At 44.3% G+C, this 52,098-nt stretch carries 45 protein-coding genes, 1 other RNA gene and 1 pseudogene; 12 read left to right on the forward strand and 35 right to left on the reverse strand.

All coding sequences use genetic code 11. The features are described from left to right. On the forward strand, window positions 1–253 hold a 253-nt coding region (locus H164_RS0111800; RefSeq protein ID WP_019968807.1), incomplete at its 5' end, for a transposase. A 484-nt stretch (window positions 254–737) separates the two neighbouring features. On the opposite strand, the gene H164_RS0111810 is transcribed toward H164_RS0111800, so the two are convergent. The 13 genes and pseudogenes from H164_RS0111810 to H164_RS14630 all read right to left on the reverse strand — a co-directional run. Further along, a complete protein-coding gene (locus H164_RS0111810) occupies window positions 738–1,769 on the reverse strand; it encodes a hypothetical protein (protein WP_019968809.1) in 1,032 nt (343 codons plus the stop codon). A gap of 12 nt (window positions 1,770–1,781) precedes the next feature. Further along, complete coding sequence (locus H164_RS0111815; protein ID WP_019968810.1) at window positions 1,782–2,693, reverse strand: restriction endonuclease; 912 nt, start codon at window positions 2,691–2,693, stop codon at window positions 1,782–1,784. 30 nt (window positions 2,694–2,723) lie between these two features. Then, on the reverse strand, window positions 2,724–5,819 hold the full coding sequence (locus tag H164_RS0111820) for a type I restriction endonuclease subunit R (protein WP_019968811.1): 3,096 nt from the start codon (window positions 5,817–5,819) through the stop codon (window positions 2,724–2,726). A 12-nt stretch (window positions 5,820–5,831) separates the two neighbouring features. After that, a complete protein-coding gene (locus H164_RS0111825) occupies window positions 5,832–6,467 on the reverse strand; it encodes an abortive infection family protein (protein ID WP_019968812.1) in 636 nt (211 codons plus the stop codon). 8 nt (window positions 6,468–6,475) lie between these two features. Continuing rightward, window positions 6,476–7,009, reverse strand: coding sequence for a restriction endonuclease subunit S (locus H164_RS0111830; RefSeq protein ID WP_019968813.1), 534 nt, complete (start codon window positions 7,007–7,009; stop codon window positions 6,476–6,478). A gap of 10 nt (window positions 7,010–7,019) precedes the next feature. Continuing rightward, window positions 7,020–8,168, reverse strand: a complete 1,149-nt coding sequence (locus H164_RS15240; protein ID WP_019968814.1) for a restriction endonuclease subunit S — start codon at window positions 8,166–8,168, stop codon at window positions 7,020–7,022. Window positions 8,169–8,176: 8 nt separating this feature from the next. Continuing rightward, a complete protein-coding gene (fic, locus tag H164_RS0111845; RefSeq protein WP_019968815.1) occupies window positions 8,177–9,070 on the reverse strand; it encodes a protein adenylyltransferase Fic in 894 nt (297 codons plus the stop codon). Between the two features lie 10 nt (window positions 9,071–9,080). Further along, window positions 9,081–9,857, reverse strand: coding sequence for a restriction endonuclease subunit S (locus H164_RS0111850; protein WP_019968816.1), 777 nt, complete (start codon window positions 9,855–9,857; stop codon window positions 9,081–9,083). Window positions 9,858–9,863: 6 nt separating this feature from the next. Next, window positions 9,864–10,856, reverse strand: a complete 993-nt coding sequence (xerA, locus tag H164_RS0111855; RefSeq protein WP_019968817.1) for a site-specific tyrosine recombinase/integron integrase — start codon at window positions 10,854–10,856, stop codon at window positions 9,864–9,866. Between the two features lie 47 nt (window positions 10,857–10,903). Then, entirely contained in the window at window positions 10,904–12,409 is a 1,506-nt protein-coding gene (locus tag H164_RS0111860) for a type I restriction-modification system subunit M (RefSeq protein WP_019968818.1), read from the reverse strand. A 56-nt stretch (window positions 12,410–12,465) separates the two neighbouring features. Further along, the gene (locus tag H164_RS0111865) at window positions 12,466–12,672 is read right to left on the reverse strand and encodes a helix-turn-helix domain-containing protein (protein ID WP_004362600.1); all 207 of its coding nucleotides are present in this window, start codon (window positions 12,670–12,672) and stop codon (window positions 12,466–12,468) included. Between the two features lie 100 nt (window positions 12,673–12,772). Next, window positions 12,773–13,435 carry a hypothetical protein gene (locus tag H164_RS0111870; protein ID WP_019968819.1) on the reverse strand — a complete coding sequence of 221 codons (663 nt, stop codon included), beginning with the start codon at window positions 13,433–13,435 and terminating at the stop codon, window positions 12,773–12,775. A 2-nt stretch (window positions 13,436–13,437) separates the two neighbouring features. Beyond that, window positions 13,438–13,926: pseudogene (locus H164_RS14630) on the reverse strand (mobilization protein); the annotation flags it as partial. Window positions 13,927–14,039: 113 nt separating this feature from the next. Here H164_RS14630 and H164_RS0111880 point away from each other — a divergent pair. Next, window positions 14,040–14,876 carry a hypothetical protein gene (locus tag H164_RS0111880; RefSeq protein WP_238315269.1) on the forward strand — a complete coding sequence of 279 codons (837 nt, stop codon included), beginning with the start codon at window positions 14,040–14,042 and terminating at the stop codon, window positions 14,874–14,876. A gap of 627 nt (window positions 14,877–15,503) precedes the next feature. Here the strand turns inward: H164_RS0111880 and H164_RS0111885 are convergent. From H164_RS0111885 to H164_RS0111920, 8 genes are all read right to left on the reverse strand, one after another. Continuing rightward, complete coding sequence (locus tag H164_RS0111885; protein WP_025830241.1) at window positions 15,504–15,962, reverse strand: DUF6078 family protein; 459 nt, start codon at window positions 15,960–15,962, stop codon at window positions 15,504–15,506. A 39-nt stretch (window positions 15,963–16,001) separates the two neighbouring features. After that, on the reverse strand, window positions 16,002–16,652 hold the full coding sequence (locus tag H164_RS0111890) for a DUF4145 domain-containing protein (protein ID WP_025830240.1): 651 nt from the start codon (window positions 16,650–16,652) through the stop codon (window positions 16,002–16,004). A 72-nt stretch (window positions 16,653–16,724) separates the two neighbouring features. Next, window positions 16,725–18,623 (reverse strand): molecular chaperone DnaK, encoded by a 1,899-nt coding sequence (dnaK, locus tag H164_RS0111895; protein WP_025830239.1) that lies wholly within the window; start codon window positions 18,621–18,623, stop codon window positions 16,725–16,727. A gap of 259 nt (window positions 18,624–18,882) precedes the next feature. Next, the gene (locus H164_RS0111900; protein ID WP_019968825.1) at window positions 18,883–19,281 is read right to left on the reverse strand and encodes a GntR family transcriptional regulator; all 399 of its coding nucleotides are present in this window, start codon (window positions 19,279–19,281) and stop codon (window positions 18,883–18,885) included. After that, window positions 19,278–19,991 carry a hypothetical protein gene (locus H164_RS0111905; protein ID WP_019968826.1) on the reverse strand — a complete coding sequence of 238 codons (714 nt, stop codon included), beginning with the start codon at window positions 19,989–19,991 and terminating at the stop codon, window positions 19,278–19,280. The genes H164_RS0111900 and H164_RS0111905 overlap by 4 nt, the downstream gene beginning before the upstream one ends. Continuing rightward, the gene (locus H164_RS0111910) at window positions 19,988–20,803 is read right to left on the reverse strand and encodes a hypothetical protein (protein ID WP_238315268.1); all 816 of its coding nucleotides are present in this window, start codon (window positions 20,801–20,803) and stop codon (window positions 19,988–19,990) included. The genes H164_RS0111905 and H164_RS0111910 overlap by 4 nt, the downstream gene beginning before the upstream one ends. Further along, the gene (locus tag H164_RS0111915; RefSeq protein ID WP_025830238.1) at window positions 20,796–21,623 is read right to left on the reverse strand and encodes an ABC transporter ATP-binding protein; all 828 of its coding nucleotides are present in this window, start codon (window positions 21,621–21,623) and stop codon (window positions 20,796–20,798) included. Before H164_RS0111915 ends, H164_RS0111910 begins: the two co-directional genes overlap by 8 nt. Window positions 21,624–21,660: 37 nt before the next feature. Next, window positions 21,661–22,176 (reverse strand): DUF3836 domain-containing protein, encoded by a 516-nt coding sequence (locus H164_RS0111920; RefSeq protein ID WP_025830237.1) that lies wholly within the window; start codon window positions 22,174–22,176, stop codon window positions 21,661–21,663. 379 nt (window positions 22,177–22,555) lie between these two features. Here H164_RS0111920 and H164_RS0111925 point away from each other — a divergent pair, with 379 nt between their 5' ends. After that, window positions 22,556–22,828 carry a hypothetical protein gene (locus H164_RS0111925; protein ID WP_019968830.1) on the forward strand — a complete coding sequence of 91 codons (273 nt, stop codon included), beginning with the start codon at window positions 22,556–22,558 and terminating at the stop codon, window positions 22,826–22,828. 859 nt (window positions 22,829–23,687) lie between these two features. On the opposite strand, the gene H164_RS0111935 is transcribed toward H164_RS0111925, so the two are convergent. The 7 genes from H164_RS0111935 to H164_RS0111970 form a co-directional block, all read right to left on the reverse strand. Continuing rightward, a complete protein-coding gene (locus H164_RS0111935; protein ID WP_025830236.1) occupies window positions 23,688–24,371 on the reverse strand; it encodes a hypothetical protein in 684 nt (227 codons plus the stop codon). A 12-nt stretch (window positions 24,372–24,383) separates the two neighbouring features. Beyond that, window positions 24,384–25,793 (reverse strand): MATE family efflux transporter, encoded by a 1,410-nt coding sequence (locus H164_RS0111940; RefSeq protein WP_019968833.1) that lies wholly within the window; start codon window positions 25,791–25,793, stop codon window positions 24,384–24,386. Between the two features lie 607 nt (window positions 25,794–26,400). After that, window positions 26,401–28,128 (reverse strand): acyl-CoA dehydrogenase family protein, encoded by a 1,728-nt coding sequence (locus H164_RS0111945; RefSeq protein WP_019968834.1) that lies wholly within the window; start codon window positions 28,126–28,128, stop codon window positions 26,401–26,403. Window positions 28,129–28,222: 94 nt separating this feature from the next. Further along, window positions 28,223–28,618, reverse strand: a complete 396-nt coding sequence (locus H164_RS0111950) for an endonuclease domain-containing protein (RefSeq protein ID WP_025830235.1) — start codon at window positions 28,616–28,618, stop codon at window positions 28,223–28,225. Window positions 28,619–28,706: 88 nt separating this feature from the next. Next, window positions 28,707–29,729, reverse strand: coding sequence for an electron transfer flavoprotein subunit alpha/FixB family protein (locus H164_RS0111955; RefSeq protein ID WP_019968836.1), 1,023 nt, complete (start codon window positions 29,727–29,729; stop codon window positions 28,707–28,709). A 146-nt stretch (window positions 29,730–29,875) separates the two neighbouring features. Next, entirely contained in the window at window positions 29,876–30,742 is an 867-nt protein-coding gene (locus H164_RS0111960; protein ID WP_019968837.1) for an electron transfer flavoprotein subunit beta/FixA family protein, read from the reverse strand. 256 nt (window positions 30,743–30,998) lie between these two features. After that, window positions 30,999–31,643: a DUF308 domain-containing protein gene (locus tag H164_RS0111970; RefSeq protein ID WP_019968839.1), complete on the reverse strand. Its 645-nt coding sequence runs from the start codon at window positions 31,641–31,643 to the stop codon at window positions 30,999–31,001. Window positions 31,644–31,741: 98 nt separating this feature from the next. Between H164_RS0111970 and H164_RS0111975 the strand changes: the two genes are divergently transcribed. After that, the gene (locus H164_RS0111975; RefSeq protein ID WP_019968840.1) at window positions 31,742–32,248 is read left to right on the forward strand and encodes a histidine phosphatase family protein; all 507 of its coding nucleotides are present in this window, start codon (window positions 31,742–31,744) and stop codon (window positions 32,246–32,248) included. 106 nt (window positions 32,249–32,354) lie between these two features. On the opposite strand, the gene H164_RS0111980 is transcribed toward H164_RS0111975, so the two are convergent. Then, entirely contained in the window at window positions 32,355–33,392 is a 1,038-nt protein-coding gene (locus H164_RS0111980) for a hypothetical protein (protein ID WP_025830234.1), read from the reverse strand. Window positions 33,393–34,144: 752 nt separating this feature from the next. Here H164_RS0111980 and H164_RS0111990 point away from each other — a divergent pair. Both H164_RS0111990 and ssrA read left to right on the forward strand, forming a co-directional pair. Continuing rightward, window positions 34,145–34,663, forward strand: a complete 519-nt coding sequence (locus tag H164_RS0111990) for a hypothetical protein (RefSeq protein ID WP_008564948.1) — start codon at window positions 34,145–34,147, stop codon at window positions 34,661–34,663. 201 nt (window positions 34,664–34,864) lie between these two features. Continuing rightward, window positions 34,865–35,263: a transfer-messenger RNA gene (gene ssrA, locus H164_RS15245) on the forward strand. 438 nt (window positions 35,264–35,701) lie between these two features. Here the strand turns inward: ssrA and H164_RS0111995 are convergent. The 5 genes from H164_RS0111995 to H164_RS0112015 form a co-directional block, all read right to left on the reverse strand. Next, window positions 35,702–36,031 carry a heavy-metal-associated domain-containing protein gene (locus H164_RS0111995; RefSeq protein WP_019968843.1) on the reverse strand — a complete coding sequence of 110 codons (330 nt, stop codon included), beginning with the start codon at window positions 36,029–36,031 and terminating at the stop codon, window positions 35,702–35,704. 31 nt (window positions 36,032–36,062) lie between these two features. Beyond that, the gene (locus H164_RS0112000) at window positions 36,063–37,310 is read right to left on the reverse strand and encodes an efflux RND transporter periplasmic adaptor subunit (RefSeq protein ID WP_238315266.1); all 1,248 of its coding nucleotides are present in this window, start codon (window positions 37,308–37,310) and stop codon (window positions 36,063–36,065) included. Window positions 37,311–37,338: 28 nt separating this feature from the next. Next, entirely contained in the window at window positions 37,339–38,613 is a 1,275-nt protein-coding gene (locus H164_RS0112005) for a TolC family protein (protein ID WP_025830233.1), read from the reverse strand. A gap of 14 nt (window positions 38,614–38,627) precedes the next feature. Continuing rightward, entirely contained in the window at window positions 38,628–42,161 is a 3,534-nt protein-coding gene (locus H164_RS0112010) for an efflux RND transporter permease subunit (protein WP_019968846.1), read from the reverse strand. A 125-nt stretch (window positions 42,162–42,286) separates the two neighbouring features. Further along, window positions 42,287–42,748 carry an HYC_CC_PP family protein gene (locus tag H164_RS0112015; RefSeq protein WP_019968847.1) on the reverse strand — a complete coding sequence of 154 codons (462 nt, stop codon included), beginning with the start codon at window positions 42,746–42,748 and terminating at the stop codon, window positions 42,287–42,289. An 850-nt stretch (window positions 42,749–43,598) separates the two neighbouring features. Between H164_RS0112015 and ileS the strand changes: the two genes are divergently transcribed. From ileS to H164_RS0112045, 6 genes are all read left to right on the forward strand, one after another. Beyond that, complete coding sequence (gene ileS, locus H164_RS0112020; protein WP_019968848.1) at window positions 43,599–47,234, forward strand: isoleucine--tRNA ligase; 3,636 nt, start codon at window positions 43,599–43,601, stop codon at window positions 47,232–47,234. 84 nt (window positions 47,235–47,318) lie between these two features. Continuing rightward, complete coding sequence (locus H164_RS0112025) at window positions 47,319–47,702, forward strand: TraR/DksA family transcriptional regulator (protein ID WP_004372613.1); 384 nt, start codon at window positions 47,319–47,321, stop codon at window positions 47,700–47,702. Beyond that, a complete protein-coding gene (locus H164_RS0112030) occupies window positions 47,699–48,346 on the forward strand; it encodes a lipoprotein signal peptidase (RefSeq protein ID WP_019968849.1) in 648 nt (215 codons plus the stop codon). Before H164_RS0112025 ends, H164_RS0112030 begins: the two co-directional genes overlap by 4 nt. A 4-nt stretch (window positions 48,347–48,350) precedes the next feature. Next, window positions 48,351–49,256 carry a DUF4296 domain-containing protein gene (locus tag H164_RS0112035; protein WP_019968850.1) on the forward strand — a complete coding sequence of 302 codons (906 nt, stop codon included), beginning with the start codon at window positions 48,351–48,353 and terminating at the stop codon, window positions 49,254–49,256. A 3-nt stretch (window positions 49,257–49,259) separates the two neighbouring features. After that, window positions 49,260–49,460 (forward strand): hypothetical protein, encoded by a 201-nt coding sequence (locus H164_RS0112040; RefSeq protein WP_019968851.1) that lies wholly within the window; start codon window positions 49,260–49,262, stop codon window positions 49,458–49,460. A 155-nt stretch (window positions 49,461–49,615) separates the two neighbouring features. Continuing rightward, on the forward strand, window positions 49,616–51,250 hold the full coding sequence (locus tag H164_RS0112045; protein WP_019968852.1) for a dipeptidase: 1,635 nt from the start codon (window positions 49,616–49,618) through the stop codon (window positions 51,248–51,250). 463 nt (window positions 51,251–51,713) lie between these two features. On the opposite strand, the gene H164_RS15715 is transcribed toward H164_RS0112045, so the two are convergent. Beyond that, window positions 51,714–52,097 carry an HU family DNA-binding protein gene (locus H164_RS15715; RefSeq protein ID WP_051082188.1) on the reverse strand — a complete coding sequence of 128 codons (384 nt, stop codon included), beginning with the start codon at window positions 52,095–52,097 and terminating at the stop codon, window positions 51,714–51,716. Window position 52,098: the final 1 nt, after the last annotated feature.

Here is a 52,098-nt window from a genome sequence, read left to right on the forward strand (position 1 = left end):
TACCAAGCTGAAAAATAATATGAAAGGTGCGTTGATGAGCGTTCCCGATAAGTTACTACTCAGAAAGAGGGCCATCATAGAAACCATAAACGATGAACTTAAGAATATAGCGCAGGTAGAACATTCCCGACATAGGTGCTTCGACAATTTCATCGTCAACCTTCTGGGTGCCATTGCTGCCTATTGCCTATTTCCAAAGAAGCCATGCGTCAGAGTGCAAAGGACATTTGACACACAGCTTGCTTTATTCTAAATTCATCGAACTCACGTTATATTAAGTACTTTATTGACAGAGTTAAACATCGTTTCGATATTCGTTAGGTATGATATTAAATCCTTAGAAGATATTCTACTATCTTCAATACCCAATCTCAGCTCAAAAAATTCGTAAGAAGTAACTATTTCATTTTCTGCCTTCATTTTTACAAAGTATTAATTCTATATGTAAGTGCACTATCAAAATTTTGTATACAACATCACGGTGAATACAACACAGTCCAAAATATTAAGTTTAGTAACCAATAAACTTAGTAGATATAAAATTTAGATTCATTATTATAAAAATCGCAGCAACCCATTATCGGATTACTGCGATTATATTAGTTGTTATTTTATTTCACTTCCTCAAACTTATCCCATACTGATAATCAATGAATTACATACTTATGGTACAAAAATGTTTCCTCAATTTGAGTAGTATTGATTAGAAAACATCTTGGATGTTGTCACTTAAATCATTATAATGAAATTATATATGCTCCGACTTGATCTAAAGGAAGCCAATCAATTATTGCTGTAGAATCTTTTGAAGTAACATATGATTCAAAATCCCTTTTCAGATTATTATAATTATTAATTCGAAAGTCTCCATAACCTGAATCCCAATAAGCTCTTCCGTTATAACAAGAAACATTCGTTTGCACAGGTTGCATTAGTTTGTATAAAAACTCTAATCCTAAAAATCGGATATAACTTTTATCAATCCAAGGGTTATGCACGTAATTATTTGCCCATTGATTTATCTTTTTAATTGCTGAAAGTTCTACGGGTAATGTTACTGTCCAATCTATACCTTGAAGCCCCTTCTCAAAAAAGAAATTCCAAGCGATTTGAGTCATCCTCTTAATTAAACCTTGAGCGTTATGTATAGAACTAAAGCCAATCATATTTTTCCCTAATAATTCTATACACTGCCTTATTAGTAAAGAAGAGCATGGGGAAATATTTCGAAAATCAATATCTGAAACAAAAATATGTTCATTAAGGAATACTAATTCATTAGCAGCTATTTTAATATCAAATGGGCTAATACCAGTACGATAGCCTCCTCTTGGAACTATAAGCTGGTTTATGCGCTTTTTTCTACGAATTTCATTAATGCGAACAAGTTCTTCTACATCATATATGAAAAAATAAATGGATTTAAGATAGTTTTTAACACAACTTATCTTTGCATTCTCCCTCAATTTCGCTGCATAAAGCTTCGCTGCATAAAGCAAGAATCTGATATATTGAGTATCAATAACCTGCTTCTTTATAAACAGATTGTTAACAACTTCTTCTATACTATATGTACGTCGGAATAATCGTTCTTCATCAACAAATTTTATAAACCAATTCAGAAAAGTAGTATAGGCAATAAATAACTTTTTTCGATTATAATAATTATTTTTTTTAGATAATTTATTTATGCGTTCTAAAACTTTATCTATCTCTGCGACATTTAAAATATATGTATTCGCATCAATCTCTTTAATAGATATGTCCATTATATTATACTTTTATAATATTTCTGATACTCTTAAATATATATTTCCAGTTTGCACAGCTGTTCTCTTTTTTCTTCTCAGCAAATCAGGTAATGATATTCTTTGTTCCAAAACAGCCATTAAGTCCATACCATCCATCAAATACATTAATTTTTTGCCATTTGAATATGCTGTTATGGCATCTTCTGAAAAGCCATTTATGGAAATAAATAAGCCTAAAGTGTTATCCAATCTCCTAGTTATTTTGCCTTCAAATGCATATAGGTCAGCATTCGCCGTAGGTTCTTTACGCCATTTAGCTTCTAATAAATACTCATCTTTGTCTAAAGAGAATGCACCATCTATTTGTTCTCCAACAACCTTAAAAGAAGATTTTGCATCAAGGTCGTATAAATTAAACAAACCATTTAGAAATTTTTCTAAGGCATAGCCTCGCTTTTGGTTATCATTATTAATAGATAAGCCAATAAATTCTTCTTTAAGTTCGCTGAGGATTTGATTAACTCTATTCAAGGAATCAGCTTTATCCTTATTTGCTTGTTTGCGCTTTCTGATAACTTCTTCCTCTTCTTTATAATTGATAAAACCTTTCGTCAGTTGGAATAATGCATTTACAGCCATTTTCGCATCATATATCTTTTTCTCAGCATCCTCAACCTTTTTCATGCTGCTATAGTCATTGAAGGTTGCTACTGATATTATTAAATTTAACAAATCCTCCTGAACCTCTTGTTCGTTGCGCTCGAGAATATTTACAACCTGCGACGCTATATTTCTCTTATAGTCATCCCAGTTTACCATTGATAGCACCTTTTTATGCGTTATTGACATATACAAGTAATCTTTCAAGTCTTTCTTATACCAGAATATGAGAGATAGGGCATTTTTCAATGCTACTAAAACATTAGCAGAAATCTTCTTCATATCAATTGATTATATTTTTTATTATAATAGTTATGGTTCTGCAGCCATCTGTATTTCATCCTCGTGGATTTCATACATTTTGGCTGATTTTGTTGAATAATTCTCTTGTTCATTATCCGTCCACTGTTCACATTGTTTGATGACAGTTTCCAGTGCATTGGCAGCTTCCTCTGGTGGGTAATGATATTTCTTAAGTAGATGTTTAATCATTCTGCGCATACCTGCACGGGCTGATTCTTTCTTTTGCCAATCAATAGTGCGGTTCTTACGTAGAGAGTCGGTGAGTTCTTTTGTCATAGCTACCAATTCTTCATTACTATAGAAGTCGTGAACTGCTTGTGGTTTGGTCAAGGCATCATAGAATGACTTTTCTTCAGGAGTGAGTCCAAGTTCATTAGCTGCTGAATCAGCCGAGGCTATATCTTTTGCCAACTGCAAAAGTTCTTGGATAACTTCTTCATTGGTGAGTAATCCTTTCAAATAGTTGGATAAAGAACGATTGAGCAGGTCAGAGAATTTCTCTGACTGTACAATATTGGTCTTTTGATAGAGTGCCACTTTCTCTGCCAATAGTTTTTTGAGCAGTTCTACAGCTATATTCTTTTCTTTCATCTTAGAAATTTCATCTAAGAAGGCTGTATCAAAGAGGGAAAATTCGGCTTTAACATCAGAGAAAAGATTGATTACACCTTCACTTTTTACACTTTGTTTCAGCAATTCACTGATACGAGCATTAATTTCTTTCTTCGTAACTTTTCCCTTACCTGTCATTCGGGAGAGCAAAGTGCGCACAGTTTCAAAGAATGCAGCTAAGAAGCGTTGCTCTTCATTCAACAGGCTTCGGCAAAGAGTGATGGAATTGTGCAGCAATGCAGCTTCTTTCATATATAATGGCAGTTGTTCTTGTTTATCGGCTGCCAACATAAAGTTTACGCCACCTTTGATAATTTGAGCACGGTCGGCATCTGTGCCAGTGTGAAACTTACTATAGTTATAACCATAAAATAAGTCTTGGCACACTTCCAATTTCTCTTTGAACTTTGTAAAAGCCATGCCTTTGATATCTGGGTTCCCAAAGTTCTTTCTGTCGCGTCCCGTATAATCGCGCATGGCTTCTTTCAAGGCTTTGGCAATACCGATATAGTCAACAACCAATCCACCCACTTTGCCATTGAATACACGGTTCACTCGTGCAATGGCTTGCATTAGGTTATGTCCGCTCATTGGTTTATAAACATACATAGTTGCCAATGAGGGAACGTCGAAGCCTGTGAGCCACATGTCGACTACAATAGCAATCTTCATCGGATCGTTGTCATCCTTAAATCGTTTGGCAAGTTCTTTCTTATACTGCTTGTTTCCGATAATGTCGTGCCATTCTTCTGAATCTTGGTTGCTGCCCGTCATGACAACTTTCACTTTATCCGTCCATTTTGGGCGAAGCTCCAGTAGTCGGTGATAAATGCTCATCGCTATGGGACGCGAATATGCCACTATCATTGCCTTACCTGTCAATTCATATTGACGGTTTTCCTCATAGTGTTTGAGAATGTCTTGGCAAAGAGAATCGATGGTAGCTGGTGCTCCGAGTATCTCTTCCAAGTGTGACATCTCCTTTTTGCTTTTCTCTATCTGTTCTGTCGTTGCACCTTCTTCAGCCAACAGCTCGTATTCGTCATCAAGGGCTTGCAAGGTTGCATCGTCAAGATTTAGATTGATAACTCTGGATTCATAATATACAGGACAAGTAGCACCGTCATTGACCGCCTGCGTCATGTCATAAATATCAATGTAATCGCCAAAGACCTCTACGGTATCTCGGTCTTTGGTAGAAATAGGTGTACCAGTAAAGCCAATATATGAAGCATTGGGTAGTGAATTGTGAATGATTCTTGCCGTGCCGATAGAGACTTTACCAGTAGTGGCGTCGACTTTTTCCTCAAAACCATATTGTCCTCTATGCGCCTCATCAGTCATCACGATAATATTTCTTCGCTCTGACAAAGGTTCGTCAGACTCCTCAAACTTCTGCATGGTTGTGAAGATAATGCCATTGGCTTCTCGTCCACTCAATAGCTCTTTTAGATTCTCACGACTATTGGCTTGCACTGGAGTTTGACGTAAGAACTCCTTACATTTAGAGAATTGGGTATAGAGTTGATCGTCTAAATCGTTGCGGTCGGTAATCACAACGATGGTGGGCTGCGATAACTCTTGTTGTAGCAAATGGGCATAGAAAACCATTGACAATGATTTTCCGCTGCCTTGCGTATGCCAGAATACACCGATTTTACCATTACTTACTGTAGCATGTTTGGTACGTTCGATGGCTTTCTTCACTGCAAAATACTGATGATACCCTGCTAATATCTTGGCACTCCCTCTTTCTTCTTTGGAAAAACAGATAAAGTTCTTGATTATGTCTAAGAGTCGTTCCCTTTGAAATATTCCTTCAAAGAATGTATCATAATCGACAAATTCTGTACTTTCATAATTGCCATCTTTTGTTTTCCATTCCATATAGCGATCTTCCTTACTGGTAATTGTCCCAGCTTTGGAAAGAGCCATATCGCTCATTACACAAAACATGTTGAAAGCGAACAATGATGGTATATCCTTCATATAATTGCGGAGTTGAAGATATGCTTCTGAAGCGTCTGTCTCTTCACGGGAAGGTGATTTTAATTCTACAACCACCAATGGTAAACCATTCACAAATACAATGATATCGGCACGTTTCTCTGCATTTTCAATGAATGTCCATTGGTTGATAACTTGAAAAGTGTTTTTGTCCGTATGCTCAAAGTCTATCAAATAAACCATTTCATTGCGCATTTCCTTGCCATTGAAATAAGAGACTTCTATGCCATGCTGCAAATAGTCTGTAAAAGTTTCATTACGCTGCGCCAAACTACCCATATCAATATTGCGTAATTTGATAATCGCTTCGTGAATAGCTGCATGTGGTTTCTTTGGATTAACAGTTTGCAGACTTTCTTCTAATTGTGCTTCATAATATGGCACATAGTAGTCCCTTTCAATATTTGGACCGTACAAATATTGATAGCCCATTCCCTCAAAGAGGGATATCAGTGCTTTTTCGTAATTATCTTCTGTGAAGGGCATTGTATTTTATTTTTATTGTTCATTCATTTCTAAAAGAAATTCTAAATAATCTATATAGTTAGCTTTATAAGCTTGATAATCTAAGTTGTAAAGAGCCTCTGATGCTGATAAGTGTACGCCTCCTACTTCTAATGGATTTTCTTCATCAAACCAATCATTAAAGCACTCGCAATCTTTATAAATTAATCTTTGGTTAGCGTGGTGGGCATAACTGAAATAAAAATGTAAAATGAACCCACAGAGTACATCTGTTGTTTTGTATATCAGTAGGGATAGTGATTTGTCTATCTGAGGGTGTAAAACATCCAAACCATGTGAAGCAAATCCTGCATTATTTCGTATCTCTGCAATCGATTGAGCGACAGTAGAAATTCTACGGCATAGTTCAGATAGACCAACTATTTCCTTTCCAGTCTGTTTTATAAGATGTTCTAAGGTCTGTTTTACTAAACCATTAAATGAAATATCATCTTTGTACGTTGTATTTTGATTAATGAGAATTGTTTTGCAAAGTGCTTCAGTCAGACTTTTGCTTACTTCAACGCACAAAGAAGGATTAATCTCAACATTGTTTTCTATTGTTGAAATATGCGTTTCAAAAGTCCTAAGACTTGGTTCTTTTGCAATATATTCTCTTGTCCACTGCATAATTAATCTTAATTTAAATTATCATTTATTCGTCGATTGAGTTCTATCTTGTCATCTAAGGAAGAAAGGATATTAGCAATATATTTTTGTTCTTTAAGAGAAGGAAAAGGTATTTCAAAATCTTTTATTTGCTGTGCATTTAGATTTTGTTGTGCTCCACCATTTGCAAGTGATGCAAGATAGGTATAATCATTATATAAAGCATAGTAAACGAATCTATAATCAGCTTTGGCAGAATCTATAGTTAGATTACAACATGCTTGGTTAGTTGTCAAAGGAATTTGAGTAATAGCGGTTTTCCCCGCTGTTGCTCCATACATTGCGACAATTACAGATTTTGCAGGAATCCATTTGGCAGATGAATTATTTAACCCTTCGTCTGTTATTGTCTTTTCTGTTTCTGAAATACGGTTGAAATTAATTTCTTTAGTGTTAAGCCAAGGAATATTTCCTCCATAATATTCTGTAATAGTACTTTTAGGAGTTCCGCCACTACATATATTTGAGCAAATATGCTGTATATCTATTTTATTGTATTCCATAAATGGGAATTTAGTTGTTTATATCATTAATTTTCAGCTCGCCAGACATCAGTTTGGGAAGGAGAGTGTCTCTTGTTTGATGAAGTCTTTTATTTTCTAAAACATTTTTTTTAATCAAAGTCATAATGTGACTGTAAATTTTATTAAATTGCTCAACAGCCTCTTTTGGCGGATAAACAATCTTGATTAAAGAGAAATCTTTGTAACTCAAAGTCTGTCTTACTCCTCCGATTGCTCTTGTGTTGACTTCTTCTTTGAAGTTCTTTGTGGCTTTGAAGATGTTAAAAAAATGATGGTATTCTTTCTCACATCTAAAGACTACGTAAACAGGGCTAACGCATCCACTGAAATCAAATGTATTCATTCCAATAGAACCGATATTTATACGAGCAGGATTGTATGCAAAATCATTTGGCGCCACCATAATATATTTCGCAAGGTTTTTACTATATACTTGCTTTGTGAAGTATTCTTCTGAAAGAAGTAGATCTCCAGTGTTGACTGGTGATAAAACTTTTACGTCTGTTCGCTTGCCAACTTTCTCCGTTATTGAGTTTGTTATATTTCCCAATTCTTCAACTTGCCATCCTTCAGGTATCATCCCTAACTCTGAATCTATAAACTTCCCTTTCTTAAATGGCTCAAAATCCACGAACCAAGATTTGAACAACGCTTGTGCCTGCTGCTCTAAATTATCATTTATCCGTCGATTGAGTTCGATTTTATCGTCAAGGGATTTGAGGACAGTTGATATTTCTCTTTGATAGCTAATTGAAGGAAGACGAATTATTTGTTTGGAAAGAGTTTGGATAGATAAGCCTGGCTGGGCTGATTGAGCTGATAAGTTTCCCAAATGCATCAGGGAAAGAAGACGTGCAAGAAAATATGAATCTGCAAGTTCGTTGCCTACAGCTACAACTGCATGCTCTGTCATATACGCTTCTCCCATAAAGAAACGAACATTTCCACAATTCGCACCTTGACGGCCGATAACAGCACATTCCCCCTTAAAATTAGATTTGTTAGTATATCCTCGCATTCCATTTCCACCAATTACAGGAAATAAGCCTATATTAGAAATACAGTCTGATTTAATACCTTTTCCGCTTCGTAAGCGAGAACAAACTTCTTCCAATTTATATTCTTTCCATTCTTCCATAATAAGCGTCAATCATTTTGTTCATAATAATATGAATAGTCTATGCCCTTCATAAACATTTCTCTATCATCAATCTTTGTGGTAAGCGCAGGTTGTACCAAAGCTTTGATGTGTGTACTATCAGACACACTCTCACGCATTGCTGAAAGATACTCGTTCTTATCTATTTGGCTCCAATCCACACACCGCTTGAGAGAACGTCTCAACATGAGATCAAGCCAGATACGAGTGCTTCGTCCATTACCTTCCATAAATGGATGAGCTACGTTCATTTCGACATACTTGTCCATTATTTCGTCGAAGGTGTTTTCTGGCATTCTTTCAATCGTTTGTAGCGTAGCAGGGAAGTGCATACAGTTAGCAAAGGTAAAGCCACCTTTGGAGATATTCTTCGTGCGGATTTGTCCAGCAAAGTCATACAAACCTCCAAAGAGATAAGCATGAATCTGTTGTAAACATTGTATGCTGCCTGGCTTAAGACTTTTCAGTAAACCACTTTCATATAACTGATATGCTTTCTTTCGACTTTGACCATCTAATGTATTATCACTATATGTAAACCAATCAAGGAACTCATTTGCTCGATTGTTAGGATAGTGCTTTGCTAATAAAGTCACTCCTTCACTATCAAGGACATCTGCAATACGCATCTTGCCATCTGGTGCTTCAAATTTAAAGTTGTGAGTAGTACTCACGGGTTCAATGCCTTCTTGTTTTAACTTACGTTTTAACCAACGCCAATAGTTACCAGCTTTGGTGTAGTCAGGTTCATCGTTAATGGCACGTACAATGTCTGTTGCTGAAAACCACCAACAATTATTTTCTTCGTCCCATACGGCACGTACTTCACGGTCGTTGAAGAAACGAATTGATTTCTTATGTTGCTCTTTCTTCTCTTCCATAAATGGGAATTTAGTTGTTTATATCATTAATTTTTAGCTCGCCAGACATCAGCTTCGGGAGAAGTGTATTTCTAATTTTTGAAAGGTTCCTGATTTCGTTTTCATAAATTCTTATAGCATTGAATAAGGGATTAATTCTTTTGCTAAACTCACTTATTATAGTTACAGGAGGTATTAATAACTTCATATTCTTAATAATTTTAGAATTTACAGCAGTTGCTATCGAAGATGTACTTCCTAAGCGAGCATAGTTATAATTTTTTAGAGATAGATAAGTATACTCTCGGAAATAGCTTTTGGGGAGGTAAAATCTTGCTACTGCCTCATTCGTTGTTAATTCACAATTAGAAATACCCACTCTTCCTACTGTAAGTTTAAAACTTACAAGAATAGTATCTTCTGGTACAACAATGATATTAAATTTTGCAATAGCTTCTTTTGTAAGATATTCTTTTGAATCCTCAATAAAAATTTCATTGCTACCTAGATCCGAGATAGATACCCATTTGACATTTCCATTGTTGATATTAGTAAACCATTGCTGTTCCTTTCTTGGAGGTGTTTTACCAATATTTATTTTAAATATGGTTTCTGCAGAGCATACTCTCCAACTTTCAGGTATCATTCCTAACTCTGAATCCACAAACTTCCCCTCCTTAAATGGTTCAAAATCCACAAACCAAGATTTGAACAACGCCTGTGCCTGCTGCTCTAAATTATCATTTATCCGCCTATTTTTATGAAATAGCGGTTGATATGAGCTATATGTGTGATATGCTGTTTGCATTTTGATTTAACTGATGAATTTGCGGTGAGAGAGTTTGACGTTTGTTTGATTAACCATTGCATAGTGCATGGTTGTATCAATTTTAACATGCCCAAGGAGTTTTTGTACTTGCTCCACGGGCATACCTTTATCTATAGCCATAGTTGCAAGTGTCCGACGGAACTTGTGTGGATGGACACGGACAATCTTAGAAAGCCTCCCAATCTTTCTTAGCCTTGTCTCTACTCCTGATATTTGTAATCGATTGTGTGGTTTGGCAAGAGACACGAACAATGCTTTGTTTCTGTCTTTTCGCTCTGCGAGATATTGCTGCAAATGAATCTTTGCACGAGCATTGAAATACACGATATGCTCCTTGTTACCTTTACCGAAAACGATACACTCACGCTCATTGAAGTTTATATCCTCACGATTGAGCTTTACAAGTTCTCCAACACGCATACCAGTAGAAGCCAATAGGTCTATCATAGCTAAATCTCGTACCCTTGTACAGTTATCGCGCAGTTGTTCCAAATTTTCGTCAGTAAGGACTTCCTTAATCTGTGTTCCAGTCTTAACCTTGTGTATTCTACGTACAGGACTTTTAATGATGTAATCCTCATCCTCTAACCATGAAAAGAAAGATGAAAAGATACGACGGATATTGTCTATTGTGACTTTACTCGATTTGTGTTTCCGTTGAAATACAGCCAAATAAGCACGAATATCCTCTGTTGTATAGTTCGTAACTTTTTTAGGCATTTTCTTGAAAAGCTGATTAATGGTCGAGCCATAATATTTTATGGTAGGTGTGGTGCAACCTTCAACTTGCTTAGCTGACAAGAATATCTCTAACAGACGTTCATTAGATGCATTGTTCTCTTGCATCAGCTCGTCGTCTGCTGTAATGGAGTAGTTACTAATTACTTGCAATAATACTCCATTGAGTTGTGCCATTTGTTCTACACTTAATATACCTGCCATTGCATTGCTAATTTCTAAAATCAAATTTTCTTTCATGTTCTTCTATATTAATGAATTGATAATATGGAAGAACATACAGCCTTTTACTTGATAGTGAAACCTATGCTTGCCAACTGTTTTCGTATCTCATCCTCCAAATCATGAGATTGGGCAAATAAATCGGACAATTCGGTTGTGAGTTTGTCCATCTTCTCTTGAAAAGGAATACCATCGTCTTCCTGTTCTGCAATGCTGACATAACGTCCAGGGGTAAGAATATAGTCTTGTTTTGCCACATCGCCAAGGGCTACAACTGCACAGAAACCTTTTTCATTCTCAAGTGTACCATCATTATATTTATCAAAAGTGTCTGCAATCTTTTTTATATCTGCTTCTTGGAGCTCACGAAGTTTGCGAGTAACCATTGTTCCCATGTTTCTTGCATCTACAAACAGAATTTTATCTTTCTGTTTCTTCTCTCGATTGAGGAACCATAGAGAGACAGGAATACCTGTGGTATAAAACAGCTGTGAGGGTAGGGCAACGATACCTTCTATTAAATCGGCCTTGATGATATTCTCACGAATTGTTCCTTCTCCTCCTGTCTGTGAAGATAAAGAACCATTTGCTAATACCATACCTATTTTCCCTTTGGGAGATAAATGATGAATCATGTGTTGCAGCCATGCAAAGTTGGCATTGCCAGATGGTGGAATACCAAATTTCCAACGCACATCATCTTGCAACTTGTCTGCTCCCCAATCACTGAGATTGAATGGCGGATTAGCCATGATAAAATCAGCTTTTAATGTGGAGTGTTGATCGTCAAAGAATGTATCTGCATTAAACTTACCCAAATCCGCTTCAATGCCTCGAATGGCAAGATTCATTTGAGCCATCTTCCATGTCGTAGGATTGCTGTCTTGACCATAGACAGAAATATCTTTGATATTGCCTTGATGCCTTTCTATGAATTTGGCAGACTGAACGAACATTCCACCAGATCCGCAAGCAGGGTCATATACTCGGCCGTGATAAGGCTTCAGAACTTCAACAAGTGTTTGAACAATACAAGCTGGTGTATAAAATTCTCCTGCTAATTTCCCTTCTGCTTCTGCAAATTTAGAAAGACAATATTCGTATGTGCGTCCCAATATATCTTTGGAATCTCCATGTTCTTTCATTTGAATATTGGTAAATAAATCTACCACATCGCCCAAACGCCTTTTGTCTAATTCTGGTCGGGCGAAATTTTTGGGCAGAATGCCTTTCAAACGGAGATTCTCCTTTTCAATAAGACGCATGGCATTGTCGATTATCGCACCTATTTCTGGTGTATGGGCTGCTTTTGCTACCACACTCCACCGTGCTTCTTGTGGGACAAAGAAAATGTTATCCGCCATATATTCATCGCGGTCTTCCTCGAATCCTTCACCACTATTAACTAATTCTTGATATTTGGTTTCAAACTTATCGGAGATGTATTTTAGAAAAATCAATCCCAAAACTACCGATTTATATTCGGAAGCATCAAGATTGCCACGAAGCAAATCTGCTGCTTTCCATATTTCCTTTTCAAATCCAATATCAGCTGTATTTTGTTTTGCCATGATTCTTTTTTATTATGTCTGAACTTTATTCTTGATGTATATCGAAAAACTTCTTATTACTCATCTGGGGTGTTAATCAATTCCTTTGGATTAACCTGCAAGATCTCTGCTATCTGAAATAGCAATTCTAGGCTTGGCTGTCGACGATTGCAAACATATGAGTTGACAATAGTGAAACTCTTACCGAGTTTCTCTGCAAGCCATGTTTGCTTAATCCCTTTCTCGATAAGCACCTCTTTAATTCTATTAGTTGGACTTTCCATAAATATTATATGATTGTTTGCAAATATAGTAAATTTTCTTGTATAAAATACTCAATAAGAGGGGAATTTTCCCCTCTTATTAAAGTTTATGTGTTCAACACTATTTGTTTTTCTTATTTTGCAGGTTATTCTGCATCAAACTATCTGCCTTTTGCTTCAATTCCATATCGTAATCATCTGCTTTTTCCTTGATTAGTTTGATAATCTTTTCATTGCGATGAATATCAAACACATCATTGAGCCATAGGATTTCCTTGGGGCTGCATCCTCTCCATACTCTGATGATTTGGAATTTCAAAGCATCATCTTCATATTGCTGTTTGCGTTGCCACAAGAAGTAGTTGCTGACCAATGAAACAAAACAAAGCATAGATACTGCTACCATATAAGTAAAGACTTTCGAGGACTTGAGGTCAAAACTGTGCCTGTGAATATGTTCCTGCGGTATTGGAAGCTCTTTATTCTCCTGCCATTCGTGCAACATGGTCAAGACGCTTGCCACCAATTTGTCCATGGGTTTAGCCTCCTCGTCCTTGATGCGCACTTGCACACCAATATACTTGTTAATCACTTCTTTTGTTCGCTGTTCATATTGATTGAGCAATTCCTGTTCCTTCTGCTCGTCACCTTGTGTTGGTGTAGATTGAACAGGGAGAAAGGCAGAGTTGTTCTTCTTTTCTTTCAGTTCATTTAGTTCTCTGTAAATTGTCTCCAGTTTGTTTTTGATTTCCTCAAAGAGGACAAATGTATTATTATCAGCCATAGTTATAAATGTATTTTACGTTTTTTCTTTTTCTTCTTTTTATCGAGTGTGTTGTAAACCTCCGCAGGGACAGTGCCATGAGTTTGAAACAAATCCAGTCCTCCTTCTATGAGGTTGTTGGTAATTTCGCTCGTAACACTTGCAACATTGGATATGAGGTTTATCATTCCTTGTGTCTGCTGTTCGTGTTCCCTGTTGTTCTGTTGCAGAGCAAAGTCTATCTTGGAATAACTGAAACCCCTATCCACTTTAGAGCCATTGAAATGATAGCCGTTCTTTTCAAAGATAATTCCCTGCACTTCCTGTGAGTTGCCTTTGTACTTGAAACGGACACCAATATCCTGCTTTTTCAAATGAGCAAGTAAGGCTTTCCAATCCCTGCACCGAGCTATTTCTTCTTTCAACGCCTAATAGATTTCATACTTGGTCTTGTCAGGTTCTTTTAAGCGATGCTCCTTGACTTTTCTATTGGCAAAATATAAACAGTATTTGTTTATCTTTCCGATAATTTAATGTACCTTTGTATTCCGTAAAACAAAAGCAGTGGCCTATGGAATGTCGAAATGAAGAAATTGATTGTAAACAATCTAAAAACATATATTCAATGAAAGACTATTCATATATCATAGATGAAGCGTGTACTGGAGAAAAAACTCCAAAACTCGTCCGGCAAATCATACCGATCTTGGTCGGATGGGCAAAAAGGAAAGAAACAAATCATACTTATGGTGATTTGAGCAGGTTGCTTGGCTATCAAGATGGGCGATGTATTGGCCATCAACTCGGTAGTGTTCAGTTGGTCTTCCAACAATTGCAGGAAGAAGCCGGTTTGGAGAAAATACCCACTCTGAATGCATTAGTCTCAAATGCGAGGACAGGTATACCTTCCGGAGGCTTTAGTTATGTGCATCCTAAGTATGACGAGATGGATCTCACGGAAAAGCAGATTATTGTGGAAAACGCAAATAATGAAGCTTTTAACTACGAGAAGTGGGATTATGTGTTGGCTTTACTTGGATTAAAACCTTATCTTAGCCAAGCTGATGAAGATATTATTCGTTCTGGTGCATTTGGATTTGGAGGAGAGGGGAAAGAGCACAAACTGATGAAAGAGTTTATTGCTGCCCATCCAGAAGCTATTGACAAGCAAATAAGCGAAGAAGGTATCTTGGAACATATATTATTGTCAGGTGACAGAGTAGATGTTTTCTTCCCCAAAGCAAATGTTGCGGTAGAGGTCAAGCCCAAACTCGCTTCTGATGCTGATATTCTCCGGGGGCTTTTCCAATGCGTAAAATACAAAGCAATATTGGATGCTGAAGCCGAAGTTAAAGGTGAAATACCTGATAGCGAGATAATCTTAGTCATTGGTGGAAAACTTTCCCAATCAAATAGGAATGTGCAAGAATGCCTTGATATAGAAGTCATTGAAGAATTTTAATACAAAAGCCTTTACAGAAAAACATAATAACTAGTATAACCCTATACGGCGTAACTATAGTGTACAAAATAAGTTGATAACTTCTAATCCCTAAAGGAGTAAAAAGTTATGAGTCAGCACAATGAAGCCAATAGTACCTATTTTGTTAAATCAGTATGTTGCAAGTGGCATGAACATACATGATTTCTCATCGTATTATGGCATCTAAAGATTGGTTTTGCAATTAAAAGACAATTATCAATTAATTATGAATTCAAAAAAAGGTCACTACAACAGCATTTGAACTTAACAAACGATATGGGTAAAGTCGATTTCCAATTAAGGACCAAAGTTGTCAATTAATTCCTGTACACAGTATTCCTATTCATATTACTAAATGATTTCTTCCGAACCAACAGTTTTGGACACGTCTGTCCAACTAATTAGACACGTCTGTCCAGCCCGTTGGACACGTTTGTCTAACTCATTGGACACGTCTGTCCAGCCCATTGGACACGTTTGTCCAATTAATTGGACAAGTTAGTCCAAACGATTGGACAAACGTGTCCAATATTCCATGTCTTATATCTGTTCATAAGAACCTGTTAAGGAACTGCCGGCCGTATCTCAAGTATCGGGGCTCGGAGCCTACTCGTATCTTGCCAGCCGCATCAGTGCGGGATACTGTTCTTCATAGCGGTCGAATTCGATGGCAGCGCCGTCGTAGCCCATTTCGGTAAAGGCGAGGCGGACGTCTCGTTGCTCTTCCTCGGTGATGGCGCGGCGCAGCTGCTTCACCTTGTAATAAACGTCGGCGCCGAAGCACGACATGACTTTCCATTTTGCTCCGTGTAGGTCGGCAGCGCGCACGTTGTCGTAGATGCGGGAGATACCCCACGCGTAGCGTTCCTTGTGGTCGGGGTCGAAGAGCGGACAGGGCTGCGCGCCCGTTATCACGGCCGGATTTGCCACGGCATAACTCTCCCGCGTGTTCTTTGCGAGCATCTTGTGTGCCGCGTGCCGCAAGCATTCGTTTGCTCGTTCGCAGTTCGCTCCGCTGCAATGGGCGAAGCTGCTGCCTAATTGGTTGTATTCTTCGAGGGTCATAGAGGGTTGTGGTGAGTTTAGGTTAGTTCTATACTATCCTTATTTACTATCTCGTCTATCAATACTTTCTTTAGTAGAATCAGGTAATAGCCCATACATTTCATCGATTTCCTTTGGTTCAGTAATCATACTTTGCCCTATCATATTTATAAGCCTCATCAAAGTTTTTGCTGTATTGGTATCATCTACATCAAACGCAATTACTCCCGGATGAACAGCCTTATTGCCGACCACCCTAACAAAGTCAAGAGCTTGTTGTACCTTTTTAGGTAACCCTTTCTCAACAAGTGCCCCAATATTCTTATTAATATCTCTATCAGTTTCTCCCAGTTCATTACATAACCTGTCTATGGCTAAACGTAATAAAGCACAAGCAGCACGTGGAGACTGATTATAAATTAGCCCTGCCTCATTGTATAGCTGCTTAACAGATTCTGGTAAATCTGGATTCACCTCTTCGGCAATAATGTTAGGATAAATGTACTCATTATCTATCCAAACTATTTTCTTACCACAGTTGCAGCAACGTGCTATATAAAGTGTATTTTTGATAGGAGTTTTAGAACTAAATGATTCGTTAGTATCTTCTTGGAAATGGTGCGAATCAAAATGCATTAACGACAATGTCTGGCAATGTGGACAAGTAAAACTTTTCAAATATTTTTCAGGAGCTATATATTTATTGTTCATAGTTTAATTATTAAAAGTTAAAAGAGAATACGCTTTTAGAAAGACATATCCTCTTTATCAAATATTTATATTTTACTTCACTTCCTCAAAGTCGGCATCTTGCACGGTATCGTCGGGATTGCTTTCTGCCTGCTGACCGCCTTGTGCTGCATCAGGACCGGGCTGTGCACCGCCTTGATACATCTGTGCGCTGGCTTCCTGAACAGCAGTGTTGAGGGCTGCGGTTGCCGTGTCGATGGCGGCGATGTCGGCTGCCTTGTGGGCATCTTTCAGCTGCTGGAGGGCTGTCTCAATAGGAGCTTTCTTGTCGGCCGGTATCTTGTCGGCATTGTCCTTCAAGAAGTTCTCGGTGGTGAATATCATTGAGTCGGCTTGGTTGAGCTTGTCCACCTTCTCGCGCTCGGCCTTGTCGGCTGCAGCGTTCTGCTCGGCCTCGGCCTTCATGCGGTCGATTTCTTCCTGACTCAAACCGCTGCTGGCCTCGATGCGTATCTTCTGCTCCTTGCCCGTGGCCTTGTCCTTTGCGCTTACGTTGAGGATACCGTTGGCATCGATGTCGAACGTTACTTCAATCTGCGGAACACCGCGACGGGCCGGTGCAATGCCCTCGAGGTTGAACTGACCGATACTCTTGTTCTGCGCGGCCATCGGACGCTCACCCTGCAACACGTGAATGGTTACGGCCGTCTGGTTGTCGACTGCGGTAGAGAATATCTCGCTCTTCTTGGCCGGAATGGTTGTGTTGGCCTCGATGAGCTTGGTCATCACGCCGCCCATGGTCTCGATACCGAGCGTCAGCGGGGTTACGTCAAGCAGCACGATGTCGCCCACACCACTCTCCTTGTTTAATATGGCACCTTGGATTGCTGCACCCACGGCTACCACTTCGTCGGGGTTCACACCTTTCGAAGGTTCTTTGCCGAAGTAGTTCTTCACCAAGGTCTGCACGGCAGGAATACGACTCGAACCACCTACGAGGATTACTTCGTCTATATCGGAAGTCTGCAGCTTTGCGTCGCGAATGGCATTCTGGCACGGAACCAGACAAGCTTGTATCAGGTCGTGGGCCAACTGCTCGAACTGTGCACGCGTCAAGGTCTTCACCAAGTGCTTTGGCACACCGCCTTCTGCCGAGATATAAGGCAGATTGATTTCAGTAGATGTAGAGCTTGAAAGCTCAATCTTTGCCTTTTCGGCAGCTTCTTTCAGGCGTTGCATAGCCATCGGGTCCTTTGTCAGGTCGATACCTTCGTCAGCTTTAAAACCGTCGGCCAACCATTTGATGATCACTTGGTCGAAGTCATCACCGCCAAGGTGAGTGTCGCCGTTGGTAGACAGTACTTCGAACACACCACCGCCGAACTCAAGGATTGAGATATCAAAGGTTCCGCCACCGAGGTCGAACACGGCAATCTTCATATCCTTGTTAGCCTTGTCTACACCATAAGCCAAAGCAGCAGCCGTAGGCTCGTTGACAATGCGCTGAACGTTAAGTCCGGCAATCTGTCCAGCCTCTTTGGTGGCTTGACGTTGCGAGTCAGAGAAGTAAGCCGGCACGGTAATCACAGCATCGGTGACCTCTTGACCGAGGTAATCCTCAGCAGTCTTCTTCATCTTCTGGAGCACCATGGCCGAGATTTCCTGCGGCGTATACTTGCGACCTTCGATTTCCACGCGCGGATAACCGCCGTCGTTAACGACCTTGTAAGGCATAGCTTCTGCCTCTTTGCGGCTTTGTTCGTAGGTCTCGCCCATGAAACGCTTGATTGAATACACTGTGTTCTGCGGGTTGGTGATGGCCTGACGCTTTGCCGGATCACCCACCTTGCGCTCTCCGTCCTTTACGAAACCAACAACAGAAGGCGTTGTGCGCTTGCCTTCACTGTTTGCAATCACTACCGGTTCGTTGCCCTCAAACACGGCAACGCAACTGTTTGTAGTTCCTAAATCAATTCCAATAATCTTTCCCATAATTATATTTGTTTTTATTTGTTTTCTGATTGTTCCTTCATCGGAGCTTTTCCGAAGTCAGTCTTACAATAACAAACCACGTGCCAAGGTTGACACGTGGTGGAAATGTGACACAAGCGGGTGACAATGTGACACATGAAGCACGCTTGTTTCATTCGTTTTGTTTCGCTTTCCGGGCTTTCCTGTGTCGTTGAATGCCAATGCATACCTGCGTCCGCTATGAGTCACGGAGAGAAAACCAACAGACAGCAAATGCAGTTTATCCCCGTTCATCTACCGGATTCGCGTTTTCCGGAGGCTGTTCGTTGCTTTTCTCCCACTCTGCATCAATCTCTTTGATGTCGATACCAAGGAGTTTCATCTGTCGGAACAGGTCGGGCAACACCTGACCGAGGAAGGCTTGCTTGCGCGAAGCATGAATATGGTCGTGAGCCGAGGGGCTTACAAAGTAGCCGAGTCCGCGTTTGTTGTAGATAATCTCGTTGCGGGCGAGCAGCTCATAGGCTTTGACGGCCGTGTTGGTGTTCACTTCCAACATCACAGCATACTCTCTTACGCTCGGTATTCTGTCGTCGGCAGCGTAGTTACCTGCAAGGATTTCATCGCAAAGGCGGTCGGCCATCTGCACATAAATAGCTTTATCATTGTTGAAATTCATAGGCTGAAGGGATTTCGTGAGACAAGTTTTTTGTGGCAATAACCGAAGTATGCACCCGCAAAACAGGTGATAATGCTGAGCAAACAGACCCATGTATGGGCGGAAATATGCCGAAGACAATGTGGAACGACCATCAAGGCCAAGAACAATGTTGCCACGGTAAAGAATGTGGTGACGGCTCTGAAGTTTGAAAGCATCATCATAAAGGCATGCAACAACACGAGTAGCAGCAGGCTGTTCGGGCCTGATAGCATGGTTGGTATCTTCAAATACATCCATTGGGCATCGTGAAACCAAAGCGCTGATGCGGCATATTGCACAAGGTTTGTCAGTTCCCAAGCACTGCAAATCACGACGATGGTAGTGCCAACAGCAACAAGATAGTTGCTCAGATAGCGTTCCATGTTGCTTGCCGGCAGCATAAGTTCATTGATACGGTCGCTCTTTCGTTTCATTCGAGGCATCAAAAAGCTCGGCGCCAAGGGTAATATCATGAGGAGCATATAGGTGGATGTATTGGAAATATATATCTGATAGGCATCTACACTTGGCATGTAGTCCATGTAAATCGGTGCAGAATAGAGTCCGATAAAGGTAGAAACGATCGGCGGAACAAATATACCGAACAGATAACCCAAGGGAAACTTTCCGCCAAAGTGCATGCGCCACTTCAGCAATTTCATAAATCGGGTAGGGTTGAATGCGTTCATATGTTCATGAATTTACCGTGAATAATCTGCAATTTCCTATAATTTTGATAGGCATAATAATATAAGGTGACGACGCAAACAAGGTTGGTCAAGGGCACAAGATGATAGCTGATGTGCTTGATGATATATAGGTCTGACACCATAATCAGGCCGAGGCTAAGGAGCGAAATGAAGAAGGTAAACCGCCTGAACACAATGCCAAAGAACGTAAAACAGGCGTAGCACGAGAGGCAGCTGATTGCTGAATAGATGAATATCACGGGATTGAAGACATGCATATCAGCCACATTTCCCCCTCTCATAGCTGCATAAAGCCGGGCCTTGTCATAGAATTGGGCCACGGTTCCGGCCTGATATACGATTTCTCTGACTCTATTGATGGCGTAAGGGAGGTGAGATTGCGGCGCAATACCAATCATTTTCGCCCACAACTGCTGGATAATGTCGGCCAAACAAAAGGCGATTATCCCGATTGCGGCAAAGAGAATGGGCCGCACGACATAGGTCGAGACAAACTTCTCTGGCATTGATGCGGGCACCATCAACTGGCTGATGCGACTGCGTTTCGTGCTATTTGCCTTGCTTCCAAAGGGAGATTGGCAGGCGGCAAAAGTGGCAAAGACGATGATAATGGCCGACATGAGGAACGCCGTTAGGTGCATTCCTTTTGTAACACTGCTCGTATCGATGAACAGCATCAACATGATGAGCGTGAAACTTAGCAGCAGAATGCCGAAAACCTGTGTTTCTTTGCTGCGCTGATTACAGATGTCCCATTTTACATAATGGGCAAATCGTTTTCTATTAAACATGTTCATTCAGGGCTCCTTTCGTGATTGCGTTAAAGAATAGTTCGAGATTTAGCGGCGTTTCCTCGTCATTTTCATGGTGAGGGGTGATGACTGCGTTGCCTTGAAGCGCCGGTTCGGCATAGAGAACGCCCTCGTTTTGTTCGCTTTGATGGCGATATTTGAAGTCGTAACGGGTCGTGATATCGGCAATCGAAGCGTTGAATAACACTTTTTGATGGTCGAGAATGACGATGTGATCGAGCAAACTTTCCACGTCGTGCACCTGATGTGTCGAGATAACAAGAATGCGATCTTCGCTCATGCTGCCTGCAATCACCTTACGGAATAGGCTTTTCGAGGGGATGTCGAGGCCGTTGGTAGGTTCGTCCATCAGCAAGATTTTCGTGCCCGAGGCCAACGCAAAGCTCATAAATACTTTTTTCTTATCGCCCAACGACAGTGCTTTCAAGTCTAAATCTTCAGCAAGTTCAAAGTCGCGAAGGCAGCGTTTGAGTTGTTCGAGGCTGAAGTTTGGGTAGAAATCCTTGTGATATTGTGTGAATTGTTTGAGGCTCATCTTGGGCAAATCAAACTCTTCGGGCACGAGATAGATGTCGGAAAGGAAGTCAGGTGTACGTTTGTTTGGTTGCTTACCATCAACAAGTAGCCGTCCACTTTGAGGGCTCAACAGACCTGAAATGAGGTAGAGTAGCGTGCTTTTTCCCATACCATTTTTGCCAAGCAGGCCGTAAATACAGTTCTCTTTGAATGTTAAATTCAAGTCATCATACACGTTTGCCTTCTTATTATAGGCAAACCTGAGGTTCTTAATCTCTATCATTGTCATTTGTTTTCTTGGTTTTCATTTTTTATTTGCGTCATTTTTGCTCATTGGCGAGGATAGGAGAAAGGCTTTCGGCCAGCAAAAGACCTTCATGCGGGTCCATAATAACAAAGCCATCTACCTTGGTATAGTCGTTTTTCCGGGTGTCCCAGCTGTAGGTTGTCACGGCCATTAGGCGGTCACCAAGCATTTCATAGTCTGTCAACGTGGTTGCTTTGCCATACGATTGGGTCTTCTTGTCCCAATCATGACGGCTCAATCTAAATCCTATTTCTGTGTAATGATAAATCAGTTTGTAGACGTTCTCCCATTGTTCTGTAAGGTTATTCCAACGTTGTGCTTCCTTATAGGCCAACCTTCCCAATGCATCATAGTCAAAACGATACTGAAGTTTGCGGTCAAGATACTTACCACTTGCCTCGAATACCGTGATTTTGTTCACTTCATTTCCGTTCGTTTCAGCATTGTAACAGTAACCATTACTGACAGATGATGTCGAAATGTTGAAAAACATCGCTGCGATTGTAGTGCTTGTGATAATTAGTTCCATATTATTTTGTTTTAAGTCATCTTGCGATTTACGTTATTTTATTTTGCGAACTTTGGTGTACTACTTTAATAGAACACTGCAAATGTAGTTCAATCTCACTTATTTGTCAAGCTTTTAAGCAAGAAAATGCATAACAAAGTGTAATATTTAACGTTTTAAAACAAATTAAATCGAGAAACAAGGTAATTTAAAACAGATATTAACAAAAGTGTATGAGCGAAGTAGTACACCATAGATAGGCAATCTGAACCATAAAAGTTGTGCGGCATAGCAGTGCACTTCCAACTTTACTTGGTAGCGCATAGGGCAGAACATAACGCTTTTTATCGACAAACCGCATCGCGGTTTCGTTATTTACAGGGCAGGGTTGGAGTGAAGTATGAAGCTCGCTATCGACAAACCGCATCGCGGTTTCATCGTTTACAGGGCTGGGGCGGAATGGAGTATGAGGTTTGCTATTGACAAACCGCATCGCGGTTTCGTTATTTACAGGGCAGGGTTGCCGAACAAAGTGAGGCAACCCTATCTGGGAGGTAAGCGAGAAAGCAACGCCAAAAGATGTGAAGCCCACCCCTTCCCTCCCAAAGGGAAGGAGAATGTGCCTGCAAACAGATTGGACTCCCCTCCTTTCGAGGGGTCGGGGGAGGCTTAAACGCAACACCGATGGCGTTGCTTTCCCTCACTCTTCGGCTTTGACAGCGTTGGCGCTACACGCCAACACTGCCCTATAAACAACGAAACCGCGATGCGGTTTTTCCCAATTATGCCTCGTCAAATACTATTGCCGGCATGTAGGGACGCACGAATCGTGCGTCCGCTCCACCAAATTATGAGGCCACCCCCAGCCCCTCCAAAAAGGGGAGGAGGGTCAAATTACATGCAAACTCACTTGCTGTTCGTCCGCTCTCCCCTCCTTCGGAGGGGCCGGAAGAGGTCACAATACAATTGGTTTTTCCCAATCATACCTCGCCAAATGCTGTTAACAGCATGTAGGGACGCACGGTTCGTGCGTCCGCTCCACCAAAATATGAAGCCACCCCCAGCCCCTCCGAAAGGGGAGGTAGCCAAATTACATGCGAACTCATTTGATGTTCGTCTGCTCTCCCCTCCTTCGGAGGGGCCGGGGGAGGTCATAACACGCCCCATTCCCAACGATAATAACTGTCAAAATAATTCATAGTGGATTTGCATTTGGCTGTCAAAAGTGTTATCTTTGCATGGAGGGAAAGTCGATGATGGCTTTCCCTTTTTTCATGAACAGCCGTAATGGGCGGCTAAAATGGGTGAAGTTTCCGGCTCATATAAGCCATGTGGCGTGCTTAAATCAGCCATATTGCACGCCGAAATGGCCCATATTAGCGCATGAAATGGGTGAGATAAGCGCGTAAAATCCTTGAATTGAGTGGCTGATTTGGTGCTTACGGAAAAACAGAACAATGGCGGCCAATCGAGAATGTCAATGTTTTTGATTTTTTAAATAGGTATTTTGGCCGTTAAAATGGTACTTTCGATTATCTGATATCATCTTCCTCGTTGTTTCGGTCACAGTCTTTGCCGACGACCAGCAGGACGAATATGGCCAAAAGTGGGGTGGTGATGAAGCTGAGGAGTATCCATAAGGCTGCATTTCGATGGCGTTTGTTGGCCATAACGGCAACAATGACATACAAACCAAACATTGCTCCTGCTAAAATGACATACAAACCAAGCCATGCGATAGGGCCTAATCTATGGAAAAGGCTTTCGTCTGAATGGTAAACTGCAGAAGTCGTGTCATTGTTTAGGTCCTTTTCTCCTGCTGCCAGCCTGTTCTGCCGGTTGTAATCCGTAAGATCAAACCTTATGATGAAGATATTTGCAGCGTCTTTCTTGGCTATAGACTTGTAATAGGAATAGTGATCGTCATATCGGAAGGCAGGGATTTCGACCGTTTTTGCCTCTCCGGGGGCAATATATACGTCTTTATTGAAGTCTTCGGAACCGATGGTTTGCCCTTCCATATTGATATATGTGATTTGGAAAGCAACGTCTTCAATGGGCTCTTTCGTGTTGTTTTTCAGCGAAAGTCGGCCGGTGTCGTCATTCCATGCCTGTTCATAATCCAACATTGTGACGGCGTTTGCGCTGTCTTTGCTTAGTGCAAACGATGCAAGGGAAAACAAAATCCCGACTAAAATCAAAAGTGTTCTCTTCATGACAGGCTTATTTTATGTTGTTTGTAGGGTCTCAACAGCTGGTTTTTCCGCCAATCCTTTGAGCCAATTGCCGCGGAAAAGCCGGTAAAGGAAGAGCGAACCGCGGAACGTAAGCTCTATGGCCATGGCTGTCCATACGCCTTTCAAGCCGTAATCACGGGCAAGCCATGCGGCAAGCGTAAGGCGAACGCACCACATGGAGATGAGGTTCATGATGGCAGGACGCAGGGTGTCGCCTGCACCGACGCAGATACTGTAGACCACGATTGATGCTGCAAAGAACGGTTCTGCAAAGGCTTCGATGCGCAAGACAGTGGTTCCGAGCGTACGAATGGCTTCGACAGGACTCAAAAGGCCAATCATTTCAGGGGCAAACACATACATCACAGCTCCCATAAAGGCCATGACAAGCATGCCAAGTCCCACGGTCATGCGGGCAAAACTCGTGCAAAGGTCCTTTCGGGCGGCCCCGTAAGTCTGGCCAACCAGCGTGGTTGCAGCATCACCGATGCCGTATCCGGGCATGTAACACAGGCTTTCTGCCGTGATGGCAAACGAGTTTGCCGCAATAGCAATGTTACCTAAAGGAGCCACTATCAGCGTGCTGACGATCTGTGCACCGCTCATCAAGATGGATTGAACGGCAATGGGGAAGCTGATTTTAGCTGATTTGATCACGTAATCCCACACCCAATGAAAAGGTATTGTATCGAGTTTCAATGCCAAAATCTTGTTTCTGCAAGTCGTCATCCACGTAACCGGGAGCGAAGTACAGATGTAAGCCATCGCCGTTCCGAGGGCTGCACCAATCACACCAAGTCCAAATAGATAGATGAAAACATAGTTGAAGCCCACGTCAAGCACGCATAATAGCACGCTCATTGCGCTGGCTAACTGCATGTTTCCGGTGCATTTCAACATGTCGCACGACAGATGAAACAGCATCAGAAACGGAATTGTCAATGAAAAAACAAAGAAATAGCTTGATGAATTGCCTGCTATTGCAGCGTCTCCTCCTAACCAAATGGGAAGAGAAGCATGGATAGCGACACCGATGGCAAGCAGAAACAGACTCAAAATGATTTCACAGATATAGGCATGACGGAAGACTTGGCGTGCTTTTACAAAGTCGTTGGCTCCGATAAAATGTGAAACTTGAACGGAAAAGCCGATGGCCGAGGCGCTCAGAACACTGCCTATCAGCCATGCCGTCGACTCTATCAGTCCGATACTTGCAGAGGCTTCGGCCCCCAAATGACCCACCATGCCGGCATCGATGAAGAACATCATCACCGTGGTCAGCTGTGCCAGCATCGAAGGGATACTCAGATTGATGATCAAACTGAGCTTTTCTCTCCGCGACATGGGCAATCCGTTGCGTATGTTTGCCAATAAAGCTTCGCTTTTCTTGCTGCCTAACATATTGTTTTCTTGAATGTGCAAAAGTAATGTAAATCTGGCAAACTCACAAAAAAAACGGTCCCATATTGCTATGGAACCGTATCTCTCTCTCAAACCTTCCAAGGTTTCTATTCTTCTCTCTCTAAAATGTTATCCTTTTTGAAACAATCTTTCCCTCAAAAGAACTAATTTTGTTTTTTATATCGAATAACCCTCTTCGTTTTTACAGTGTGAATTCTAACTTACCAATACCTTTCTCTGATGCTGCAAAGATAGGGACAATCTTGCTTGCTGCAATGAATCGGCATGCGAAATCATTTGTTTCCGGCTTGATTCTTGACTTATATCAATCGCTCACACGGCTCAATAGGATTGTTGATGGGCTTCATTCGGTAAAGCTTATGGCCAAACAAGTTACCTTTCATGGGTAAAACGCGTCGCAATTCCGTTGTTTATAGGACAGGATAGTCGTGTGATTCCACTCTCATGAAAGCTCAACTGCGCCCGTCTCAATAGGTAAAAGCTGATTGGAAACGCTTGGCAGCGCGATAAAAGTCATAAGAAGAAGAGGGTGCAACATAAAATGGATTTATGTTACACCCTCTTTTTAAGGTTGAAGATGGGGCTGTCAGGCTTCCGTTTCTTCAGGTTTTGCTTCCGAAGCGAAGTTCTTCAAGTCGGCTGCATCAAACGAATTGATGTATGCGGCCTTGCCGATGACACTTTCTTCTGCCATGCGCACGTAGACGTTTGCACTCTTTTCGAAGAGCTCGGGCGCCTTTTCTGCATCGGCAATGATGAGTAGCGACATGATGATTTCGGCCGTCATGTCGTAGAGGCGACGTGCGAGGAAGTCTTGTTCTTCTTGGTTTTCGTCGGCATTCACCTTGTTCAGCACCTCTTCGTAGCGGGCCACGAGCTTTGCAACGCGTGCTTGCAGCGGTTGCATGGCTGCGGTCGGCTGTTCGAGCATCTCTTTCATGATGGCCAGATAGGTGCCGTTGGTAATGTAACGCACGGCGGCAACGACCTGAAGTTGGGTGGTTCCCTCGTAAATGGAGAAGATTCGGGCGTCGCGGAAGAGCCGCTGACTCTTGTATTCCATGATGAATCCCGAGCCACCATGAATGGAAATGGCATCGTAAGCATTCTGGTTTGCATACTCAGAGTTCATACCTTTGGCGATAGGAGTAAAGGCATCGGCCAACTTACTATACTGTTTCATCTCCTTACGCTCCTCAGGTGTGAGCTTACGGTCGCGTGAAATATCTTCGAGCGCCTTGTAGATATCGACGTAACGGGCTGTCATGTAGAGCAGCGAACGGCCTGCATCGAGTTTCGCTTTCATGCGGGAAAGCATGTCGTAAACGGCAGGGAAGGTAATTATCTTCTTGCCGAACTGGGCGCGTTCCTTGGCATAAGCAAGGCCTTCGTTGTAGGCTTCCTGCTCAACGCCCACACTTTGAGCTGCAATTCCCAAACGGGCACCGTTCATCAAGGCCATGACATACTTGATAAGTCCCAACTTTCGGTCGCCGCAAAGCTCGCATTTGGCATTCTTGTAGACCAGTTCGCAGGTGGGACTGCCGTGGATACCGAGCTTGTTCTCGATGTGTCGCACGGTAACACCGCCGTTTTTCTTGTCGTAGATGAACATGGAAAGGCCGCGCCCGTCGCGTGTTCCCTCCTCGGAACGGGCCAAAACGAGATGAATATCCGAGTCGCCATTGGTGATAAAACGCTTCACTCCGTTGAGTCGCCACGTGCCATCGGCATCTTGAGTGGCCTTCAACATGACGCGTTGCAGGTCGGATCCCGCATCAGGTTCGGTCAAATCCATTGACATCGTCTCGCCTGCTGCGATGCGGGGAATATACTTTTGGCGTTGTTCTTCGGTGCCGAATTCATACAAAGTGTCGATACACGACTGCAAAGACCAAATGTTTTGGAAGCCGGCATCAGCTGAAGCGATAAGCTCGGAGGCCATGGAGAAGACGGTATTCGGGAGGTTCAAGCCACCATAACGACGTGGCATAGAGATGCCCCAAAGCCCGGCTTGGCGCGTAGCCTCAATGTTTTCGACGGTCTTGCTCGCATAAATCATGCGCCCATTTTCCAAATGTGGGCCCTCTTGATCTACGCTTTCGGCATTCGGTTCAATGATGTTTGCTGCGATATCGCCTGTGATATCGAGCATTCGTTTGTAGTTTTCGATGGCGTCCTCGTAGTTAACGGGCGCGTCGTCAAAAGCATCTTTGTCTGCAAAGTCGCGCTCTTTCAGCTCAACAATGCGTTTCATCAGAGGATGGTTCAAGTGGAACTCAATCTCAGGATGGTCGGTGTAATAGTTTGACATAAGCTAAAGCCCCACCCCCAACCCCTCCCCGAAGAGGGAGGGGAGTAATATGTTCTCTCCTTAAATCGCTGAGAGGGGCTGGTGGTGGATTGTTTTATTCGTTATACAATATGTTTTTTATCTCTGTTATCACGCTTTGTGAATTCTCTATTATTTGTTTATTAGTGAACCGAATCACTGTAAATCCCATTCTATTCAGACTCTCCGTACGCAGCTTGTCATCTTCTTTTTGTAGCCGTTCTTGATGATATTCTCCATCAACTTCAATCACTAAGTGATGGTACAAGCATGCGAAATCAACGATAAAGTCACCTATAATATGCTGACGTCTGAACTTAAAGGGCTTTGGAAGTAGCCTCAGTTCTTCCCAAAGTATGGTCTCGGCAAGTGTCATTTTCAGCCGATTTTCTTTGGCAAATGCCTTTAGCAGTGCATAACGGTCAGGCGAAGCGCTCATATATTCGAATGATGTTTCCACTTTATTCATCATATATCAGTCGTTTATCCTTGTCTTATCCTTTCCTACACTACAGCATATTACTCCCCTCCCTCTTCGGGGAGGGGTCGGGGGAGAGGCTTTACTTTGAATTCTGTTTATAGTATTTAATCAGTTTCGGCACCACTTCTTCAACGGTTCCGTTGATGACATAGTCGGCAATCTTGTTGATTGGGGCATCGGGATCGCTGTTGATGGAGATGATAATGCCGCTGTCTTGCATGCCGGCAATATGTTGAATCTGGCCCGAAATGCCGCAGGCAATGTAGACTTTCGGGTGAACGGTGACACCGGTCTGGCCGATTTGACGGTCGTGATCAGCCCAACCTGCGTCCACGGCAGCACGACTTGCGCCAACTTCTCCATGGAGTTCCTTTGCCAATTGGAACAAAAGTTCAAAGCCTTCCTTGCTTCCTACGCCGTAACCTCCAGCCACAACGATAGGCGAACCCTTGAGATTATGCTTCGCAGCCTCAACATGTCGGTCGATGACTTTCACCACATAGTCGGCTTCGGGCACATATTTTGCCACGTCGGGATAGACAACTTCGCCCTTAGCTTGGCCCTCATAGAGTGCTTTCTGCATCACTCCTGACCGCACAGTTGCCATTTGTGGGCGATGATCGGGATTGACAATGGTTGCCACAATGTTGCCTCCAAAGGCCGGACGGATTTGATATAGCAAGTTATCATAGTGCTTTCCGGTCTTCTTTTCATCGTAATCTCCAATCTCAAGTTGCGTACAATCCGCCGTAAGACCAGAGGTTAAGGACGAGCTAACACGTGGTCCAAGGTCGCGACCTATGACAGTTGCGCCCAGCAAACAAATCTGTGGGCGCTCTTCTTTGAATAGGTTTACGAGGATATCCGTGTGAGGTGCCGAGGTATAAGGGCTGAGACCGTTTCCCTCGAACACGAAGAGTTTGTCCACACCGTAAGGCAAAATCTGCGTTTCCACCTTACCTTTGATGCCGCTTCCGGCTACGATTGCATGCAGGTCTACGCCAAGTTTATCGGCAAGTTTGCGACCCTTCGTCAGCAATTCCTGTGAAACTTCGAGGACATTTGGCCCTTCTGTTTCGCAATATACAAATACGTTGTTCATAATATGAATGAGGAGTGAGGAATGAGGCGTGTGGAATTGATGCGTAACATGAACAAGGAAGAATGACAAATGAGCATTTCTTTATCCTTCAAAAGCATCTGTATGGCAATCCATTCCAAGGCTTTTCTTCCGCTCCTTTTCTGTTTTTAGCCAATAATCTTTTCGTCTAACAATTCTTTTACCAAGCTTTCCACGTCGCTATCGCTGCCGGTGAGCGTCTTACTCTCCTTGGCTTGGAACACGATGTTCTGCACGGTTTTCACCTTGGTTGGCGAACCTGAAAGTCCACACTGGGCCTCGTCGGCTCTGCAATCGGCTATGCTCCATTGCCCAAGTGTAAGGTATGGGCGCGCATAAAGCGAACTCCAAGGCTCATCGCCCTTGCGTTCCATCGGACATGTGGCATATTTGTACTTCATAACACGCTTTACGTTGCACGGACGAGCAGGAGCAGCACTGCCATTAACAGTGATCAAAACGGGCAAAGGAGCCACGACGGTCTCCACACCACCATCAATGTGGCGACGAATAGTGGCCTTTCCGTCTTCTATTTTCATTACTTCTTCGGCGTAGGTCACTTGATTGAGGCCCAACTTCTGGGCAACCTGCGGACCCACTTGCGCCGTATCGCCGTCGATAGCCTGCCTACCTCCGATGACAATATCGACGTTGCCAATCTTCTCAATGCCCTTGGCAAGGAAGTAAGATGTGGCCAACGTGTCGGCACCGGCACTCTTTCTGTCGGTCAAGAGCCAGCCTTCATCGGCCCCGCGGTAGAGTCCTTGGCGGATAATCTCGCCCGCACGGGGAGGCCCCATGGTCAAGATGCCGACGGTGGAGCCGGGATGTTGGTCTTTGATGCGCAGTGCTTGTTCGAGCGCATTGAGGTCTTCGGGATTGAAGATTGCAGGAAGTGCCGCGCGATTGACGGTGCCTTCGGCCGTCATGGCGTCCTTTCCTACGTTTCGTGTGTCAGGTACTTGCTTGGCAAGTACAACGATTTTCAATTTCATTGTTATTTATAGTGTTTATGTATAGTTCTGACATTAGGTCTGCACAAAAGTACATTATTTTTATTTCTTAGCCAAACAAAATGCACAAAAACCTACTTCTTGTGCACAAAGCTCTTCTTTTGTGCAATGAAAGTATTGCTCATGTTCTCCAAGAAGGTCTACGATGTGGGCATACCTTATTATATATGTCAGGACTGCGCTATAAAATTTTCGGTCTATCACAGTCTTCCTGTATCTCATACCGGCATACAAAGGGTTATTCCTTACTTTCTGTTGGTCCCTGTTGGCATTCCTTTAGTTCCACAGAAGCCTGTGCCGCCCGCTTCTTTTCCATTTGCTTTCTGCAACTATATATCTTCAATGCATTGATACACTCCACGACTCCATAGAGCAACATGCACCAACCAATGACGAACAGCGGTGCCGAAGCGATCGATTTCGGGTAGATGACCGCCACAAGTCCCGTAAGCAAGATTACAGAAGGCATCACCCAATAAAAGAAACCAACATCGGCCAGTTTGCTGATTTCGGCCAGATTGATGAACTGTCCGATGGCTCCGATGATGAGCAATGCGGCAATGATGTAGATAAGTCCAGTGATAAAGGTGCCCGGCATGAGGGCCAAAATGGCCCCAAGGATAAGACTTCCGAGGCCGACGATGGGTAAAGCAGGGCGCTGACCGCCCGAAATCAGCTGCCCATTGCTATCATATATCTCCGGCTCGCCGGCCGTTTTGCGGGCCGTATAATAGGAAGCAAGGGAGATAACACCCGACAGAAAGAACAGTACGCCGATGACAATAGTGAGCCATTCGACGGTTTGTTCGCGGTATTCTATCAAGAGTGCGCCGATGACGATTGCACTGACGGCGCGGAAAAGAGAACTTCTTAAAACTTTCATAAGCTGTGTTTATATGTTGGCAAAGGTAGTAAAAAACTTCAAACTCACCGCGATGTCTCTGCCCTTTTTTGTAAATTTGCAACCAAAAGCCAACGAATATGACCACATTATATTTGGTACGCCACGGCGAAACCGTGGACAACGCCGCCCAAATCTTGCAAGGACAGCAGCAAGGCGAGCTCAACGAAACGGGCATCAAGCAGGCCGAAGCTACGCGCGACAAGCTGAAAGGCGAGCAAATCGATGTCTTTGTGTCGAGCGATTTGAAGCGTTCGGTCGATACTTGCCGCATCATTGCAGCCCCACATCATAAAGGCGTGGAGACGACACCGCTCTTGCGCGAGCGCGATTGGGGCGACTTCACGGGCCGATTTATTCCCGATTTGCACGATGTTGCATGGCCCGACAACGTCGAAAGCCTTGAACAAATGAAGCGTCGGGCCCAGAATTTCCTCACTTACGTCAAGACTTCGTTTCCCAACCAAACGGTTTTGGCCGTCGGTCACGGTATCATCAACAAGGCCATTCAAAGCGTTTATTTCAAAAAACCGATGAACGAGATTCCGAAAATGGATAATGCAGAGGTGCGGGTCTACGTGCTGTAGCCCATGACGAGAAAAGGATTACCGCCAGACGTTTGCCTTTTCGGTAATCCTTTTCGTGAGAATATATATGTTGTCTGACCTATTGTTCAGGCTGATTTGGCTTTCCTTATCTTCTTCCGCCAAAGACTCCTTGCCCACTCTGAGTGCTTCCGCCGCCTCCGAACGAGCGGGTCGGCGCACTGTTTTCGCCGAATGAGCGACTCGGAGCACTTCCGCCGAAAGCGTTTGAGGGCGCATTGTTGTTGAAAGAACGGCTTGGCACGTCGCCACCGAAGCTCCGTCCTGTGCTTGGACGGTCGAAAGTGCGACTCGGTTGCCTGTCGTTACTGCCGCGATCTGCGCCAAACACGCGGTCTGGAACGGCCGGAACGGTAGACCGGGTGCTGCTCGGTCGGTTGTTGAATGCGCCATTGCTGCGGCTTTCGGTAGCGGCACTGCCTCCGAATATGCGGCTCTGAGTGTTGTTGTCAAACGAGTTTCCGCTGCGAGAATAGCTGTCGCTGCCACCGAAAACACGGTTGTTGCGCGGCTCGTTTCCATAGATGCGACTGTTTCTGTTGCCTCCGAAGACGCGGTTTTCAATGCGGTTATAGTCGGATTCCCTACTGCTGAAGCCCCGCCCATAGCTGCCGTTGTTGAAATGGTCGCGCATGCCGACGAACCTGCGGCTGTCTTTGAAGCCGTAATTTCGGCCGTAATACCAACTCCGTCCGCCGTTTATTCGCCAGCTATGTCCGCCACGATAGACGGCATAAAAGTCGGGACAACCAAAATAGAAATAGTCTCTATGGGGATAACGGGCGTAGATTCGGAAGCGCCAATAGCCGTCGTTCCAATAAAGCGGACGGTAGAAATAGTTGGCTGCACAGTAGTTTCGGTATTGCCAGTCAAGCAGAATATAACTCAAATCGAGGTTGCGACGGGTCCAATATGTGCCATAAAGGTCGCCATAGTCATTGATGCTCATCAGATAGTCGAGGTTGATTTCGTAGGCAGCCTCATACTGTTCGTCGGTGAGGTTCAGTTCATACGCCATCTTATCCGTGAGGAAAAGGGCCTGTCGGCGGGCTTGTTCATAACTCATTGCACTTGCAGAGACTGTCAATGTGAACAGCGTAACGAGGGTTAATATCAGCTTTTTCATCGTCGTATGTTTTATATTGCTATCTTGTTTGTGGGGTCTGAGACACTCTACGCCTCGCCTTCACGTTACAAAGGTAGGACTATTCATCGCCTGCAAGAAAGGATTTTCCCTAAAGGGGCATGGGAATTTCCCTAATATTCGGCAGGGCTTTGTCCGCGAAAACCGTGGACGGAGCGGCAGAAAGCAAGGCTTGGCGCAAGACGACACACTACATCGTTATGCAAAAACGGCCTTATTCGCTGGCAATATGCCTGCGATTTCTTCTCCCTGCCCTTGGGAGAAGCCGGGGGAAAGGCTCTTGTTAATTGTCAATTTAATTCATATTCGATTTGCATTCGCCTGCAATTTTTTGTATATTTGCATAGGGGAAAGTCTCAAGAGGCTTTCTCCTTTTTTGTTGTGTGGGGTAGAAAAGGAGGCCGTATGGCTGGAATAGGCTTTCAACATGGCCGATATGATGCTTTAATATGCGTTGTTTTGCAGTGTAAAGTGGCTGACATTGCGTGACAAGATGAGTGATTTTGGCTTGTGAAGGGGCTGATATTGGGAGACGACTTGACCGGAGTAAGGTTTTCAATACGCCCGTTCTGTAAAATTTTCTGATTATTTTTACTTTCTTTTCAAGGGTGGTTTATGTAGCAACAACATTGCGGCAGCATGATGATTTCTGGCAAATTTCAATCTTGTTTTCTTGCTTTTCCGCTGAAAGATACTTATCTTTGAGCCATGAAATGCATAACCGGTGTCTTAAGATGAGGAAACTATTGCTGGTCATATTGTTCTTCTTGGTGGCTTGTGTTGCTACTTCGGCCTTCTTCTTCGGCCACGAACGCACGCCGATGGAGCGTTTCAAAGAGGGAATGAACTTTGCCCGATTTGTCACTTACACGGATTCAGACTTCGATTATCAGTTTGAATATCCCTCATTTCTGCGGCAGGAGCAAGTCGACGGCTATGGTTGTGGGCACGTAAGGTTCGGCTATCACGATGGTGTGAACATCGTTATGGAGTGCAAGGTGGTGCCCGAAAGTGTCTATACGTTCCGTCGTGGCGACCTCATACGGCGTGGATTGCTTGACGATATGCCCGATTATGCCTATGCTTCCCACTATATCCGGCGCGATAAACGCTGGTACGTGCTCACGTTGTATTACCCTTCTGACTATCAAAAAGCTGTGGCCCGGATACTCTATAAGGTGGAGAAATGGAGGGCGGACATGCCTTTTAAGCTCTTTCCGAAGCGCTCACATCACGAGAGAAAGGCGGGGTGAGGGGGTGTTTTCTGCGAGATAATGTGACAACCGCAATGTAAAAAAAGCATAATTTATTTTGAAATACGTCCCTTTTGCGGTATATTTGCATCATTAAAATAGCCGACAAGGCGGTCGAAACGTGTGCCTAAATCCGTGTAGACAGCTGCGTCGGACCATTCTTCGCACTTATGACGGCGGTTATAAGGCGTAGATAATCTCGGGGTTGACTGGATTTGACGGCGAGATGAAATGGTACGTAAGCACGTGGAGCCTTGGTTTCTTGCTCCTAAATCAGAGAAATCAGAAAATTAATTGGCGAAAATAATTACGCTCTCGCTGCCTGATCGAAGCATAGTAGATCATTGGCTTTATCGCGTTACAAGGTGATGCGACGAGACACTGCTCCAAGGATGTGGTTCCGAATCTAAGGGTTAAGCGGTGCAGGTAAATCGGAAATAGCGTCAGAATGCCTCGCTTCGGGCGTGAAACTTTAGAGGATAAGGTCATGGTTGGTGGTCCGGGTCTTGCCATGGCACGAAAATAAAGTCCGGAATAAACGTGTAGAAAGCGTATGGTTTCCTTGTGCGGACGTGGGTTCGACTCCCACCAGCTCCACTTAACGTACTCTGAACAAGAGTTTTTAGGAAATTGATTAAATCAGATAATCGCTGTAATCTCAAAGAATTACGGCGATTATCTATTATATACCCCTGTTTGGGAGTACATACAGGTATCACTGAGTCGCTTAAAATACTCCCAATTGGCTACAATATGGCTACAGGAAAAATCATACTTCTAAAATTGTAGCCAGTGATACCATACAGCGTAAATATAGATACCGCATATTCCTTTGTTATTCAAAGAATCATGTCGAACTTTGTAGCTGTAAAAACGATGCGTAACTCGCTCGTAAGCGGGACAGAAATACTATTTACTTCTAAAAAGAAGTTTATAGATGTATCCCTGAATATAAAAAAGTAGGCTGGATTTGCCAGCCTACCAATGTTCAGTACTAAAAATCGAGAGGTTTTTAGCCTGTCAAATGTCCATACATCCCTATTTACGATACTTGCAGCATCCAGGGAGTTTGTTATAAGTGGCTTGTGGGGCTTTTATATTGCCACTATCGTGACCTGAAGCAGATACCGCTTTCTGCACTTTCTTCGCATCAGTCTTGGTGTTATCATACACAAGCGTGAGCTTTTGTGCTTTCAAATTCCATGTAGCCGACAACACTCCGGGAACAGCTTTTGCGGCTTTCTCTATGCGTGGCTTACACATTTCGTTACATTTCCCGTTTACTGGGATTTCTGTTTTCACTGTTTTGGCCTGCATGGTTGCGCTCATGGCTGCAACAGCAAGCATTGTTAAAATCACTTTTTTCATTTTCTTGTTATATTAAATAAATAAAATAATATTACTGATCCATCATACTTTCTTTGCCAGCCAGCTGTGCACTGGCATCAACAGCAAAGGTTCCATTCGTCACAATCTCTTCGCCTTCAGCCAAACCATCCGTGATGACATAGCCATTGGATAGCGAAGGACCCAACGTTACACGTCGTAATCTGAAAGTAGGTTGCATTTCTCCCGTGTCTTTTACATAGACGATACTTCGTTTTCCTGTCCACATCACGGCACTCTTCGGCACGACAATCTCACCATGATATTGCTTCATGTTGGCCACAATGTTGCCCGTCAAGGTCATTTCGGGTTTAAACCATCCATTTGCATTATTCATTTCTACGCGCACACCGGCCGTTCTACTGGAAGAGTCAATCACGGGATCGACGAAACTTACGCTGCCCGTGAACACTTTTCCAGGCATCGCTTCGGCTGTAAAGTGAATCTTTTCACCAACATGAATAAATGGTAAGTCGCTTTCATATGCTTGGAACATAGCCCAAACCTTGCCGAGATTTGCAATCTTCAGTAACGCTTGTCCTTGTTTAACATAATCGCCTGGATTGATATACTTTTCAATCACAGTGCCCGAAGTATTAGCCTTCAGCGTGGTGTAGGGGGATGCTTTGCGTGTGTGCATCAGTTGATTGATTTGTGCTTGCGTGATATTCAGCAGTCTAAGCTTCTCAATAGCTGCGTCAATCAGCGGTTTCTTTTGGGGCGATGCAGGGAAGTTCATCGCTGCAATCAGTTCTTGTTCAATGGCGTATAGCGTCGGAGAATAGATCACAGCCAATGCTTGTCCACGACTAACACGGTCGCCCGGCACATTGATCAATAGTTTCTCGATGCGTCCTTCCACGTAAGATGACTGCGTTTGTTCTAAGCGCTGGTCGGGCAATATCTTCCCGAATAGGCGCACTTCTTTGTTTGTTGCTCCGCTGCCAACAACCTCTGTCTCGATATTTGCCAATGCAACGGCCTCATCACTCATCACAATAGCATTGGAATCGGTTGTTGTTGCGCTTTGCTTTTCATCGTTGACAGGGATAAGATCCATCCCACAAATGGGGCATTTCCCGGGGTGATCTTGTCTCACTTGTGGGTGCATGGAGCAGGTGTACATCGTTTTTCCTCCCGAATGTTGGTGTACATCTGTTGTGTGAGTGGTGCGGAAGAGGAGCCACCCTAATAGGAGTCCTATCGTCAGCGCAGCGGCAAACGATAGCTGGATATGTTTTTTTATGAAATCTTTCATCATCTTTTGCTTCTTTTGGTTATACATTCTTTTACTTCACATTGCGTGCAATGAGCTGGATAGCCTCTGCCGTGATGGTGTTATATTGCGCATTAGCTTCGGCTTTTAAGAGGTCGTAGTCGATGCTTTCGCGTGTCGTTTGAAGAATATCGGTGAGCGATGTCGCCCCCGTAGCATATTCTTTTTGCATCAGTTCGAGCGTTCTGTTGAGCAAATTCACCTCACTCTCATAAAGCTTCAATTTGCGTTTTATATCGTCAGCCCGCTGTTCAATGCTGAGATATGTGCTTTGAAGTGCATCCAACTGACTTTGATAATTGTAGGCTGCGCTACGTTCCATGAGTTGTGCACTATGGATAGCCGACGTAATCTTTTTGCGATAAATGGGGATTGTGACGCTCACCATGGGCATCACCATGTCTTTTCCGTTCATGTTGGGCATCATTGGCATGTCAACTTTCCCATTGAGCATATATTGAAGTCCCACACCTATCATGGGCATACCTTTTGCTCTGGTTTGCTCTTCCTGTGATTTAAACGCCTTTTGGATAGCCGAATACTGTGCGAGTTTGGGATTGTTTCGTTCAATCTCTATCCAATTAAAGGTGGGCATCTGCCGTAATGGGATGGAATCGGGTAGGGACAAAGCTGCATTTGGCTGCTGATGCAGCATGATGTTGAACTGCTGCTTTTGTAAAGTCAGTTGGGTTTCAAGACTTTCCGTTTGTTCTTTCAATCGCTCCTCTTCTGCATCAAGGCGTAATTGGTCGCTCATTTTCGTGTCACGCCCTGAAGTATAGTTCTTATAAAGATAGATAGCCACCTTCTTTATATCGTTTAAAAGCGCGCGTTTCTGTTTCACAGCTTTCACTTTCTCTTGCGTTGCGAGTATGGAATACCATTGTTTCTCAACGTTGAAAGCTGTTAATAAACTTTTTTCGCGAAACTTCTGGTAGGCCTCTTGCGCTTTATATTCCATTTGTTCGCGACCTGCTTTCAGTGTGCCAAACCATGGAAACATCTGCATAATGGTTATGGTTGCAAGCTGTTTTCCATTGACATGGTGTATCGCTTGTGGGAAAAGGCCGACACTTAGCTGTGGATCGCTCAAGATACCCGCACCTTGCGCATTGGCCATTTGCGCCTGATAGGCCTGATATTCACTCTTCAGACCGGGATTGTTGCGTATTGCTTCGGCAATATACACGGCCAAACTATCTTCTTTATGGTCTTTTCCTGTCGCATAAGCACTGCCATAGCTGGCGAATAGTCCTATGCATAGGAAATATAAAATCTTATTCTTCATTGTCATTTTCGTTTTCAATTTTTCTTCTTTTGTTCACGTTTCAAGGCCGATTCACGCCACCAGCATTGGAAAACCGGCACAACAAACATCGTCATGGTCTGTATTAACATGCCGCCAAAGGTAGGAATGCTCATCGGAACCATGATGTCTGAACCCTTTCCTGTGGATGAAAGCACGGGCAATAGTGCGATGAGTGTTGTCGCAGTGGTCATTGCTGCTGGGCGAACGCGCTTCATTCCGGCTTCAACAACAGCCTCGCGAATCTCTAAAGGACTATGGGGTTGTCGTTTTAAGAACACCTGATGGATGTAGGTTCCCATCAAAACACCATCGTCTGTAGCGACGCCAAAGAGTGCGATAAAGCCTACCCAAACGGCAACACTGAGGTTGATTTGCCCCATACCAAAGAGGGTTCGCATATTCACTCCCGCGATATTGAAGTTTAAAAACCAGTCTTGTCCGTAGAGCCAAATCAGGATAAAGCCGCCCGCAAAAGCTACAAAAACGCCCGAAAAGTGTATCATTGAGGCCGTGACGCTTTTAAATTGGAAGAAAAGGACCAAGAAAATCAGAATCAACGCAATAGGAATGACTACCTGAAGGCGTTCTGCAGCATGAATCTGTTGCTCGTAAGTGCCCGTAAATTTATACGTGACGCCCTTAGAAAGTTTAATCTTTCCATGAGCTACAAGCTCGTCAATGTGTTTTTGAGCCGCATGAACAACATCCACTTCTGCCTTATTTCCCACCTTATCAAACGTGACATAACCCACTAAAAACGTGTTTTCACTCTGAATCATCGTCGCGCCTTTGACGAAATGAAAGGTTGCCAATTCGCCCAAAGGAATTTGCGTTCCGTCGGCTGTTGGGACGAGTATTCCGTTTAATACATCGGGGTCGTCTCGCAATTCACGTGCATAACGCACACGGATAGGAAAACGTTCGCGCCCCTCAACGGTGCTTCCTTCTGCCATTCCACCGATAGCTGTCTCGATAACACTTTGCACAGTCCCAACTTGAATGCCATAACGTCCGAGTTTTTCTCTGTCGAGATGAATCTCAATATAAGGTGCTCCTTCAGCACGATCATAATATACAGAGGATGAGTTGATGTCGGGTATCGCTTTCAAAGCCTTCTCCATTTGCAAGCCTGCCTGCTCAATCGAAGCCAAATCGGGACCATATATCTTTAATCCCATAGGGGCTTTCATCCCCGTTGACAGCATCACTTGCCGGGTTGCAATGGGTTGTAGTTTCGGACTTCCCGTCAATCCCGGGAGATTAGCGGCCTTCACAATCTCTTTCCAAATGTCATCTTCGTTTTTAATCTCGTCTCTCCACAGACGTATATAGTCGCCATTCTTGTCGCGAATGCGTTTACCATCATCGTCCAATTCGTATTCGGGTTTGTAGTTGATGGTTATCTCATACATTTGAATGGGTGCCGGGTCGAGAGCACTTTCCACACGTCCCCATTTGCCAACAACCGATTCTACTTCGGGAATGGCTTTTATGCGCTGGTCCAAAATCTTGCAATTCTGTATGTTTTCTTCAACACCACTGTGGGGCATACTTGTGGGCATGAGCATGAAAGTGCCTTCGTCTAAGGTGGGCATAAACTCACTTCCCGTCTTTGTCCAAATCATTCCGCCGGCAATCAGGGTCAATATGGGGATAGACATAAACTTCCATCGGTGGTTTAAACACCAGCGAAGGATTTGCTCATACTTGAGCACCAGAAGCCAAAGGATAGATAGGATGGCCCCCACCGTAACGATAACGAACAGTAAATTGAGCAACATTCCATTCTGAGGACCTAAAGGAAGCCACATACTTGAAAGCTCATAGGTAGCTAAAAGCACCACAATGGCAATAATCAGCATGTTGGTGCTGACCGTCCAATGCATGATTTTGAAAGTGCGGGGCACACGTTTTTTGAAGACTTTCAATGCCCATCGTTTTGGAATTCTTAGTGAGAAAATCCAGTAAGCTAACGTCGGGAGGATTAAAATGCCTAAAAGCAGGGCCGATAATAGGGCAAAAGTCTTTGTAAAAGCTAACGGATGAAACATCTTTCCCTCTTGTGCCTGCATGGCAAATACAGGTAGAAAGCTGATAATCGTAGTGCCCATGCCCGTCATAACCGCTCCTGAAACCTCATGAACGGCATTCAAAATCAATGCTTCTAATTGCTTACCGCGGGCATGGGGAGCAGTGCTCAGATGACGAACCACATTTTCCATGAACACAACTCCTACGTCAACCATCACACCAATGGCTATAGCGATACCACTAAGTGCCACGATATTGGCCTCAATCCCTAAGAGTTTCATGACGATAAACGTGGTTAATACCGCCAAAGGCAGCATAGTTGCAATCACGAAAGAGGCGCGCAGGTTGAGCACCAGGATAAGAACAACAATGATACAGATGAGGATTTCGTGCATCAGTGAGCTCTCAAGTGTGCCAATCGTCTCTTTAATCAATCTGGTACGGTCGTAAAAAGGCACGACGGTAACGCGCGATGTAGAACCATCTTTCAACGTTTTTTCAGGCATGCCTCCTTGCATTTCGGCAATCTTTGCTTTCACATTGTTGATAACTTCCATGGGATTGCTGCCGTTACGTGCCACGACAACGCCGCCCACAGCCTCTTGCCCTTCCTTGTCAAGTCCGCCACGTCTGTCACCAGGGCCAAACGAAACCTTAGCCACATCCTTAACTCTCACGGCCACACCATGGCGATCTGTGATGGCAGCTTCTTCCAAATCTTTCAGCTTTTTGACGTAGCCGAGGCCACGAATCAAATATTCTGCGCGGTTCACTTCCATTGTTCCCGCGCCTACATCGATATTCGAATTCTTCACAGCCAACATGACTTGTACGAGATTCAGGCCGTAAGCACGCATGGCTTCGGGATTAAGATCAACCTGATATTCTTTCACATAGCCACCTACTGAGGCTACTTCGCTGACCCCTTCGGCCGAACTTAATTGGTATCTTACATAGTAGTCTTGAATGGTTCTCAATTCCTGAGGATCCCAACCGCCGGCAGGTTTCCCCGTTTTGGGGTTTCGTCCTTCGAGCGTATACCAATAAATTTGGCCTAATGCCGTGGCATCTGGCCCGAGTGTTGGTTTCACTCCTTCGGGCAATAAACCGGCAGGAAGCGAGTTAAGTTTTTCCAAAATGCGTGACCGGCTCCAATAAAAGTCGACATCATCATTAAAGATAATATAGATAAACGACATGCCGAACATCGACGATGACCGAATGGTCTTGACGCCGGGAATTCCTAACAATGCCGTTGTTAGGGGGTATGTGACTTGCTCTTGAATGTCTTTAGGCGAGCGTCCCATCCAATCTGTTGCGATAATCTGTTGGTTATCACCGATGTCAGGGATAGCATCTACAGCCACAGGATTGCGTGGAATGAGACCGCTATGCCAGTTAAAGGGGACGGTAGACAGCCCACCTATTATAATCAATATCAACACAAGTGCCGTGATTAAACGGTTGTGAAGAAAGTATCCAATAATTTTGTGCATTGAATGTACTTGTTATTTAACGACCTCACCCGTGCTAAAGCCTCATCAAAAGAAAAGCATCGCCCAATCGTATCTGCACGATCTGTCTCTTTTCTTGCGAAAATCAAACTTTCGGTTCGGTCAAATTATACCATAGATAAATGTTGAAACGAAATCCGTTTCATCGTAGGAGGAGCCCGAAGTCCGCTATACGGAAGGTAAAGGCAGCCCAAGTAGGAGTTAACATACGCATAAGCGTTGCCGTTGCTGCCCTCCTCTGCAGGTATAAAATTAAATAATAAGTAATCAAAGTTGATGGTTACGCCATGAAACCAATCGTTGGCCAGGAGCAAAGGATGCACCTGTGGCGTGCTGCTTTGCATGAATTGCTGGTGCAGCTGGTAATGATGCGCAACATGCTTACACATTGGACAGCCTGTGTTCTCATTGCAAGAATCAGCCATTTTCTGTCCGGCTTCGGTCTTAAAATGAATGCCATTCACGGTCATGCCTACCAATTCACTATCGCAATAGTGAATATTCACGTTTACTCCCGACACACTTACCAGGAAAAACAGCAGCATTATGATGGATAGCATGCGCTTCATTGGCCTGCAAAATTAGGCATTTTGCACGGTAAAAGCAGTACCATATTCTTTTTTTTGTTTCTTTTAACGGAAGCGAATAGCGCTTAGAGGAGGAGTATGATTATGATTATGAGAAACAGACTATGCCAGCTCGGGGTAAAAGAACCCACCCAATAGTTCTACAGCGTCGGGCGACAGCTCCTTTTTACATTCTTTATCATCCGAACCCTCGGAAAACAGTTTAAGCTTTTTTTTTCTTCCATCCGAGGCCTCGGATAGTATTTCCTGTTAATTAATTTCACATCCGAGACCTCGGATAGTATTTTCCGTTAATTAATTTCACATCTGAAGCCTCGGATAACTGTTCTTTGTCCATTTAGCTTCCATCCGAGCCGTCGGACGAGCTTTCTTTTTTGTTTTCCATTAATCCGATACTTCAGAGACGCAGTTTTTCCTGTTTTTTCTCCATGGGGCTGATATCGAACTCACATAGGGTAGAGCGCAGCACGAACTTCCTCATCATGTAAAAGCGCAAGTTATGCCGTCGGCCAAGACCATGTGGAAGCTACTCATGCCCTGCATGCGAGAGCATCGCAAGACAACGGAAGCGAATTTGTCGAGCGATTGCACGCAGGTTACATAGGATAGCTTCAGGCTAAAATCAACAGAAGACCAAGGGGAAAGTTGAACTTCGCAATATCGAGGCTGGAGTTTTGCAAGTATTATTCAGAATGTTGCACCTGATGGGGGGAGTTTTGTCTGCCTTTATTTACAGTCGAATTGCTTAAATTCTCCAAAAAAACATCTATAATTCAGCTATTTTGCTTATCTTTGCGGCCATTAAAAAGTTGCATGATAATAATAGATATTTATGGCTAAGAAATTTGCCGAACATGACGGTCTTAATCTGGTCAAGACAAATCAAGAGGTGTTGGCCGAGTGGGAGAAGAACGATATTTTCCACAAGTCAATCGATGAGCGCGAAGGTTGTCCACAGTTTATTTTCTTCGAGGGACCTCCTTCGGCTAATGGTCATCCGGGTATTCATCATGTGCTGGCCCGCGCTATCAAGGATACATTCAACCGTTATAAGACAATGAAAGGCTATCAGGTTCACCGTAAGGCGGGCTGGGATACCCATGGACTTCCTGTTGAGTTGGGCGTAGAGAAAGAACTCGGTATTACGAAGAAAGATATTGACAATAAGGCTTCACAGAAGTATATTTCGACAGAAGACTATAATAAGAAATGTCGTGAAAACGTGATGATGTTCACTGCTGAATGGCGTGAACTTACAGAGAAAATGGGATATTTCGTTGACCTCGATCATCCTTATATCACCTATGACAATAAATATATCGAGACCCTTTGGTGGCTTTTGAAACAACTCTACAACAAGGGTCTGCTCTATAAAGGTTATACCATTCAGCCTTATTCTCCAGCTGCCGGTACGGGGTTGTCGAGCCATGAGCTGAATCAGCCAGGATGTTATCGTGATGTGAAAGACACTACGGTTACGGCTCAGTTCCTCATCAAAGACCCCAAGGCCGAATGGACAAAGCATGGTAAGCCTTATTTCATTGCGTGGACCACTACGCCTTGGACACTTCCTTCAAACGTGGCACTCTGTGTTGGCCCAAAGATTGACTATGTGGCTGTGGAGACTTATAATCTCTACGATGGTCAGCCTGTTACCTTAATCATGGCAGAGAGTCGTGTCAGTGCCTATCTCAACCCAGAGCAGGAAGTGAAGGAGGGCGAACTTGGCGCTTTTGACAAGGAGAATAAAAAATGTCCCTGGCGTATTGTAGACCGCGTGAAAGGCTCTGCCTTAGAAGGACTTCATTATGGCCAGCTCATGCCTTGGGTAAAGCCTTGTGAGAAGGTGGATGACTTTTCACCAGCGTTTGTGAAAGCCTATGCCGAGGTACATACTGATAAAGTGTTTACAAGCGAAGGCGGTCGTGACACGTTTGTTGAAATGGACAGCGAGGCATTCCGTGTTATCTTGGGTGACTATGTGACCACTGAAGACGGTACAGGTATCGTGCACATTGCGCCCACCTTTGGTGCTGATGACGCTAAAGTGGCTAAAGACGCAAATATTCCAGCCCTTTATTTGATTAACCAGCAGGGTGAGACTCGCCCAATGGTTGATTTACAGGGCAAATATTATGGTTTGGAAGACCTCGACAAGAACTTCATAAAGGCTTGCGTAGACAAGGAAGCCTATGGGCATCATGCCGGTGACTATGTGAAGAATTCATACGACCCGAAATATAATCCTGACGGAGTTTGGGACAAGAAAGCCAGTGAAAAGGATGAAGACCTGAACATCGTGCTCTGTATGGAGATGAAGCAGGAGGGCACAGCTTTCAAGATTGAAAAGCATGTGCACAACTATCCGCATTGCTGGCGTACAGATAAGCCTGTGCTTTATTATCCGCTTGATAGCTGGTTTATTAAGGACACGGCAAAGAAAGAGCGTATGGTGGAACTCAACAACACTATTCGTTGGCAACCAGAAAGTACGGGTACGGGGCGTTTCGGCAATTGGTTGGAGAACCTGAACGACTGGAACCTCTCGCGTTCACGCTTCTGGGGAACACCTCTTCCTATTTGGCGGGATGATAAGCGTAATGAAAAGTGTATCGGAAGCCTGGAAGAACTCTATGCAGAAGTAGAGAAGAGTGTGGCCGCCGGTGTAATGAAGAACAATCCGCTGAAGGACAAAGGCTTTGTTCCTGGAGACTATTCAAAAGAAAATTATGATAAAGTCGACCTGCACCGTCCATACGTAGATGATATCGTTCTGGTCAACGAGGCAGGCGAACCTATGAAGCGCGAGAGCGATTTGATTGACGTTTGGTTTGACTCGGGCTCCATGCCTTATGCTCAACAGCACTATCCGTTTGAGGGTGAGATTGCCTCCGAAGGACTGAAAGCTACAGGCAAGAGCGAAGACGAATATCGTCGAGAGCTTGTCACTTCTATCTATAAGGGCATCCCTGTGCCTCCGGCTTACTATCCTGCCGACTTCATTAATGAGGGAGTAGACCAGACGCGCGGTTGGTTCTTCACCCTGCATGCCATTTCCACAATGGTGTTTGATCATGTGGCTTTCAAGAATGTCATTTCTACAGGTCTTGTGCTCGATGCCAAGGGCAACAAGATGAGCAAGCATGTGGGCAATGTGACCAATCCGTTTGAAATGATTGACAAGTATGGGGCCGACCCTGTACGCTTCTATATGATGACAAACTCCGAGCCTTGGGACAACTTGAAGTTCGACCCGAACGGAGTAGACGAGACACGCCGTAAGTTGTTCGGAACATTATATAATACGTATAGTTTCTTTGCACTCTATGCCAATGTCGACGGCTTCAATGCAGAGGCAGAGCAGGTGGCACTTGAAAAGCGTCCGGAGATTGACCGTTGGATAATTTCCAAAGCCAACTCTCTGATAAAGGGTGTTGAGCGCGAATTGGAAAACTTTGACCCCACACGTGCCGGTCGATTGATAGATGCCTTTGTCAATGATGACTTGAGCAACTGGTATGTGCGTTTGAACCGTAAACGTTTCTGGGGCACAGAGATGAGCGAAGACAAGCTTTCGGCCTATCAGACGCTCTACACCTGTCTGATGACAGTGGCGAAACTCCTGGCTCCGTTTGCCCCGTTCTATGCCGATGAACTCTATCATGACTTGGGAGGCAAACTGGAAAGCGTGCATCTCGACCATTTCCCAGTGGCCAACGAGCAGGCTATTGATGCCGACCTCGAAATCCGAATGGGTATGGCACAGAAGATAACTTCAATGACCCTTGCCTTGCGTCGTAAGGTAAACATCAAGGTGCGTCAGCCATTGGCTCAGATTATGATTCCTGCCATTGATGTTGAACAGAAACAGCACATTGAAGCCGTGGCCGACCTCATCAAGAACGAAGTCAACGTGAAGGAACTTCTGTTTGTCGAGGGGCAGGGCATGCTGGTGAAGAAGATTAAGTGTAATTTCCGAGTTATGGGCAAGAAGTTTGGCAAACTGATGAAGTCGGTGGCAGCCCACATGGATGCGCTCACCCAAGACGAAATTGCCTTACTCGAAACTTCGGGAAGCATCAGCTTTGAGGTTGAAGGCCAGGCCGTGACTGTCGAGGCATGTGATGTCGACATCATCAGCGAGGATATTCCAGGCTGGTTGGTGAGCAATGAGGGCAATCTGACCGTGGCACTCGAGGTAGAGTTGACCGAAGAGTTGAAACGTGAGGGCATGGCACGCGAACTGATTAACCGTATTCAGAATCTGCGTAAGGAAACGGGACTTGAGATTACCGACCGCATCCTTGTTACCGTGGCTCCGAATGTACAGACCGATGCCGCTATTGAATCGTTCGGCGAGATGATTAAGAGTCAGGTGCTTGCCAACGACATCAAGATAGCCGACAATCAGGGGGCAGAGGTTGAATTTGATGACTTCAAACTCAATATCCTTGTAGAGAAAGATTAAAAAGAGACTACCGTGTGGCAGTTGGAACATCCCTCTGCCACCGGCTCTTTCCTTTTATATATAAATTCAAAAATTTAATATCCTATGAACAAGAAAGCACGTTATTCAGATGAGGAATTGGAAGAGTTCCGTTCTATCATCAATGACAAATTGAAAGTAGCTCGTACGGAATACACAGCGCTGATGGATCAGTTGATGAATAAAGACGGCAATGGGGTTGACGACACTTCACCAACCTATAACAAGGTGCTTGATGAAGGGAATGCCAACCAGAGCAAGGAAGAAATGATTCAGATGTCACAGCGCCAGCAGAAATTCATCAGAGCTTTAGAGGGCGCATTGCTCAGAATTGAGAACAAAACCTATGGGATTGACCGCATGACAGGCGAATTGATTCCAAAGGAACGCCTCCGCATCGTGCCTCATGCCACATTGAGCGTGGCATCGAAGAACGCAAGAAAGAAATGAAAAAAAACAAAATTCTATCCGATGGTGTCCTGGCCTTTATCCTGATAGCTGCCATTCTTCTTATAGATCAGTTCATCAAGATTGAGGTCAAGACACATTTTTGTCTTGGTGAGTCTATCCATATCACCGATTGGTTCTATATCAGTTTTGTTGAAAACAATGGCATGGCCTACGGCATGACCTTTTTCAACAAACTGGTGCTCAGCCTTTTCCGCCTCGTGGCAATCACGGCAATAGGCTGGTATCTTCGGCAGGTGCTCAGGCAGAAGCACACGACGGGATATATTGTCGTACTGTCGATGATTCTTGCCGGTGCGGTGGGAAACATTCTCGACTCCATGTTCTATGGACTCATCTTCGAGGCCTCTACTCCGTTCAGTGTGGCTGGCTTCGTGCCCTTTGGAACAGGCTATGCCCCTTTCCTGCAAGGCAAGGTGGTCGACATGTTCTATTTCCCGATGATTGTAACCACTTATCCGTCATGGGTTCCGTTCAAGGGAGGAGATGAATTTATCTTCTTCTCGCCAGTGTTCAACTTTGCCGATGCCTGCATTTCAGTAGGTATTGTTGCACTTTTCCTGTTCTATCGAAATGAGGTTGAACACCTTTCAGAAACGGTGAAGGGAGCGTTTAGAAAGAAATAAAAAGATGCTGATGAAGCAAGCAATATTGAAAACCGTGATGTGTGTGGGCTTCCTGATGCTTATTGCAGGTTGTAAGCCCACTGTGCCTTCCCACTATATCCAGCCTGGAGAGCTGGAAGATATTCTTTATGATTATCATCTGGCTGACGCCATGGCTTCGGCCTTGGGCAACGACTCTGTCAATATGGTGAAATATCATACGGCTGTGCTTCAGAAACATGGTTACACTGAGGCTGACTTTGATTCTTCATTGGTGTATTATCTGCGCCACACCGAGCAGCTGAAAACAATCTATGAAAACCTTGCCAAGCGTTTCAGAGATGAATCCGTGGCACTTGGTGGTTCGGCAGGAGATGCTTTTGCCAACGTAGGTCTTACAGGAGACACGGCCAATGTGTGGCGTGAGGAAACCTCATTGGTGCTCGCTCCGCAGAAGCCTTTCAATCAGCATAGCTTCTCGTTGAAAGCCGACTCTGCTTTCCATAAGGGTGATGTCTTGATGCTTGATTTCAACAGTGATTTCATCTATCAGGACGGTATGCGCGATGGTGTTGTGATGCTTTCCGTGAGGTTCAGCAATGACAGCATAGCTTCACAGACGGTTCATCTTTCGACTGGAGGTCATAGCAGTATTAGGGTGTGCGACGACAAACGGTTAGGCATCAAGGAAGTCAGAGGATTTTTCATGCTGAGCCGAAGTCAGAGTCCTGGAGAGAACACCACGACACTCAAGCTGATGATAGTCAGCGGAATCAGACTCTTCCGCATGCATGCCAGTCAAGAGAAGCCCGTAGTGAAAGCCCAGGCCGACAGCCTCTCGCGCGATTCTTCCCGTCAGAGGCAACCCCTTACGCCTCCCTCTGCCCCCCTGATGCCCGAGGGCGAATTGAGTAGACCCATATCCCGATAAGCCATGAAAGAAAGTGCAGTCCGCCGATTGGCTTTTCATGAAGTCGTCTTCGACGATGGTCGCATTCTGCATCATGCCGTTGTCGAAGTCTGTGGCAATGAGGTGTTGAACAGTTATACGTTCAGCGGTGAGCCTGCCATGACCGAATGGATAGGTGGAAAAGCTTTTGTTGAGAAAGGCAAAATCAGAATGCTTAATGTTTAATGTTGAATGTTTAATGTTGAATGAGGAATGGAATTAATGGATAATTTATAATTCATAATTCATAATTATACATTAAAATACAATTCCACATTTCACATTCCACACTCCACATTTAATATGTAATTTTTTTGAATGTTAACCATTAATATATCAGTATGAACATCAATAAAACTCTTTTTCTGCTTTTGGGCCTCATGCTTTATGCAGTCTCTTCACAGGCTTGCACGAATTTCATTGTAGGCAAGAAAGCCAGTGTCAACGGAAGCGTCATCTGCACTTACAATGCCGACAACTATGGTTCGTTTCTCGGGTTGACCCATTATCCGGCAGCCACGCATGAGAAAGGTGAAATGCGTGCCGTCAATGATTGGGAAACAAGCGTGTATCATGGTTTCATCCCCGAGGCTCCCGTGACCTATAATGTCATTGGCAACATCAACGAATATCAAGTTACCATTGGCGAAACCACCTATGGCGGGCGTGCCGAAATGGTCGACTCCACAGGCATTCTCGACTATGGAAGTCTCATTTACATTGCCCTGCAACGCTCACGCACAGCCCGCGAAGCCATTCGCGTGATGACAACCTTGGTAGAGGCTTATGGCTACAACAGCGAGGGCGAAACTTTCACCATCTGCGACCCTGATGAAGCATGGATTATGGAGATGATGGGCTGTGGCGCGGGAAGCAAGAAAGTCGTGTGGGTGGCCCAGCGCATCCCTGATGACGCTATCTGTGCACATGCCAACCAAAGCCGTATCGGACACTTCAACATGAAAGACAAGAAGAATGTGCTCTATAGCAAGAACGTCTTTTCCTTTGCCCGAAGCAAAGGGTGGTTCAAGGGGCGTGATGATGAATTCAACTGGAAGATGACCTATGCGCGTCCAGACTTCGGAGGACGTCGTTTCTGTGATGCCCGCGTGTGGGCATTCTTCAATCGCTTTGCCGATGGCTTCTCCCGCTATTTGCCTTGGGCCGAGGGACTTGATCCCAACGCTGAAGACATGCCCCTCTGGATAGTGCCCAAGCATAAACTCAGTGTGCAAGACGTGCAGACTGCCATGCGCGACCATTATGAAGGCACACCCCTCGCCACCGACACCCTCGACATCGGAGGCGGCATCTGGCAAATGCCCTACCGTCCTTCCCCCTTGGTGTATAAAGTCGACGGAAAAGCTTATTTCAACGAGCGCCCCGTGAGCACCCAGCAAACCACTTTCTCCTATGTCAGCGAAATGCGTTCATGGCTTCCCCGTGAGATTGGCGGCGTGTTGTGGTTTGGCAATGACGACGGAAACATGATAGCCTACACCCCTGTCTATTGTGGCAACACCGAGCGTCCCGAATGCTATAACACGCCTGGGGCTGATGCCCTTACCTTCTCGATGAAGAATGCCTTCTGGGTGTGCAATTGGGTCAGCAACATGGTCTATCCGCGTTATAGCCAGATGTTCCCAAGTCTGAAAGCCGTGCGCGACAGTCTCGAGCAGAGCTATTTTGCCCAGCAGGCAGAAATAGAGAAAGAAGCCTGCCGGCGCTATGCCACCGACAAGGCGGCAGCCCTGCGCCAGCTCAACGACTATAGCAACCTGCAGGCACAGCGCATGCTTGCGCGTTGGACGCAGCTGGCTTTCCACCTCATCGTGAAATACAACGATATGGTTGTCAGACCCACCGATGAAAACGGTAACTTCCTGCGCACCAAGCGTGGAACTCCTGCCCCTGTCTGTCGTTCAGGATATCCCGAACCCTATGCAAGGAAGATGGAGAAGAAGGCGATCCCCTAACACCCATCCCAAAAGCCTCTCCCCAACCCCCTCCAAAGGAGGGGGAGAATGAAGCCTCTCCCCCTAACCCCTCTCCCAAGGAGAGGGGAGTAAAATGCAAATAGACCTTGCGAACACTTTAGTTCACAAGGTCTATTTTGTTTTATCATGCATTATTCTTCATTGCTCGCAAGCTCGGTCTCCCCTCCTTCGGAGGGGCTGGGGGAGGCTTCCCTTAAAACGGGGAGGGCAACACAGACAAGCAAGTTAATCATAAAATGGATTTTGATTTTGAGTTTGATTAAATGCTGGTAAGTCGTGCGCCCTCCCCTTGAAACCTCCCCCAACCCCTCCGAAGGAGGGGAGCACAAACAGTGTGCAAATTAATTCCTCGCAAGCTCGCAGCTCCCCCTCCTTCGGAGGGGGTTGGGGGGAGGCTCTCCTCCCCTCCCTTCGGGAGGGGCCGGGGGTGGGTGTTAGGGCTTTAATTCCCGTGCTGCCCAATTCCCCCTTCCTCCTTCTTCTTTTCTTTCTTCCGCTTCGGGTTATCCACCTCCACCTGCAACTGCTTCAGTGCGCGGCGGATTGTGTCTTTCCATGTCAGCACCAGCTTGGCGGGCTTCAGGGCAGAGGTTGCCGTCACGTCGATTTCCTTCTCGATTTGTTTCGAGGGCACCACCACGCGTAGCGAGAAGATGTCGCCGAGGTCGAGCCCCACGCCCAGCCGTGCACACTCCATGATCAGGTTGCGCAGCGTGATGAGCACGTTGCGGGCATCGCCCTCGCTGAGCGACGTTTCGCGCACGATGCGTTCGAGCACCATCTCCGGCGTCAGCTTTTGTTGACCCTTGGGCACAGCGATATACACC

Source organism: Segatella maculosa DSM 19339 = JCM 15638 (assembly GCF_000382385.1).
Taxonomy (GTDB): domain Bacteria; phylum Bacteroidota; class Bacteroidia; order Bacteroidales; family Bacteroidaceae; genus Prevotella; species Prevotella maculosa.

Bases quoted from the DNA above. Each gene is read 5' to 3' on its own strand.
- H164_RS0111880 (WP_238315269.1), top strand. From the start codon at position 14,040: ATGAAAGACTATTCATATATCATAGATGAAGCGTGTACTGGAGAAAAA.
- dnaK (WP_025830239.1), bottom strand. From the start codon at position 18,623: ATGGGAAAGATTATTGGAATTGATTTAGGAACTACAAACAGTTGCGTT.
- H164_RS0111815 (WP_019968810.1), bottom strand. From the start codon at position 2,693: ATGAAGAAGATTTCTGCTAATGTTTTAGTAGCATTGAAAAATGCCCTA.
- H164_RS0112030 (WP_019968849.1), top strand. From the start codon at position 47,699: ATGAAAAAAAACAAAATTCTATCCGATGGTGTCCTGGCCTTTATCCTG.
- H164_RS0111975 (WP_019968840.1), top strand. From the start codon at position 31,742: ATGACCACATTATATTTGGTACGCCACGGCGAAACCGTGGACAACGCC.
- H164_RS0111925 (WP_019968830.1), top strand. From the start codon at position 22,556: ATGAAGCTCGCTATCGACAAACCGCATCGCGGTTTCATCGTTTACAGG.
- H164_RS0111825 (WP_019968812.1), bottom strand. From the start codon at position 6,467: ATGCAGTGGACAAGAGAATATATTGCAAAAGAACCAAGTCTTAGGACT.
- H164_RS0111810 (WP_019968809.1), bottom strand. From the start codon at position 1,769: ATGGACATATCTATTAAAGAGATTGATGCGAATACATATATTTTAAAT.
- H164_RS0111960 (WP_019968837.1), bottom strand. From the start codon at position 30,742: ATGAAATTGAAAATCGTTGTACTTGCCAAGCAAGTACCTGACACACGA.
- H164_RS0111850 (WP_019968816.1), bottom strand. From the start codon at position 9,857: ATGCAAACAGCATATCACACATATAGCTCATATCAACCGCTATTTCAT.
- H164_RS0111900 (WP_019968825.1), bottom strand. From the start codon at position 19,281: ATGAATTTCAACAATGATAAAGCTATTTATGTGCAGATGGCCGACCGC.
- H164_RS0111860 (WP_019968818.1), bottom strand. From the start codon at position 12,409: ATGGCAAAACAAAATACAGCTGATATTGGATTTGAAAAGGAAATATGG.
- H164_RS0111865 (WP_004362600.1), bottom strand. From the start codon at position 12,672: ATGGAAAGTCCAACTAATAGAATTAAAGAGGTGCTTATCGAGAAAGGG.
- H164_RS0111980 (WP_025830234.1), bottom strand. From the start codon at position 33,392: ATGAAAAAGCTGATATTAACCCTCGTTACGCTGTTCACATTGACAGTC.
- ileS (WP_019968848.1), top strand. From the start codon at position 43,599: ATGGCTAAGAAATTTGCCGAACATGACGGTCTTAATCTGGTCAAGACA.
- H164_RS0111995 (WP_019968843.1), bottom strand. From the start codon at position 36,031: ATGAAAAAAGTGATTTTAACAATGCTTGCTGTTGCAGCCATGAGCGCA.
- H164_RS0111915 (WP_025830238.1), bottom strand. From the start codon at position 21,623: ATGATAGAGATTAAGAACCTCAGGTTTGCCTATAATAAGAAGGCAAAC.
- H164_RS0111950 (WP_025830235.1), bottom strand. From the start codon at position 28,618: ATGATGAATAAAGTGGAAACATCATTCGAATATATGAGCGCTTCGCCT.
- H164_RS0112045 (WP_019968852.1), top strand. From the start codon at position 49,616: ATGAACATCAATAAAACTCTTTTTCTGCTTTTGGGCCTCATGCTTTAT.
- H164_RS0111935 (WP_025830236.1), bottom strand. From the start codon at position 24,371: ATGAAGAGAACACTTTTGATTTTAGTCGGGATTTTGTTTTCCCTTGCA.
- H164_RS0111970 (WP_019968839.1), bottom strand. From the start codon at position 31,643: ATGAAAGTTTTAAGAAGTTCTCTTTTCCGCGCCGTCAGTGCAATCGTC.
- H164_RS15240 (WP_019968814.1), bottom strand. From the start codon at position 8,168: ATGGAAGAATGGAAAGAATATAAATTGGAAGAAGTTTGTTCTCGCTTA.
- H164_RS0112010 (WP_019968846.1), bottom strand. From the start codon at position 42,161: ATGCACAAAATTATTGGATACTTTCTTCACAACCGTTTAATCACGGCA.
- H164_RS0111920 (WP_025830237.1), bottom strand. From the start codon at position 22,176: ATGGAACTAATTATCACAAGCACTACAATCGCAGCGATGTTTTTCAAC.
- H164_RS0112015 (WP_019968847.1), bottom strand. From the start codon at position 42,748: ATGAAGCGCATGCTATCCATCATAATGCTGCTGTTTTTCCTGGTAAGT.
- H164_RS0112000 (WP_238315266.1), bottom strand. From the start codon at position 37,310: ATGATGAAAGATTTCATAAAAAAACATATCCAGCTATCGTTTGCCGCT.
- H164_RS0111955 (WP_019968836.1), bottom strand. From the start codon at position 29,729: ATGAACAACGTATTTGTATATTGCGAAACAGAAGGGCCAAATGTCCTC.
- fic (WP_019968815.1), bottom strand. From the start codon at position 9,070: ATGGAAGAGAAGAAAGAGCAACATAAGAAATCAATTCGTTTCTTCAAC.
- H164_RS0111940 (WP_019968833.1), bottom strand. From the start codon at position 25,793: ATGTTAGGCAGCAAGAAAAGCGAAGCTTTATTGGCAAACATACGCAAC.
- H164_RS0112035 (WP_019968850.1), top strand. From the start codon at position 48,351: ATGCTGATGAAGCAAGCAATATTGAAAACCGTGATGTGTGTGGGCTTC.
- H164_RS0111885 (WP_025830241.1), bottom strand. From the start codon at position 15,962: ATGACCCTCGAAGAATACAACCAATTAGGCAGCAGCTTCGCCCATTGC.
- H164_RS0111830 (WP_019968813.1), bottom strand. From the start codon at position 7,009: ATGGAATACAATAAAATAGATATACAGCATATTTGCTCAAATATATGT.
- xerA (WP_019968817.1), bottom strand. From the start codon at position 10,856: ATGAAAGAAAATTTGATTTTAGAAATTAGCAATGCAATGGCAGGTATA.
- H164_RS0111910 (WP_238315268.1), bottom strand. From the start codon at position 20,803: ATGTTTAATAGAAAACGATTTGCCCATTATGTAAAATGGGACATCTGT.
- H164_RS0111905 (WP_019968826.1), bottom strand. From the start codon at position 19,991: ATGAACGCATTCAACCCTACCCGATTTATGAAATTGCTGAAGTGGCGC.
- H164_RS0112040 (WP_019968851.1), top strand. From the start codon at position 49,260: ATGAAAGAAAGTGCAGTCCGCCGATTGGCTTTTCATGAAGTCGTCTTC.
- H164_RS0112025 (WP_004372613.1), top strand. From the start codon at position 47,319: ATGAACAAGAAAGCACGTTATTCAGATGAGGAATTGGAAGAGTTCCGT.
- H164_RS0111820 (WP_019968811.1), bottom strand. From the start codon at position 5,819: ATGCCCTTCACAGAAGATAATTACGAAAAAGCACTGATATCCCTCTTT.
- H164_RS0111890 (WP_025830240.1), bottom strand. From the start codon at position 16,652: ATGAACAATAAATATATAGCTCCTGAAAAATATTTGAAAAGTTTTACT.
- H164_RS0111870 (WP_019968819.1), bottom strand. From the start codon at position 13,435: ATGGCTGATAATAATACATTTGTCCTCTTTGAGGAAATCAAAAACAAA.
- H164_RS0112005 (WP_025830233.1), bottom strand. From the start codon at position 38,613: ATGAAGAATAAGATTTTATATTTCCTATGCATAGGACTATTCGCCAGC.
- H164_RS0111945 (WP_019968834.1), bottom strand. From the start codon at position 28,128: ATGTCAAACTATTACACCGACCATCCTGAGATTGAGTTCCACTTGAAC.
- H164_RS0111990 (WP_008564948.1), top strand. From the start codon at position 34,145: ATGAGGAAACTATTGCTGGTCATATTGTTCTTCTTGGTGGCTTGTGTT.